This is a genomic window from Micromonospora sp. SCSIO 07396 (assembly GCF_053667945.1).
In genome coordinates this window covers 2,606,461-2,662,500 of sequence record NZ_CM132210.1, presented here as the reverse complement: position 1 = coordinate 2,662,500, position 56,040 = coordinate 2,606,461, and the positions used below count along the sequence as shown (strand labels likewise).

Genomic DNA, 56,040 nt, shown 5'->3' with positions numbered 1-56,040 from the left:
GACTCGGCCACCCAGCGGGCGAACCAGCTCCAGGGTGAGGCGGAGAAGACGCTTGTCGAGGCGCGGGACCGGACCGCGCAGGCGCTGCGGGACCTGGACGAGGAACTCGCCACCCGCCGCGAGGAACAGGAGAAGGCGTACGAGGAACGCCGGGCGACGGCCGACGCCGAGCTGGCCGAGATCCGGGAGCGGGCGGAGAAGCTGCGGGCCGAGGGGGAGGCCGCCCACGAGCGGGCCCAGCAGGAGGCCAAGCGGATCAGCGAGCAGACCGCGAAGCAGATCACCCAGACCAGGGCCGCCGCCGAGGCGTTGACCAAGGCGGCCCGGACCCAGATCCAGCAGGAGATCCAGGCGGCCCGGACGCAGAGCCAGCAGGAGCTGGCCCAGTGGCAGGCCACGGTGGAGCGGGAGGTCGGCGAGCGGCGGGCCGCGGCCGAGCAGGAGCTGGCCGAGCAGCGGGCGGCGGCGGAGCGGGAGCTGACCAACCAGCACAGCGCCGCCGAGCAGCAGATCGCCGCGTTGATCGCCGAGGCGCAGCAGTACGCCACCGAGGTCCGTCAGCGGGCCGACGAGCAGACCAGCAGCCACCAGGAGCAGCTGGCCACGGTGCAGCGGGAGATCGCCGACCGGCAGAAGACCCTCGCCGAGGTGCAGGGCGAGCTGGAGACGGCCCGCGCGCAGCTGGCCGAGATCCAGCAGGAGGGTGACACCACCGAGCGGGAGTTGGCGCGTTCCCGGCAGCTGCTGGAGGAGGTGCGTCGCGACCTGACCGCCGAGAACCGACGGTTGGAGGAGGCCCGGCAGGCCGCCGAGAGCGTGGAGCGGCACGCCAAGGACGTGCGGGCCCGGGTGCAGCGGGAGGCGAAGCGGGTCGCCGACCTGGCCGCCGCCGCCGTGATGGCGGCCGCCGCCGGGGGTGGGGAGACCGCCGAGTACCCGACGGTGGCGGCCCGGCAGCCCGCCGAGCCGCCGGTCGGGGCGTCCACCGAACCGCCCGCCGGCAAGGTGCCGACCAACGCCTGACGAACGGGTACGGCCCGGGGCGAATTCGCTGTCGCCCCGGGCCGGTGGGACGTAGCCTGACGGCCCCGTCACCACGACCAGCGAACGAGGTGTGTCCCGTGCCCGTGCTCCGTGTGCCGACCGTCCGCTTTCCGCGTCCGTCCACGCACCTCCGGAGTCATCGACATGGATCTCGACCGTAGTTTCGTCATCCGCGAAGGCGACCTTCGCATCCTCAACCCGTTCGACGCCGACAAGCTGGCCACCCTGGGGCGGGTGATCCGGCTGCGCCCCGACGACGCCCTGCTCGACCTGTGCAGCGGCAAGGGTGAGCTGCTCTGCACCTGGGCCCGCGCGCACGGGATCCGGGGCACCGGTGTCGACATCAGCACCGCGTTCACCACCGCCGCCCGACATCGCGCGGCCGCCCTCGGGGTGGCCGACCGGGTCCGTTTCGTCCACGACGACGCCGCCGGGTACGTCCACCCCGGGCCGGTCGACGTGGCTGTCTGTCTCGGTGCGACCTGGATCGGCGGGGGTGTCACCGGCACCATCGACCTGCTGGCGCGGGCGCTGCGTCCGGGCGGGATGCTGCTGGTCGGGGAGCCCTACTGGCGGCGGGAGCCGCCGGACCGGGAGACCGTCGCCGGTTGCCACGCCACCGTGCGGGACGACTTCGACGACCTTCCCGGGCTGATCGGCCGGATGCAGGGGCACGGCTGGGACGTGGTCGAGATGGTCCTCGCCGACCAGGACAGTTGGGACCGGTACGCCGCTGCGCACTGGCTGACCCTGCGCCGCTGGTTGGACGCCCATCCCGACGACGCTCTCGCCGGGTCGCTGCGGCAGGAGCTGACCGAGGACCCGTTGCGGCACGTCAGGTACCGGCGGGAGTACCTGGGCTGGGGTGTGTTCGCCCTGCTCCGACGCTGAGCCGGCACGGGGCGGCCCGGCCTCGGGCCGCCCCGTGCGGGCCGGTCACGGCGACGCCGGGGGGTCGCGTGGTCAGTCGGCGGTGATCTCGTCCAGCACCCGCTGTTGGAAGGCGCGGGCCGCGGCGGCGGACGGGGGCGGGCCGCCGGTGCGGGCGTCGACGCAGCGGCGCACCAACCCGGGGTCGCGGCCGAGGGTGATCACCCGGTGGCCGGCGGCGGTCTTGGACAGCCAGTCGCCGTCGCGGAGCCGGACCAGCGCGCGACAGGCGTTCAGCACGGCGTCCTCCGCGCCGGGGGCCGGGGCGTCTCCGGGCGGGGCGGGGCGGGCCAGCCACCAGCGCAGCGCCGCCACCATCAGCGTGCGCAGGTCGTCCGGGGACGGGTCGGCGAAGACCGCTGCGGCCGGCGGGCCGGTCAACGGGTGGCCCCGTTGGTGCAGGATGCTGCGGTCCAGGGCGTACCAGAAGCGGCCGTCGGCGGCGGGCCGCTCGGCCGGGTCGAGGGTGACCCGCGCCGGCATCGCCGCCCCGGTGTTCAGTTCCACCTCGAAACCCGGTTCGCAGGTGCCCGAGCCGGCGACCGAACGGGTGTAGACGACCAGTTCGAGGCCGCGTGCCGGGCAGGGCAGCGCCTCGTGTCGCAGTCGGGTGACCAGTTCCTGCCGGGTCGGCCGGGGTAGCGCGTCCCGGCAGACCAGCGCCACGTCCACGTCGCTGCGGCCGGGCTGGTACGCGTGCAGCGCCACCGACCCGGCGGCGTAGCCGCCCACCAGTTCCGACCCGAGCAGGTCGCGGGCGACGCCGAGCAGGTCGGCGAGGTAGCGGCGTACGGCGGGGTCCATGCCGGCCATCCTGCCGGCAGCGCCGGTGGCTGTCGTGGAGCGGGTCCGGCGGCCCGGGCTCCGGCCCGTCGGGTGGAGTCGGGTGGGGGCACCCCTGGCGCGGACGCCACGGGTGGGACAGACTTGAGGCCCGACAGCGAGGACGGGGGCATGGCAGGCTCCACACAGGACGATGCGGCGGCGGAATTCGTTCGGGAACTGACCCACTGGCGTCACCAGCGGGGCATGTCCAAGAAGGAACTGGCCGAACGCACCGGTTTCGACCCGTCGTACGTCAGCCACATCGAGAACGGCCGGCACCAGCCCACCGAGGAGTTCGCCAGGCGGGTGGAGCTGGTGCTGGACAGCGGTAACCGGATCTGGCAGCAGTACGTGGCCTTCGCCGACCGGCGGGGCCCGGGGGGACGCCGTTCCCCGCTCGGCCCGACCGCGGTTCCGCCCCCGGCCGGGTCGCATCTGGTGATCGAGGACGAGCAGGCCAGCCTCTCCCTCGTCGACGGGGTGTACGAGTGCCGGTTCCGGCGGGTGCTGCACAGCGTGGGCACCGAGCCGATCACCAGGCACACGGTGCAGATCGACATCGACCGGTTCCCCGACGATCCGGCCCGGTCGACGGTCTTCCACGGTCGCCATCCACTCACCATCGACGAGGTCGACTTCCGGGCGAGCATCGGCGTCGACCAGCCGGAGCCGATGCGGTGGCGGGTCGGGCGCAGCCGGGACGCCTTCCTCAAGATCGTGCTGTTGCTCGACGGTGGGGGCACCCCGATGCCGCTCTATCCCGGCCAGCGCACCGTGGTGGACTACGCCTACCGGGTGCCGGCGTGGAAGTTCGGCGACTGGTTGCAGCGGGACATCCGGCTGCCCACCCGCAATCTGGTGATCCGGCTCGACTTCCCGGCCGAGACGGGTCCGACGGTCTGGGGCAACGAGACCTCGTTCACCGCCGAGAGCAGCGCCGAGGTGCGCCCGGACGGTCGGGAGCGGCAGGGGCGGATCGCGTACGAGTGGGTGGTGCCGCGGCCCCGGTTGCGGGCGCAGTACCGGGTGGAGTGGCGCTACGCCGATCCACGCGCCGCCCTGGTCGACGCGCCGTCGGATATCCGACCCCTTGCCTGCTGAACGCCGTTGACGGTTCGGCCGGACGTTCCCACCGGACGGGCCGACAGGTGTCGTTTCCGACAGATCCGGCCGGTTGTTCGGGCTCGGCATAGCGGTGTGCCGGGCCCGACCGTTAGGCTCAAAGGCTGAACGGGGCCGACGAAAACATCGTTTTCGCTCGATGCGGGTTGCGAGTATTGGCTGGTAGTGGCACTGGAAGGCAGGCTACAGTGACCCGAGAAGGTGAGCCTGGGCCGCGATACGCCCACCGCGCGGACAACAAGCGGGTGGCGTACGAGGAGACCGGTGCTCCCGACGGGTTCCCCGTCTTCCTGATGCACGGCACACCCGGCAGCCGCCGGGGGCCGAAACCCCGGGGCATCGTGCTCTACCGGATGGGCATCCGGTTGATCGCCTACGACCGCCCCGGTTACGGCGACTCCGACCGGTTCGAGGGCCGGGACGTGGCCGACGCCGCGCGGGACGTGGAAGCCATCGCCGACCAGCTCCGACTGGACCGGTTCGCGGTCGCCGGCCGCTCCGGTGGCGGGCCGCACGCGCTGGCCTGCGCCGCCGACGAACGCCTGCGCGGCCGGGTGAGCCGGGTCGCGGTGCTGGTGAGCTTCGCCCCCTCGGAGGCCATCGGGCTGGACTGGTTCGAGGGGATGAACGGCGACAACCAGCGGGGCTTCGGCAACGGCCGCCCGGACACCGAGATCGTCGTCGAGGAGATCCGGCAGCGGGCCGCCCGGGCCGCCGAGGACCCCCGGTTCCTGCTGCGGGACCTGATGGCGCAGATGGGTCCCCCCGACCGTCGGGCGATCAACGACGCGGCGCTGCGCGGGATCATCTTCGACACCTACCAGGAGGCGCTGCGGGCCGGCCCGTACGGCTGGATCGACGACGTGCTGGCGTTGCGCCGCGACTGGAAGTTCGACCTCGACGCGATCGACACCGTGGTCACCCCGGTACGGCTGTGGCACGGTGCGGACGACACCTTCGCCCCGGCCAGCCACGGCCGCTGGCTGGCCGCCCGGATTCCCGGGGCGGAGATCGAGGTGCAGCCCGGCGCGGCCCACTTCGACGCCATGGGGCAACTCCCCCGCATCCTGCGGTGGCTCGGCGAAGGGCAGGTGCCGACGGGCACCGACGTGCTCATCGGTGCCCGGCCCGGTCAGTAGGGGTGCGGGTCGAGGACCCGCCGCACGTACCGCCCGTCGCGCAGCACCACCACACTCGGGTGTTCCTGCCCGATCCGGTCGGCGAGCCGGTCCGCCAGCCGTATCCGCCCGATGCTGACCTTTCCCCCGCTGGCCGCCTGCCGCGCCGTCTCCACGTTACCGAGGCTGCGCAACGTGTCCGGATGGTCGGCCCCGAGCACCGCGGTCAGCCGGGCCACCACGGCCTGCAACCGGGTCAAGCCCTCCTCGGGCTGCCCGCTGAGGAGGGTGAAGACGGCGGCGTTGTTGTCAGCGCCCATGCTGAACGGATGCTCCGGTCCGAGCACCTCGCGCAGCCCGTCGGCCGCGGCCATGGTGATCGCGTACGCCTCATCCTGCGTCCCGGTGTCCCACAGCGCCACCCCCTGGTTGAGTTCACACACCAGCGTGTAGGGATGCCGTGCCCCGAACACCTGGGTGAGCGTCCGCTGCATCTCCTCCAGCTCCGACCGGGCCTGCGCCGCCTGGTCCTGGAGCATCAGGTTGGCCGTCCGGCTCAACCGGCACAGCAGGGTGTCCGGGTTGGTCGGCCCCACCGTGGCGCGCAGCTGGAGGTAGGCGTCGTCGAGCAGCCGGCCCGCCTCGGCGATCCGGCCGGTGCTGCGCAGTGACGCGGCCAGGTTGGCCTGGTTGATCAGCAACTCGCGGAACTGGTCGCCGAAGAGCCGGCGGTAACCCTCGATCACCTCCTCCAGCAACGCCACCGAGCCCTGGTAGTCGCCGGTCTCCCGCAGGTCGCGGGCGAGGTTGCTGGCCGACAGCAGGGTCCGCGGGTGGTCGGGGCCGAGCACGACGCGCAGCCGGCGGTAGGTGGTCTGGTCGGTGTCGAGTGCCCGGGTGAAGTCCCCGGAGAGCCGGTAGGAGGCGGCGAGGTTGTTGGCCGCGTTCAGGGTGCGCCGGTGGTCCTCCCCGAACACCTCCACGGACGCCCCGTGGGTCAGCAGGTCCTGCTCCAGCGCGTCCTGGTAGCGGCCCAGGGCCCGCAGGTCCGCCGCGTACCCCCCGGCGGTCATCAGGGTGTACGGGTGGCTCTCGCCGATCAGGTCCTGCTGCTGGCGCAGGGTCTCCTCGTCGAGGGTCCGGGCCTGCTCGAACCGGCCGAGGCTGCGCAGCAGGTTGGCCAGGTTGAAGCGCAGGTTGAGCAGTTGCACCCGCAGCGAACGGTGGGCGCCGGTGTCCGGGGACAACCCCTCCAGCATGGTCGTCCAGGTCTTGTCGGCCTCCCGGGCGTACTGCGCGCCCTGCTCGAAACCGCCGTTGAGGAAGATGTACCGGACCCGGTCGATGACCAACTGCCGGACCGTGTCGTCGTGGCAGGACACCGCCTCGGAACCATCCAGGTGGGGCCACAGGTGCCGGTAGCCGGACTGGAAGGCCGGGTCGTCCACCTCGCCGGAGGGGCGGGAACCGGCGAGGATGCGGTGCACGTCGTGCTTGACCTCGGCCAGTTCCCGCTCGGACATCCGGGAGCGCAGCGCCGCCTGGAGCAGCCGGTGGATCTGTACCCGCTGGGCGAGCAGGTCCACCTTGATCAGGGCGAGCCGGTTGATCCGCTGGACCAGCGCCGCCGCGATGTCCCGTTCGGAGACCCGGTCGGTGACCTGCGCGGCGACCAGCGGGTCGTGCGGGGCGATGACCTTCGCCACCTGGTCGCCGTAGAGCAGGTCGAGGGCGATGTCGGGGGCGAGCACCGAACCGAGCTGGAGCAGCCGGTAGGCGCCCGGGGACTGCTCCCGCAGGCCGGCCAGCGAACGGCCCCACACGTCGCTGTCGGGGCCGGTGCGGGCCAGCCCGGCCAGGTAGGTGGCGACCGAGTCGGGGCTCTCCGCCAGCCACGCGCCGGCCAGCGCCACCAGGATCGGCACGTCCTCCACCGCCTCGGCGACCTGCTGCGCCTCGGCCACCGTCATGCCCCGGCGGCTGGTGCGGCTGATCAGGTGACTGACGCTCTCGCCGCGCTGGAAGGCGTCCACGTCGACCGCGCGGGCCAGGTCGGCCCAGTCCGGGTTGCGGGTGGTCACCAGCACGTGCCCCTCACCCTGGGGAAGGAACTCCCGGACGTGCTCGTACTGGTCGACGTTGTCGAAGACGATCAGCCAGCGCAGCGGTGGCCCGTCGACGCCCCGGCCGCCGCCGTGGCTGAGCCAGTCCCGCACCGCCCGGGTGTTGTCCGGCACGTTCTGCAGGTCGGGCAGGCCGAGCCGGCGGCCCAGGTCGGCGAAACGGACGTCGATGAACTGCACCGGGTCGGCGTCCACCCACCAGACCACGTCGTACGCGCCGTGGAAGCGGTAGGCGTACTCGGCGGCGAGCTGGGTCTTGCCGATGCCGGCCCCGCCGCGCAGCGCCACCGGCACCCGTTCCCGGGCCGCCGCCTTCAGCTCCTCGCGCAGGTTCAGCAGCAACCGGTCCCGCCCGGTGAACCGTACGTTGCGCGCCGGGGCGTAGAAGACCAGCGGTTCGATGCCCGGGTAGCGGGTGGCCGGCGTCGGGCGGTCCCGGCCGTCGCCGGGCCGGCCGACCAGTTCCCACACCTGCTCGGCGGCGGCCGCGGCGCTGCGCTCGTGGACGGTCGCCCAACTGCCGGGCGGGGTGTCCACCGACGGGGTGGTGTCGTCGAGGTGCAGCGCGAGCAGCGGGGGCCCGGCGGCGCTGCCGAGGGCCCGGCGGGCGGCGAGGTAGGAGCGGGAGACCAGGTGCAGCTCGCGGGAGGCCGTGCCGGCCGGCACCGTCGTCTGGACGCCCAGCGGGGTGGCCAGCACCCGCAGGTCGGCGGCGTGCAGCGCGGACTGCACCCACTCCGCCCACGCCTGGTCCTCCGGCACGTAGCGCAGCACGATCAGCTCGTCGACGATCACCGGCTTGCGTTCGAAGCGTTGGAAGGTCTGCCGGCGCAGCCCTTCGTCCATCCGGGGCAACCCGGCGACCATGCCGTTGGTGATGTGCCGGGTCAGCGCCTCGTACGCCGACAACAACCCCCGGCTGCCCGGCACGTCGCCGAACGTGGCCAGGGTCTCCTCGTAGGCGTAGTAGGCCCGGTAGGGGACCTCGACGGAGAGCCAGTAGTCCTGCCGTTCCAGCTCGGTCATGCCGCTGGGCAGGCCGGTGAACCGCTGCATGGCCAGCGCCCGACCGGCGTCGGTCTTGGTCTTCTCCCCCTCGTCGACCCGCATCGGCACCGGCAGCACCCGGCGGGCGCGGCGGCCCTCGTAGTCGCGGACCCGGGTGGCGACCGAGGCGGCGCCCTCGATGCCCTGGTCGCTGAGGGTGAAGCAGTCGACCAGCACGTCGGGCAGGTGGATGGTGCAGATCTCGGCGACGTCGCTGATGCCGGTGCGGCTGTCGATCAGGGTGTAGTCGTAGTGCCGCTTCATGTCGGCCCGCAGCGCGTCGAAGAACTGCGCCCCGCCGAGCCGGTTGTAGAAGTTGTCCCAGTTCAGCCCGGTGACGCTGGTGGCGTAGTCGGGGTTGTGCCGGCCGGCGAGCAGCAGGTCCAGGATGCCGCCGCCGGGGAACTCCCAGCTGACCGAGAAGGCGTGCTTGTGGACGCGGGCGTACTGGCGGTGCCAGTCGCCGGGGCGGGTGTCCTCGCCCTCGCGCCGACGGCGGGCGTTCTCCCACTCGTAGTCGAGGATCAGGTCCATCACGCCGCCGGTGGAGGCGACCTGCTCCGGGTCGAGGAACGGGGCGAAGAACCGGTGCAGGCCGGGGGATTCCAGGTCCCAGTCGGCGGCGAGCACCCGGTGGCCGTTCGCGGCGAGGATCCAGGCGGTGTTCGCCAGCGCCATCGTGCGACCGGTGCCACCCTTGTACGAGTAGAAGGTGACGACCTGGCCGTCGCGGGGTGGAGTCATCGTTCTGCCTTCCCTCGCCGTACGTCGAACGGTCCGACCGGCCCCAGGCTCGGCTTCGGATCGTGCGGGCCCTCCGGCGGATCGACCGGCCCGTGCCGGAGGAACTGTTTGCGCGCCTCGGTGACCAGCAGCGGCGCGCAGCGCTCGAACTCGTCGATGGTGCGCACCGGCAGCACCCGGGGAAACCGGGCGTCCTGCAAGGTACCGGCGATCTCCTCGGGTGTCGGCTCGCCACGCGCATGGTCGGCGGCGATGACGAGCGGGACCACCCACTGCGGCAGCCCGTCGAGTGCGACCCGGGCGGCGTCGGCCCCGACCCCGGCGTCCACCAGCACCACCGCCGGGCTGTGCGGGGCCTGGTCGCGGGCCTCGGCCAACCCGACCACCCGGGTGGGCAGACCGAGCCGCTCGGCGGTCGCCGCCACGTAGTCGGCCACCGCCAGCTGGTGCTGGTCGCCGTAGGGCCGCCAGCGGGCCCGGTCGGCGGCGAGGGTGGTGACCACCAGCGTGGCGCCCGGACCGTCGGGGACCGGCCGGCTGGTCACGGTCGTCGCCCGGGACCGGGCGAGCGGTTGCTGCTCGGTCACCCGGACGATCCGGTCGGCCAGCGCGTCGCGCAGCCGCCGGTACTGCCGGCCGTAGGCGCTGAGCTTGCACAGCGCGCGCAGCCCGTTCTCGGCGTAGACGGCGCGGTCGTCGGGGTCGTCGGTCAACGTCAGCGCCTGGACGATCTCGGGACGGTCCTCCCAGGACGGTAACGGCATCCAGAGCACCGGCAGCAGGTGCCGGTCGGCCTGTCCCGCCGGCAGCCGGGTCAGCCGGCTGCGGAACGAGTCCCGTTCGCCGAGCGCCCAGCCGTTGCGGAAATAGTTCGGCGAGTACAGCGGCACGAACACGTGCGCGACGCTGAGCGCGTCGGTGAGCGTACGACGCAGGTCGACGCCGGGACTGACCTGACCGTCGAAGAAGCCCGCCCCGATCTCGACGGTGCGTCGGGGATGGTCCCGGACGGCCGTGGCGAGATCCTGGAAGAACTTGCCGACCCAGTAGTCGGTGTCCGGCCGGGCGGCGTCGGACAGCGGGACGGAGTGCGCGTAGCTGAGGTAGAAGTAGGTCTCCTGCCCGGGGAGCCCGACCGGGGAGGTGTCAGACCAGGTCATGCCCGTCCTCCTCGAACCGGTCGCGCAGCTGCCGCAGGTCGGTCGGCACCGCTGGCTCGACCCAGTGCGTGCGGTACGCGCGGGCGATCCGCTGGGCCAGCCGCCAGACCACCGCGTCGTAGGCGTCCTTGCCGTTGCTGCCGAGGCTGAGCAGGCCGTAGATGCCCTCCTCGTGGTACTGCGGGGCGATGTCCGAGGGTAACCGGGTGGGGGAGAACATCTGCCACCGCGACACGACCTCGGGCATCCGTCGGCGCTCCACCACCGACCAGTTGACCGGGATCACCGGCGTCTCCCCCGCCGACAGCTCGGCGTCCGGGCGGGGTACGACCTGCCGCCTGGTGAACGCGTCCCACTCCCTGGCGCACCACTGGCTGCGCAGGTAGTGCGGGGAGATGAGCGGGATGAAGACCTGGCAGTGGCCGACGGCGGAGGCGAGCTCGTCGGTCCACAGCTGCCCTCCGTCGAGCATCCGGTCCATGAAGCCCGCCGTCCGGCCCGGGCCGAGGCCGAGCAGCTCGACGACATGGTCGGAGAGGTCGACGAAGAGCTGGAAGACCTTCTGGTTGGTGTCCCGTGGGGGCGCCGCCACCCGGGTGCGGGTGCGGGCATAGCTGAGGAAGAACACGGGGGCTCGCTCGTCCTCCCTGAACTGTTCCTCCGCCACCTAACGCTCCCGCCCGGCGTCGCCGCTCCCGGCCGACCACAGTATCGACAGTGGCCAACCCCGCGCTGTCCGCTTCACGCCAGCCGGTGCTCATCAATCCACCTGACGGCGAGATCGACGGCGGGGCGCAGCCGTACGCAGTGACCGTCGGCGGCGCCCACCGGGCCGGAGCGGACCGCCCCGTCGGCCTCCACGGCCGCCCCGATCCGTGGGAAGTCACCGTCGTCCAGGTGCGGGGCACGGAAGTCCCGGCGGACCCGGCGGCCCTGCGGGTCGCGCAGGTAGCAGCGGTACGCCCGGTGCGGGGCGGGCCGGGCGCACCGGTACTCGGCGAGGTGGAACGCGGTGCACACCGACCAGTCGACGCCGAGCAGCAGCACCAGCGCGTCGGCGGCGTACAGCGCGCCCAGCGGGGAACGGTCGCCGAGGTGGCAGTCCAGGTCGTGCCGGGCGGTCAGGGCGGCGGCGGCCGGGCCGAGAGCGGCGAAGGAGGTCTGCGGGTGGGCGCTGCGCCGGGCATCGACCTGCCGGCGGACGTGTTCGGCGAACGCCCCCATCCCCTGCGCCGGGCTGTGCACCGGATCGAACGGCGCGATGGTCGCCTCGACGGCGGCGGCCTGGGCCGGGGTCATCCCCGCCGTGGCGGCCCGGAACGCCGGTGAGGTCACCGAGTTGCCGGCGGTCTGCGTCGGCACGACCACCGTGCCGTCGTCGCCGAGGGTGTCGCGCAACGCCGCGAGGAGGGTGCCCGGCCCCGCCGGGTCGGGTCGCACCCGGGACAGCGCGCAGTGCACCAGCACGGTCGCGCCGGCTGGTAGTCCGATCGCCCGCAGGCCGGCGGCGAGGCCGGCCCGGTCGTTCACCGCCAGCCGTCCAGAGTGGCGCGCATCTGTCCGACGAAACGCTCACCGTCGGCGGTGAGGCTGCCGAGGTCGAGCAGCGCGTCGACCGTCGTGTCGGTCCACTCCCGGTAGCGTCGGTGGTGCGCCGCGGCCTCGGCTCCCGGGCGGTGCCGCCACACGTCGGCGACGGCGAGGTGGGCGTAGACCCCGTGCAGCGCGCCCTCCACCGGGCGGGGGTCGTCGCGCCAGGGCACCCGCAGCCGCCTGGCGTCGGCGGGGTCGAACAGCTCGCAGACGTCGAGCACCGCGTCCAGCTTGAGATGTTGCACCTCGTGCACGAGCAGCACCGCCAGCGCGGCGTCGTCGGCGACCGGGGTGACGGCGACCGCGCCGAACGCGGACCGGGCGGCGGCGCTGCGGGAACGGCCTGACGGGTCCGGGCGCAGCGGCACCACGGCGCGCAGCAGGGCACGGACGCCGACGGCGTAGCCGGCGGCCTCGACGTCGAGGCGGTCGACCGCCCGGCGCACCTGCCGCGTCCAGCGGTCGGCGACCGCCGGGGCGAGCCGGGCCGCCACCGGCAGGTCGAAGCAGTCCCGGTACGGGTCGGTGTCCTCCAGCAGGACGGTTCCGTCGCCGGTGTGGGCCGCCCGGGTGGGTCGCCACCGGTCCGGGTGGGGTCCGGGTCCGGCCGGCCGGACCCGGACCCGTCGCCGGCCGGCCCGCAGTGTGACACCGCCGGTGGAGATGGTGACGGGCACCGTCGCGGCGTCGGTGTCCACCATGATCGCGCCGAGCGTCGGCAGGTGCACCGCGCCGGCCCGCACCGGCAGCGCGAGTTCGGCGTCGACGCCGGCCCGGACCGCTGCCGCGGCGGCGACGGCGGCGAGGTGCGACAGGTCGCCTGCCGCGCCGGCCCGGCAGCGCTGCGCCCACCGCCTGACGAACGGGTGGGTGAGCACGTGGTCGACGGCGTCGGGGGCGGACACGTCCAGTGCGACCAGGAGGTGCCAGCCGGCCGCCGCGACCGGGTCGGCGGTGGCGGCGGGGCTGAGCGCGACCGTCAGCGCCCGGGCGATGCCGTGGTGGACGGCGGCGAGCTGACCCACCGGTCCGGGGCCGCCCCGCCCGGAGCCGAGGTCGGTCAGGACGGCGGGGGGCAACGTGTCGGCCGGCTGCGGTGACGGCGGCCCGGTGGGGACGGCGGTGGCCCGGATCAATGCGGCCAGGTCCGTGCAGTAGGCCGACGGGTTGTCGAAACCGGTGCCCGAGCGGTACCGGTGGGCGAACAGGCCACCGCCGCAGCGGCGTACCAGCGGGCAGGAGCGGCAGGTGGCGCAGAGGCCGGCCAGTCCGGACTGGCGGACGGCGATGCCGGGGTGGGCCGCCGCCTCGTCGACGGTGTGCCGGAACACGTCCAGGCCGGTGGCGGCGGCGCCGTGGAACGCGGACTTGAGCGAGTCGACCTGCTCGAAGCTGCCGTCGGTCTCCACCACCACGAGATCCGCCGGGGCGAGCCCGACCGCCTCGGTGCCGGTGCTGCCGCCGGTGGCTGTGGCCAGCAGGGACTCCAGCAGCCGGATCGGCACCGGCCGGCCGTCGGCCAGCCAGCGCCGGTGGATGGTCAGCAGCCAGTCCGCGTACGGGGTGGTGGCCCCGTCGGGGCGGGCGGGTGGCCGGTCCCAGTTGGCGTGCGGCAGCAGGAAGTCGATCCGGGGCGGTTGCTCGGCGAGCAGCGCCTGGTAGACCCGCAGCGGGTCGTTGGCCAGGTCGACGGTGCACAGCAGCCCGGCGTAGGAGCTGCGGTACGCCGGGCGGCGCAGCAGGGCCAGCGCCCGGCGCACCTGGTCGTGGCTGCTCGCGCCGTTGGCGTACCGGCGGTGCCGGTCGTTGGCCGACCGGTCACCGTCCAGGGAGACGCCCACCTTGACGTCGTGGGCGACGAGGACGTCGGCGATCTCGGGGGTGAGCAGCACGCCGTTGGTCTGCATCCGCAGGTCGAGCCGGGTCACCGGGGCGATCACCCGGCGCAGGGTGGCGGCGGTGGTGGCGAGCCGGGCCGCGCCGGCCAGCAGCGGTTCCCCGCCGTGCAGGACGACCCGCACCAGGCCGAGCCGGTGGGTGGCGGCGTGCTCGGCGATCCGCCGGGCGGTGGCCTCGACCGTGTCGGGCGTCATCAGCCGGGGTTGACGACGCCACGACTGGTCGGGGTGTTCGTAGACGTAGCAGTGGTCGCACGCCAGGTCGCACCGGCTGGTCAGCTTGAGGACGTACTGGCTGAGCGGGGCGACCGGGGCGCGGGGCGCGGTGGCCGGGTCAGACGTGCGAGCCGAAGGATGCGACATCGACCCGGGTCGGGTGGGTGGCCCGGCGGTCGTCGATGCGCGCCACGGCGAGGGCGCGCTCGACCGGGATCTGGCCGAGTGGCGTCCGGCGTACGTCGCTCATCGGCGTCGGGAACGGATCGGACGGGCGTTGGGTGCGGTCCACGTCGGGCCCCCATCTGTGTCGGAGGTGGACGGGCGTCCGTCCACGTCGACGACAATCACGGATATCGACGATGCTAGCTGCCACGGCCCGTGATGTCACTGCTGCGTAGCGCCATCGTCCTCGATCATCCGGGCCATCCAGGCCGTGTTGGACTGGGCGATGATCCGCTCGGCCTCGGCGACGAACGCCTCGTCGTCGGTCCAGCCCAGGCCGGCCTCCCGGGTCAGCCGCAGCCGGGTCAACTGGTCGGCCGTGCGGGCGTACTCCAGGTGCTGTTGCTCGTAGCGTTCGGCCGCGCCGTAGCCGACCAGCGCGGTGGTGACCGTCGCGACCACCCCCACCCACGCGGTCAGGCCGAGCACGTCGCCGAACACCCCGGCGACGGCGGAGAGCACGGCGGCCAGGACGGTCAACGCGGTCGCCGCCCGGCCGATCCGGGTGGCCGCGCGGCCGGCCTGCCGGGCCGCCGGCAGGTAGTAGCCGTCGACCTGCCGCTGCACCCGTCCGGCGAGGTAGCTCGGCAGGTCGGTGACCGGCGGCAGTGGACGGTCGACGGGGGTGCCGTCGAGGGTGTGCCCGACCAGGTCGCCGACGCTGTCCACGAGCTGCCCGTAGCGGTGCAGCAGGACGGCGTCGGCGTCGACGCCGGCGTAGGGGGCGACGTGGGCGAGGTAGCGGTACAGCTCCGCCTTCGACGCCTCGGAGACCGCCCGCAGCCGGGTCCAGGCGGCCACCGCCTCCCGGGACGCGCGCCGGCCGAGCACCGGCACCAGCAGCAGCGACACGGCGGCGACGAGCGCCAGTACCCGGCCGGCGGCGGGCGCTGGCGCGGCCAGCCGGGCCGCCGCGGTGCCGGCGACCGCAGCGGCGGCGGTCAGCGCGGCGACCGCCCGTCGCCCGGTGGTGATCCGTCGTTTGGCCCGTCGGGCGGCCCGCGACCAGTCTCCCTGCCCCCGCCAGACCTGCCCGGCGGCGAGGTACGCGTCGATGTCCGGCACAGCCGCATGGTAGGCGACCGACGCCCATCCGACTCGTGCCCGCCGGGACGAGCACGACGGACATGACGACGTTGTCGTACTGCTGGTCGACCGGGTGTATGCGCATCCGGCGCGCGTTCCGGCGAAAACCCGCAACTGGGGCGGCCGGCCAGCCGAGATCCACCGGGATCACCTGTTCAGACCAGGGCGAACGACTGCCGTTCATCACCTGGCAACAGGGGTTTCGGCAGGCGGGGGCCATGGTTGCCCGGGTCAACCCATTGATATGGGTGCCTGCCCGTGTGATCGTGCCTCCAGCAGTCGCCAACCCCCGGCGACTCGCGACGGACAGTCACCCCCACCGGGCCCGCCGGCAGCCCGGAGACCGCCCGTCGCGGCCATGCCTCACGCAGCACCGGCGCGCGACCCCACCGGGCACCGCGACGCCGCCCGAGAACAGGAGCACCCCCCCTTGACGCTCTCACCCCGCCTCGTCGCGCTCTCCGGCGCGGTCGCGGCCGGCCTGATCGCCGCAGGCACCGCCGCAGCGGTCCAGGCCGCGCCGTCCCACCCCGTACCCGACCCGGCCCAGGCCCGGGCCGCCGCCGTCGACGCGGCCAGCTCGCTGGTCGCCAGCCGCCCCGCCTACCTGCACGCCAGCGCCGACGAAGCGTTCGTGCAACGGCCGGTCATCTCCTCCGAGGGCATCCAGTACGTGCCCTACGAACGCACCTACCGGGGCCTGCGTGTGGTCGGCGGTGACTTCGTCCTGGCGACCACCGCCACCGGCGAGGTCACCTACGCCTCCGTCGCCCAGCAGCAGAGCATCGGAAACCTGTCCACCACCCCGAAGCTCACCGCCGCCGCGGCCGAGCGGACCGCCCGCGCCCAACTGCGCACGGTCGCCGGCGTCGAGGGCACCGCGCTGGTCGTGCACACCCTCGGCGCGCGGCCCACGCTGGCCTGGGAGACCACCGTCACCGGCACCGGCGCGGACGGCCCCAGCCGGTTGACCGTCGCCGTGGACGCCGCAACCGGCGCGGTGCTGGACACCCAGGAGCACGTCGTACGGGGCACCGGCACCGGCGCGTGGAACGGGCCGGTCACCCTGAGCACCACCCAGTCGGGCAGCACCTACTCGCTGAAGGACCCGAGCACCACCAACCTGAGCTGCCAGGACGCCGCGAACAACACCACCTTCTCCGGCTCGGACGACGTCTGGGGCAACGGCACCGGCACCAACAAGGAGACCGGCTGCGTCGACGCGCTGTTCTCGGCGCAGACCGAGCACAAGATGCTGTCGCAGTGGCTGGGCCGCAACGGCGCGAACGGCAGTGGTGGCGCGTGGCCCATCCGGGTCGGCCTCAACGACCAGAACGCCTACTACGACGGCAGCCAGGTGCAGATCGGCAAGAACACCGCCGGGCAGTGGATCGGCTCGCTCGACGTGGTAGCCCACGAGATCGGCCACGGCATCGACGACACCACCCCCGGTGGCATCTCCCGGGGCAACACCCAGGAGTTCGTCGCCGACACGTTCGGCGCGGCCACCGAGTGGTTCGCCAACGAGCCGTCCACCTACGACGCGCCGGACTTCCTCGTCGGCGAGAAGATCAACCTGGTCGGCAGCGGCCCGATCCGCAACATGTACAACCCCTCCGCGCTCGGTGACGCGAACTGCTACTCCAGCAGCATCCCGAGCCAGGAGGTGCACGCGGCGGCCGGTCCGGGCAACCACTGGTTCTACCTGCTGGCCATGGGCAGCAACCCGACCAACGGGCAGCCGACCAGCCCGACCTGCAACAGCAGCACCGTGACCGGCCTCGGCATCCAGAAGGCCATCAAGATCATGTACAACGCGATGCTGCTCAAGACGACCACCTCGTCGTACCTGAAGTACCGCACCTGGACGTTGCAGGCCGCCAAGACCCTCTACCCGGGCAGCTGCACCGAGTTCAACACGGTCAAGGCCGCCTGGGACGCGGTGAGCGTGCCCGCCCAGTCCGCCGACCCGACCTGCACCGGCGGCACCCCGACGCCCACCCCGACCGCAACCTCCACCCCGACGCCCACCCCGACCTCGGGCGGCTGCTCGGGCCAGAAGCTGACCAACCCGGGCTTCGAGTCCGGCGCCACCGGCTGGACCGCCACCTCGGGCGTGATCACCTCGTCGGCCAGCCAGGCCGCGCACGGCGGCTCGTACAAGGCGTGGCTCAACGGGTACGGCTCGACCCACACCGACACCCTCACCCAGTCGGTGAGCATCCCGGCCGGTTGCCGGGCCACGCTGTCCTTCTGGCTGCACATCGACACGGCCGAGTCGGGCAGCACGGCGTACGACAAGCTGACCGTCAAGGCCGGCAGCACCACGCTGGCGACGTACTCCAACGTCAACGCCGCCAGCGGCTACGTGCAGCGCAGCTTCGACGTGTCCGCGTCGGCGGGCAGCACCGTCACCATCTCGTTCAGCGGGGTGGAGGACAGCAGCCTCCAGACGTCCTTCGTGGTGGACGACACCGCGCTCACCCTGAGCTGACCCGCCCACCGCCGGCAGCGGCCGGTCGTCGCACCCGCGACGGCCGGCCGTCGGCGTGTCCGCCCCACCCGCTCCCCCGCCCCCGCCTGCTCCCGGCCGCCGGGTCCCGACCACGTCCCTGCGCCGGCCAGTCTCCCGTCAACCAGCGACTGCGAGCCGACAGAGGGCTAGAGGGTGGCGTCCGCGAGGTGGAATCCCGCTTCCGGTGGGCAGATGCAGGCCGCTAGGGTGACCGGGTGAGCGTGTTCCGGATCAGTGAGGCCGCCGAGCTGCTCGGGGTCAGCGCCGACACCGTGCGGCGCTGGGTGGACGCCGGCCGGCTGCCCGCCCGGCGGGACACCCACGGCCACCGCATCGTCGACGGCGTGGACCTGGCCGGCTTCGTCCGCGCCCAGTCCGCCGCCCCCGACGAGGGGGCCGAGTTCTCCTCCGCCCGCAACCGGCTGCGCGGGATCGTCACCGCCGTCGTCCGGGACACCGTGATGGCCCAGGTCGACATCCAGGCCGGGCCGTTCCGGATCGTCTCGCTGATGAGCCGCGAGGCCGTCGACGAGCTGGACCTGCGGGTCGGCTCGGTGGCCGTCGCCGTGATCAAGTCGACCACCGTCGTGGTGGAGCGGCCCGCGCCCACCGGGCAGGCCAGGGGAAGGACCGACCCGTGACCGGCACCACCACGGCCGCCCGACAGCGCGGCGGCAGCCGTCCGGTGCGCCAGCGGATCCGTGTCGTCGTCGCCGCCCTCGTGGTGGCCGTCCCCGCCCTGGCCGGATGCGGGGGCGGCACCACCGCGCCGGCCGCCGACGGCGGGCCGCGCGGCACCCTCACCGTCTTCGCCGCCGCGTCGCTGACCGAGTCGTTCACCACCCTCGGCCGGCGGTTCGAGGCCGAATACCCGGGCACCACCGTCACCTTCAACTTCGCCGGCAGCTCCGCCCTGGCCACCCAGATCACCCAGGGCGCCCCCGCCGACGTGTTCGCCTCGGCCGCCCCGACGAACATGACCACCGTCACCGCCGCCGGTCACGCCGCCGGCACCCCCACCGTCTTCGCCCGCAACCAGCTCGTCATCGCCGTGCCGCAGGGCAACCCGCAGCGCCTCGCCGGGCTGGCCGACCTGACCCGGCCGGGGTTGAAGGTCGCGCTGTGCGCCGCCCAGGTGCCGTGCGGGGCGGCGGCGACCACCGCGCTGGACGCGGCCGGCGTACGGGTCACCCCGGTCACCCTCGAACAGGACGTCAAGGGCGCGCTGGCCAAGGTGAAACTCGGCGAGGTCGACGCGGCGCTGGTCTACCGCACCGACGCCCGCGCAGCCGACCGGGAGGTCGACGGCATCGAGTTCGCGGAGTCCGCCCGTGCCGGCAACGACTACCCGATCGTGGTGCTCACCGACGCGCCGAACCCCACCGCCGCCCGCGCCTTCGTCGCGCTGGTCCGGTCCACAGCCGGGCAAGCCGTCCTCACCGACGCCGGATTCCAGCCACCGGCAGGCCCGTGACCGCGTCCACCCGCCGTCGCGGCACCGGTCAACGGATGCCGGTCGCGCTGCTCGTACCGGCCGCCCTGGGGTTGCTGTTCCTGCTGCTGCCACTGGGCGGGCTGCTGCTGCGCACCCCGTGGACGTCACTGGGACCGCGCCTCACCACACCCGGGGTGCTCACCGCGCTGCGGCTGTCGGTGCAGTGCGCCACCCTGGCCACGCTGCTCTGCCTGGCGCTGGGCGTACCCCTGGCGTGGCTGTTGGCCCGGGTGGAGTTCCCCGGCCGGCGGCTGGTCCGGGCGCTGGTCACCGTGCCGCTGGTGCTGCCGCCGGTGGTCGGCGGGGTGGCGCTGCTGCTGGTCTTCGGCCGACGCGGGCCGGTCGGCGGCTGGCTGGACGCCACCTTCGGCGTCACGCTGCCGTTCACCACCACCGGCGTGGTGCTCGCCGAGGCGTTCGTGGCGATGCCGTTCCTGATCATCGCGGTGGAGGGGGCGCTGCGCGGCGTCGACCACCGCTACGAGGAGGCCGCCGCCACCCTGGGCGCCGGCCGGTGGACCACCTTCACCCGGGTCACCCTGCCGCTGGTCGCCCCCGGCGTCGCCGCCGGGGCGGTACTGTGCTGGGCCCGCGCCCTCGGTGAGTTCGGCGCGACCATCACCTTCGCCGGCAACTACCCGGGCCGGACCCAGACCATGCCGCTCGCGGTCTACCTGGCCCTGGAGACCGACCTGGAGGCCGCCGTGGTGCTCAGCCTGGTGCTGCTCACCGTCTCGGTGGTGATCCTCGCCGGGCTGCGCGACAGGTGGATCGGCGGCCCGTGACACCGCCGCTGCTCGACGGGCACCTGGTCGTCGACCGGGCCGGGTTCCGGCTGGACGTCCGGCTGCACGTCGCCGCCGGGGAGGTGGTCGCGCTGCTCGGGCCCAACGGTGCCGGCAAGACCACCGCGCTGCGTGCCCTCGCCGGGCTGCATCCGCTCGACGCCGGCCGGCTGCGCCTCGACTCGACGGTGCTGGACCAGCCGGACGCGCGGCGGTTCGTCCGGCCGGAGCGGCGACCGGTCGGCGTGGTGTTCCAGGACTACCTGCTCTTCCCACACCTGACCGCCCGGGACAACGTCGCGTTCGGCCCGCGCCGGCAGGGCCTGCCCCGGCGGGCCGCCCGGGCGCGGGCCGACCGCTGGCTGGACCGGGTGGGGCTGGCCGGGTACGCCGGACGGCGGCCCCGGGAACTCTCCGGCGGGCAGGCCCAGCGGGTCGCGCTGGCCCGCGCGCTCGCCGTCCACCCGACCCTGCTGCTGCTCGACGAGCCGCTGGCCGCGCTCGACGCCCGGACCCGGCTGGACACCCGCGCCGAACTGCACCGCCACCTCACCGACCACGCCGGGGCGGCCGTGCTGGTCACCCACGATCCGCTCGACGCCCTGGCGTTGGCCGACCGGCTGATCATCGTCGAGGACGGCCGGGTGGTCCAGGAGGGCGACCCGGCCACGGTCACCGCCCGGCCGCGCACCGACTACGTGGCCCGACTGGTCGGGCTGAACCTGCTCCGGGGTCGGGCCGACGGGCATCTCGTCCACCTCGCCGACGGGTTCGCCGTGCCGACCGCCGACCGGCTCGACGGCGACGCCTTCGTGGTCTTCCCACCGACCGCCGTCACCCTGCACCCGGACCGACCCGGCGGCGATGCTCCGCACACCTGGCCGGCCACCGTCGCCGGGGTGCACCGGCACGGCGACCACCTGCGGGTGCAGCTCACCGGGCCGGTCAGCACCGTCGCCGACGTCACCCCCGCCGTCGCCGCCGGGCTGCGGCTGCTGCCCGGGCAGCAGGTCTGGGCGAGCGTGGCGGCCGGCGACACCCGGGCGTACCCGGTCGGGCCCTGACGCCCGGGGGCGGCGGTCACCCCGGGCCGGGCGGGCCGTCGTCGGCGGCGGGGGCGGGGGCGGGGGCAGATGGCGTCGGCTGGAACACGTCCGGCACCCCGTCGCGGTCCAGATCGACCTGCTCGGCCTCGTGCACCCGCCGGTAGACCCGGCTGCGGGCGCGCAGGATGACGCTGGCCAGCAGGGCCGACACCAGCGAACCGGCGAGCACCGCCACCTTGGCGTGGTCATCGCGGGCGCTGCCCAGCCCGAAGGCCAGCTCCCCGATCAGCAGCGAGACGGTGAAGCCGATCCCGCCGAGCAGCGCCAGCCCGAGCACGTCGAGCCAGTTGAGGCCCTCGTCGAGGTCGGCCCGGGTGAACCGGGACACCAACCAGGTCGCGGTCAGGATGCCGATCGGCTTGCCGACGATCAGGCCGACGGCGATGCCCACCGCGACCCGGTCGGTCAACGCGGTGGCCAGCCCGGCGAGCCCTCCCACGGTGACCCCGGCGGAGAGGAAGGCGAACACCGGGACGGCGATGCCGGCGGAAACCGGCCGGACCCGGTGCTCGAAGTGCTCGGCCAGGCCAGGCCCGGCGTCCGGGCCGCCGGCCGCCGCGCTGCGCAGCACCGGCACGGTGAAGGCGAGCAGGACGCCGGCCACGGTGGCGTGCACCCCCGACTCGTGCACCAGCACCCAGGTGAGGACGGCGAACGGCAGCAGCAGCCACCACGACCGGACCCGGCGCTGCACCAGCACCCCGAACGCGGCGAGCGGCAACAGCGCGCCCACCAGCGGGACGACGGACAGATCGGCGGTGTAGAAAACCGCGATGATCATGATGGCGAGCAGGTCGTCGACCACCGCCAGGGTGAGCAGGAAGGTCCGCAGCGCCGACGGCAGGAAACGACCCACCACGGCGAGCACCGCCAGGGCGAACGCGATGTCGGTGGCGGTCGGGATGGCCCAGCCCCGGCCCGCGCCGTCACCCGCCCCGGCGGCGATCAGGGCGTACAGCACGGCGGGCACGACCACCCCGCCGACGGCCGCCGCCACCGGCACCGCCGCCCGCCGGGGGTCGCGCAGGTCACCGGCCACGAACTCACGTTTGAGCTCCAGGCCGGCGACGAAGAAGAACACCGCCAGCAGACCGTCGGCGGCCCAGGTCGCCACGCTGAGATCCAGGTGCAGCGCGGCCGGGCCGAGGGTGACGTCCCGCAGCGCCTGGTACGACCCCGACCAGGGGGAATTGGACCAGACCAACGCGACGAGCGCCCCGCCGAGCAGGAGCGCCCCGCCGACGGTCTCCCGGCGCAGGATGGCCGAGATCCGACTGGTCTCGCCCCAGGAGCGGCGGGCGAACAGGCTGGAGCGTCGCCGGGTGGCGTTGGTCACAGGAACTCCTCGTCGGCAGGGGTCGCGTCATCCACCGCCGACCAGACTTCCCGGCACACCTGGACCAACCCTATCCGCTGCGGCGACCCGCCGCCGCTGCGACGCCGGCCGGTGTACCCGGCACCCCGGCCGCCGAACCCTGGTGCTCCCGGCCGGGCCGTTGCCCGGCCGGGAGCGGAGGCGGATCAGAGGGTACGGGCCAGCCGGTCGGCGAGCAGCCTGGCGAACCGGGCCGGGTCGGCCAGGTCGCCGCCCTCGGCGAGCAACGCCGTGCCGTAGAGCAACTCGGCGGTCTCGGTCAGCGCCGCGCTGTCGTCGCCCCGCTGGTGGGCGACGCGCAGGCCGGTGACCAGCGGGTGGGTCGGGTTGAGTTCGAGGATCCGCTTGACCGGGGGCAGTTCCTGCCCCATCGCCCGGTACATCTTCTCCAGCGTCGGGGTGATGTCGTGCGCATCGCCGACGATGCACGCGGGCGAGGTGGTCAGCCGGGAGGAGAGCCGGACCTCCTTGACCGTGTCGGCGAGCGCCCCGCCGAGGAAGGTGAGCAGCTCGGCGTACTCCTTGTTCTGCTGCTCCCGGGCGACCTCGGTGTCCTTGCGCTCCTCCTCGGTCTCCAGGTCGACCTGGCCCTTGGCGATGGAGCGCAGCGGCTTGCCGTCGAACTGGCCGACCCGTTCCACCCACACCTCGTCGACCGGGTCGGTGAGCAGCAGCACCTCGTAGCCCTTGGCCCGGAACGCCTCCAGGTGCGGCGAGTTCTCCAGCATGGTGCGGCTCTCGCCGGTGGCGTAGTAGATCTCGGTCTGGCCGTCCTTCATCCGCTCCACGTACCCGCCCAGGGTGGTGGGCTCGGTGTCGTGGTGGGTGGAGGCCACCGACAGCAGGTCGAGGAGGGTCTCGGTGTTGTCCGCGTCCTCCAGCAGACCCTCCTTGACCACCCGGCCGAACTCGCCCCAGAAGGTGGCGAACTTCTCCGGGTCGGCGGTGCGCATCTCCTTGACCGTGGCGAGCACCTTGCGGACCAGCCGGCGGCGCACGATCTGGATCTGCCGGTCCTGCTGGAGGATCTCCCGGGAGATGTTCAGCGACAGGTCGTGCGCGTCCACCACACCCTTGACGAAGCGCAGGTAGTTCGGCATCAGCGCGGCGCAGTCGTCCATCACGAAGACCCGCTTGACGTACAGCTGCACCCCGCGCCGGCCGTCGGCCTGGTAGAGGTCGTACGGCGCGTGCGCGGGCAGGAACAGCAGCGCCTCGTACTCGAAGGTGCCCTCCCCGCGCATGTGGATGGTCTCCAGCGGGTCGGTCCAGTCGTGGCTGACGTGCCGGTAGAAGTCCCGGTACTCCTCCTCGGCGACCTCGTCGCGCGAGCGCGCCCAGAGCGCCTTGCGGGAGTTGAGGGTCTCCTCGGTGGGTTCGCCGCCGTCGACGCCCGGCACGGTGGTGCGGATCGGCCAGGCGATGAAGTCCGAGTACCGCTTCACGATCTGCCGGACCGTGGCGAGGTCGGCGTAGTCGTGCAGGTTGTCCTCGTCGTCGGCGGGCTTGAGGTGCACGGTGACCGAGGTGCCCTGCGGGGCGTCGTCCACGGTCTCCACCACGTACGTGCCCTCGCCGGTGGACTCCCAGCGGGTGCCCTCGGTCTGCCCGGCCCGCCGGGTGAGCAGGGTGACCCGGTCGGCGACCATGAACGTCGAGTAGAACCCGACACCGAACTGGCCGATCAGCTCGCCGCCGGCGCTCTCCTTGGACTCCTTGAGCTTACGCAGCAGCTCGGCGGTGCCGGAGCGGGCGATCGTGCCGATCAGCGACACGACGTCCTCGCGGGACATGCCGATGCCGTTGTCCCGCACGGTGAGGGTCCGGGCCTGCGGGTCGGTCACCAGCTCGATGTGCAGGTCGGAGGTGTCGACGTCGAGGTCGGAGTCGACCAGCGACTCCAACCGCAGCTTGTCCAACGCGTCGGAGGCGTTGGAGATCAGCTCGCGCAGGAAGACGTCCTTGTGCGAATAGATGGAATGCACCATCAGTTGCAGCAGCTGGCGTGTCTCCGCCTGGAACTCCAGCGTCTCGGTCCGACTGCTCACACCAACCTCCTCGTACGGGCGGGCCAGATCCGCGCAACAGGATACGAGGTGCCGTGGCGGCCCGGTCACGCCCGGTCGTCGTCCCGACGGACCAGCAGGCAGGCCTGCGGGGTACGCTCCATCGCCCCGGCGAACTCCTGCGGCGCCCGCCACATCCGGGCCTGCTCCGCCAACCCGGCGGCGTGCAGCAACGCGGCCACCTGGTCCGGGTGGCGGCGACGGAACGCCAGCGAGACCGGCTCGCCCCACGCCTCGGTGTAGCGGACCGTCTCGTCACCGACCTGGAAGGCGAGCAGGGCGTGCCCGCCGGGGGCGAGGACCCGGCGGAACTCGGCGAACACCCGGGGCAGCCACTCGTCGGGCACGTGGATGACGCTGTACCAGGCGACCAGCCCGGCCAGCACGCCGTCGGCCACCGGCAGGTCCAGCATGGACCCCTCGACGAGGCGCAGGTCGGGGTGGGCGAGCCGGCCCTGCGCCAGCATCCCGGGGGACAGGTCGAGCCCGGTGACGGTCAGATCGAGGGCGCGCAGATGGCCGGTGATCCGGCCGGGGCCGCAGCCGACGTCGAGCACCGGGCCACCGCCACCGGCCAGGACGGTTTCGGCGAACGCGGCGAGCATGCCCCGGTCGACCGGGCGGGCGGCGAGCTCGGCCCGGAACCGGGTGGCGTACCCGGCGGCCATGGTGTCGTAGGAGGCGCGGGTCTCGGCGAGGAAGTCGACGTCGGTCACGGCCGCGGACCCTACCGGCCGGGCGGCCTTTCCCGGGGCTGCGCCACACCGCCCGGCCCCACCCCGACGCCGGCCCGCCGGCGACGTCGCCTCCGGGTCAGCTGGGGGTCGCCGGGCGGGTGACGTCGTGCACGTGGTGTTCCACGTCGTGCAGGAAGTAGACGGCGAAGCGACCGACGGTGAACACCGAACCGTTGCTGCGCCGGCCCGGCCGGTCCCACTGCGCGGGCGTGATGGCGTCGAACGCGGCGGCGGTCGCCTCGGCCTGGGCGGCGAGTTCCCCGGCCACCCGGGCCGGGGACTGGTGGAAGTAGTCGTCCTCGACGGCGGTGGCGTCCTGGTCCCAGTTGGGGAAGACCGGGTCGTCCTCGTCGAGCATCAACGCCAGCCGGCCCCGGAAGATCCGGCAGGTGTCCCGCACGTGGCAGGCGTACTCCGTCGGCGACCAGACGGTCGGCGCGGGCCGCCGGGTCGCGTCGGGCCGGGACAGCGCCTCCCGCCAGACCGGGACGGTGGCGCGCAGCCGGTCCCCGGTGGCGTCGGCCCGCTGCGGCACGAAGCCGCACTCGGCGCACCCGTCGTCGATGACGAAGGTCCAGTCCCGGTCCTCCGGCGTGATCGCCGCCCACTCCGACATGCGGCGATCCTGCCACGCGGGTGCCGGGCCGGCGTCGGCGGTAGGGTGTACGCCGCTGGCAGATCCGGGTGGGGGTGGTCGTGGTGTCGCGGGACGCGGAGCGCCGGCCCGTCGCCGTCAACAAGAAGGCCCGGCACGACTACACCGTGCTGAAGACCTACGAGGCGGGCATCGTGCTGGCCGGCACCGAGGTCAAGTCGCTGCGCGAGGGGCGGGTGTCGTTGGTCGACGCGTTCGCCCAGGAACGCGACGGCGAGATCATGCTGTACGGCCTGCACATCGCCGAGTACGGCTACGGCACCTGGACCAACCACCAGCCCCGGCGGACCCGCAAGCTGCTGCTGCACCGGGTGGAGATCGCCCGGATCCTGGAGAAGCTACGTGACCCCGGGGTGACCCTGGTGCCGCTGTCGATGTACTTCAGCAACGGCTGGGCCAAGGTGGAGATCGGGCTGGCCCGGGGCCGCCGCTCGTACGACAAGCGGCAGGTGCTCGCCGAACGCGACGCGAACCGGGAGATCGCCAGGGAGTTGGGCCGCCGGCTCAAGGGTCGGCGACCGGCCGGCGAGGGCCACCGGCCGGGCTGACCTTCTCCCGGAGTGCCCTGCGGGCTCAGCCGGGGGCGCGGTCGTCCGCCCCGGCGGTGTCCGCGGTGCCCGGCGCGCTGGCCAGCACGATCGCCGCAGCCACGGTGGTCAGGGTGGCCAGGACCGCCCACGGCAACCAGCCGGGGCGTACCCCGTCACCGAGCAGCAGCACCCCGGCGACCGACGGGACGACGATCTCGACCGCCCAGAGCACGGCGGTGACCGGCCCGACCGGCCCGTGCCGCAGCGCGTGCGCGTAGAGGACCGTCCCGGTCACCCCGGAGACGACCAGTCCCCATCTGACCGGCTCCCGCAGCAGGTCCCAGGCCGCCGTGCCGGGGTGGCCCAGCGGGTCGGGTGGCGGGGTGAGCGCCCGCGCGCACAGCGCGGTGATCCCCCAGGCCAGCCCGGCCAGGGTGGCGGCGACGACCGGCCGGGCGACCCGCAGCGCGGCGAGGCCGGCGATCGCGGTCAGCACCGCCGCGCCGGCCAGGCCGACCCGTAGCGCCGTCGACGCGGTGACCGGTGGTTCGGGGCCGGCGGCCAGCGAGATGACGGTGAGGGCGGCGACGGTGAGCAGGATCGCCCCGGTGTCCCGGCGACGCAGCCGCGCGCCGAGCACGATCCGGGCGACGACCACGGTGACGGCGAGGGAGCCGGCGGTGACCGACTGGACCGCGTACACGGGCAGCTTCTGGAGGGCGACCAGGGAGGCGAGCCAGGCCAGCGTGTCGCAGGCCAGACCGGCGAGGTAGAGCGGGTGCCCGAGGGCACGCAGGGTGCTCGCGCCGCGCCGGGCCCCGACAGCCTGCAGGACCGAGCCGACGCCGTAGCCGAACGCCGCGCCGAGCGCGAAGGTCAGCGCCAGGCCGGCCGTCACGGCCCGCCCCCGACTCCCGGCCTGGCTGCGGCTACGGCTCCCGGCCCGGCCCCGGCCCCGGCTTCTGGCCAGTCTGCGGCTCCTGTTTCCGGGCCGGTGGATGCCAGCGGCCCGGCTGCTGTGGTCACCGCCGGCTCGGTCATCGGCACCGCCTCTGTTCCTGGTCCCGGTGTTCCCGGTTTCTGATCCCGGCCGGTCCGCGTCAGCCGTCGCTCCGTCGCATTGTCCCCGGCGCGTCCGCGCCCCGCAGCGCGTCGCCGACCCGACGCGCCACCGCCATTCCACGAGACTTCTTGTACTTCATGTCTTGTACTTCTATGGTGGGTGCATGACCGAGGAACCCACCCGGCACCTGACCGATCCCCGGGCGATGCGCGCGCTGGCCCACCCGACCCGGTTGCGGCTACTCGGCGAGCTGCGGGTCCGGGGCCCGCAGAGCGTCGGCATGCTCAGCGACGCCATCGACGAGGCGGTCGGCTCGGTCAGCTACCACCTGGGCAAGCTGGCCGAGCACGGCTTCGTCGAGGAGGCCCCCGAGCACGCCCGGGACCGTCGGGAACGCTGGTGGCGGGCGACCCACGCCCGAACGTCCTGGGAACCGGTCGAGGTGCTCGCCGACCCAGAACGCCGGGCCGCCTCCGACCTGCTGCGCCGCGCCGTGCTCGACCGGTACGCGGAACGCCTCGGCCACTACCTCGACGTCGAGGCGACCCTCGACCCGCAGTGGGTGCGCGGCACCGCCAGCGCCGACTCCTGGCTGCACCTGACCAGCGACGAGCTGATCGAACTGCGGGCCGAGCTGGAGGCGCTGGCCGCCCGCTGGCAGGCCCGAAGCGATCCCGCCCGGCCGGGGGCCGAGACGGTGTCGCTGATGTACCACGCCTTCCGGGACCAGCGGTGACGCCGCCTCGCCGTGGCCCGCTGGTCGGCCTGCTGGTCGGTCACACGGTCTCGCTCACCGGCAACATGCTCACCCTGATCGCGCTGCCGCTCTATGTGCTCGCCGAGACCGGCTCGCCCGCCGCCACCGGCCTCACCGGCGCGGTCGCCGCCGTACCGATGGTGCTCGGCGGCGCGCTCGGCGGGGTGCTGGTGGACCGGATCGGCTACCGCCGGGCCAGCGTCCTGGCCGACGTGGTGTCGGCGCTGACGGTCGCCGCGGTGCCACTGCTCGACGCCACGGTCGGCCTGCCGTTCTGGGCGCTGCTCGGGCTGGTCTTCGCCAGCGGCCTGCTCGACACCCCCGGGCAGACCGCCCGCAACGCCCTGCTGCCGGAGGCGGCCACCGCCGCCAGGGTGCCGCTGGAACGGGCCGTCGGCTGGTACGAGGCCAGCGAGCGGGGCGCCCGGCTGATCGGCGCCCCGATTGCCGGTCTGCTCGTCGCCGGCCTCGGCGCGCTCCCCGTGCTGGCCCTGGACGCCGTCACCTTCGCGGTCTCCGCGCTGGTCGTGACGGTGCTGGTGCCCCGATCGCTGCGCCCGGCCATGCCGGCTGACCCGACCGGCGGCGGCTACTGGCGGGAATTCGCGGCCGGGGTGCGGTTCCTGACCCGGGAGCCGCTGCTGCGCGCGGTGGTGCTGCTGGTGCTGGTGACCAACTTCCTCGACGCGACCAAGAGCAGCGTGCTGCTGCCGGTGGTGGCCGACCGGGAACTCGGCGGAGCGACGGCGTTCGGCCTGCTGGTCGGCGCGATGGGTGGCGGCGCGCTGGCCGGGTCGCTGCTGTTCAGCGCGGTCGGCCACCGGCTGCCCCGCCGGGCCACCCTCGTCACCGCGTTCGCCCTGGCCGGTACGCCGCCCTTCTGGGCGCTGGCCGCCGCGCCGCCGCTGCCCTGGATCATCGCGGTCTTCACCCTGTCCGGCTTCGCCGCCGGCGCGATCAACCCGCTGCTCGGCGCGGTGGAGCTGGAACGGGTGCCGGCCCACCTGCGGGCCCGGGTGTTCGGGGTGATCGGGGCGGGCTGCTGGGCCGGCATGCCGTTGGGCGCGTTCGCCGCCGGGGTGGCCGTCGACGGCTTCGGCACCACACCCGTCCTGGTCACCGTGGGCGGCTGCTACCTGCTGGTGGTGCTCACCCCGCTACTCGGCGGCCCATGGCGCACACTCGACCGCCCGAACACCCCCAACCACCAGGCACAAACCCCCACACCGGTCAGCTAACCAACCCCCGCCCCGACCCGGCCCCCCGCCCCCGTTCCCGTTCCCGTTCCCGGTGATCAAGAGGTTTGCGTCAACTTCGATCTTCAAGTTGACGCAAACCTCTTGATCAATTGACGCAAACTCCTTGATCACCGGGGCGAGGTGGACCGGGGCAGGCCCAGGATGGGATGGGGCGGGGGTGGGGCGGGGGTGGGGCGGGGGTGGGATGGGGCCAGGGCACGGTGAGGTGGCCAAGGCACGGTGAGGTGGCCAAGGCACGGTGAGGTGGCCAAGGCACGGTGAGGTGGCAGGGGCGCGGTGCGTCTGGCGGCGGGCGTGCCGGCGCGATGCGGGTGGGGGCCGACCCGGGCGTCGGGCCGGAGGCAGGCCGCGCCAGAGGTCAGTCGCGGCGCAGGTCGGTGTGGGCGGCGCGGAGACGGTCGACGGCCGGGTCGGTGCCGGGTGGGACGTGCCGGTCCAGCTCGGCCCAGACCTCGGCGAGGGCGTCGGTCACGGCCCGCAGCTCGGCGGCGTGCCGCAGGGCGCCCTGCCGGTGCGACTCCTCCAGCCGACGGGCCCAGCCGGCGGTCACCGTGGCGAGGCGGTCACCGTCGGCGCGGGCCTGGGCGGCGCTGCGGGCGGCGGGGGCCGGCACGATCGCGGCGACCGGCCGGGTGTCGCCGTCGCGGGTGACCAGGGTGACCGTGTCGGTCAGCTCGGCCATCGCGATCAGCTGGGTCAGCCGGGTACGCAGCTCGCGCAGCGGCACGGATCGGGGTTGACCACTGTGGTGGGACAGCGCGGGGGCAGCCATGTCCCCATGGTCCGACCGGGGTATGACATTTATCGCCATGACGGTCCGGGTGGGGTGGACCAGGCGTCCACCCCACCCGGGTCGGTCAGCTCGCCTGCAACGTCACGTCGTCGATGACGAAGCTGGTCTGCAACGAGGCGTCCTCGGTGCCGGTGAACTTGAGGGTCACCGTCTGCCCGGCGTACGCGCCGACGTCGAACGAGCGCAGCGTGTAGCCGGTGGCCTTGTCGAGGTTCGAGTACGTCGCCAGCGTGGTGCTGCCGACCTGGACCACCAGCTTGTCGTACGCGACGGTGGTGGTCCGCTCGGTGGTGTCGATGTGCAGGTAGAAGGCGAGGGTGTAGGAGGAGCAGCCGGCCGGCACGGTCACCGACTGGGACAGCGTGTCGGTGCTGGTGCTGCCGTTGCCGTTGAGCCACGCCTTGTAGGAGCCGGTGCGGGCCGGCTGGCTGGACGAGTTGGTGATGACGCCGGTGGTGGCCGTCCACGGGCTGGTGCCCGACTCGAAGCCGCCGTTGCCGACGACCTGGCCGCCGGTGCAGCTGCCGGTGCCGGTGACGGTGACGGTGTAGCTGGCCGTCCGGGTGGCCGAGCCGGTGCCGGTCACGGTCAGCGTGAAGGTGCCGAGGGTGGCGCTCGACGACGCGCTGACGGTCATGGTGGCCGAGCCGCCGGAGGTGACCGACGACGGGCTGAACGCGACGCTCACGCCGCTGGGCGCGCCGGAGGCGGACAGCGCGACGGTCTGGGCGCTGCCGCTGGTGGTGGCGGTGCTGACCGTGGCGGTGGTGGAGCCGCCCCGGGCGACGCCGCCGGCGGTGGGGCTGACCGCGACGGAGAAGTCGTTGGTCGGGGTGCCGCCGCCGACCGCGAGGTCCCAGATGGCGTACGCGACGCCGTCGGCGCTGCGGTTGAGGCCGGTGGCGTTGATGTTGCTGGTGGTGTCGCAGGAGGAGTGGTAGCACGGGTCGTACGCGGCGTTCGCGGTGCCGCCCCATTTGCTGGCCTGGGAGCTGGTCTTGCGGGCGCTGGCCCCCATGGCGTAACCGGAGGTGGGGATGCCGGCCTGCTGGAACGAGTAGTCGTCGGAGCGGCCCTGGCCCTCGGTGTTCTCCTCCGGCGACAGCCCGAGCGAGTCCCAGTACGCCTTGAGCGGCGCGGCGGTGCTGGAGGTGACCCGGTTGATGAAGTAGCCGCCGTTGGTCGAGGCGACCATGTCGAAGTTGTAGTAGCCCTTGATGTAGCCCTTCTGGGCGGTGGTCAGCGAGTTGACGTAGAACTTGGAGCCCTGCAGGCCCTGCTCCTCGCCGTTCCACCAGGCGAACCGGACCCGCTTGCTCATGGCCGGGCTCTGCTGGGCCAGCACCAGGGCGTTCTCCAGCAGCACCGACGAGCCGGAGCCGTTGTCGTTGATGCCCGGTCCGGCGGCGACGCCGTCGAGGTGCGCGCCGAACATGACCACGTCGTCGGCGGGGCCCTGCGGCCACTCGGCGATCACGTTGTTGCCCCGGTAGGTGCAGGTGGTGCAGGTCTGCTCGGTGACCGTGTAGCCGGCGGCCTGGAGCTTCGACTTCACGTAGGCGACCGAGGCGGTGTAGCCGGCCGAGCCGGCCCGCCGGTTGCCGCCGTTGCTGGTGGCGATGCTCTGGAACTGGGCCAGGTGCGCCTGGACGTTGCTGACCGAAACGTCCGGTGCGGCGAGCGCGGCGACGGCCGGCGCGGCGGTGGCCGGTCGGGCGGTCGGGGTGGCCGAGGCCGGTGGCGCGGCCAGGGCGAGCGTCACCGCGGTGACGGCGGCGATCGCCAGGGTTCTGCGCTTCATGCGAGCTCCTCACGGGGGTCGGCGGGGGTCCGCGCGGGCGTCACCGTCCCGTGTGCCGGGGTCGGCATGGGGGTGCACGGGAACCCGCGACCCGGGGGTGGGGTCGCGGCGGAGACGCCGGGGAAGCAAACACTGACATGTATCAATCTGCGGGTCAATCCGTCGGACGGTGTCACATTCCCGGGCGACGCCGGGAGGGGGCCCGGGACCCGGCCACGATGATCTCAGCGCTGGGTGTAGACAACGCGCGTATACGCGATGTGTATAGTCTCCCGCATGTCCATCGGCCAGACCTTTCTCGGCCTGCTGGAGGCGACCCCCCGGCACGGCTACGACATCAAACGGCGCTACGACGAACACTTCGGCCACTCCCGCCCGGTCGCCTACGGCCAGGTCTACGCGACCCTGTCCCGGCTGCTGCGCGGCGGCCTGGTCGAGGTGGAGGCGGTGGAGCCCGGCGAGGGCCCCGACCGCAAGCGGTACGCCATCACCGAGGCCGGCGTCGCCGACGTGGCGCAGTGGCTGGCCCGCCCGGAACAACCCGAGCCCTACCTGCAGAGCGTCCTCTACACCAAGGTCGTGCTCGCCCTGCTCACCGGCCGCGAGGCGGCCGAACTGCTCGACGTGCAGCGCGCCGAGCACCTGCGGCTCATGCGGGAGCTGACCCGACGCAAGCGCGGTGGCGACCTCGCCGAGCAGTTGATCTGCGACCACGCCCTGTTCCACCTGGAGGCCGATCTGCGCTGGCTGGAACTGACCACCGCCCGGCTCGACGAGTTGGCCGCGCGGGTGCGCGCATGAGCACCCCGCTGCTGGTCGCCGAGGGTCTGCACCGCAGCTTCGGCGAGACCGTCGCGCTGGTCGACGCCGGGCTACGCATCGACGAGGGCGAGGTGGTCGCGGTGCTCGGCTCGTCCGGCTCCGGCAAGTCCACCCTGCTGCACTGCCTGGCCGGGATCGTCCGCCCCGACCGGGGCCGGGTCGTCTTCGACGGCCGGGACCTGGTGACGATGAGCGACGCCCAGCGCAGCGCCCTGCGCCGGGAGCAGTTCGGCTTCGTCTTCCAGTTCGGGCAGCTGGTGCCCGAACTGACCTGCCTGGAGAACGTCGCGCTGCCGCTGCGGCTGGCCCGCGTCCCCCGCCGCGAGGCCGAGCAGCGGGCCGGGCAGTGGCTGGAACGGCTGGAGGTCACCGAGGTGGCCGGCAAGCGCCCCGGCGAGGTCTCCGGCGGTCAGGGGCAGCGCGTCGCGGTGGCCCGTGCACTGGTCACCCGCCCCCGGGTGATCTTCGCCGACGAGCCCACCGGCGCCCTGGACTCGCTCAACGGCGAACGGGTCATGCGGCTGCTCACCGAGGCCGCCCGGGACACCGGGGCGGCGGTGGTCCTGGTCACCCACGAGGCGCGGGTGGCCGCGTACTCCGACCGGGAGGTCGTGGTGCGCGACGGGCGTACCCGGAATCTGGAGGTGGCGGCGTGACCGGTCGGGGCGCGCTCGCGGACCTGGCGATGGGTGCCCGGATGGCCGTCACGGGCGGCCGGGAGGGTTGGATCCGGGCCCTGCTCACCGCCGTCGGTGTCGGGATCGGGGTGGCCATGCTGCTGCTGGCCACCGCCGTGCCCGGGGCGCTCGACGCCCGGCAGGCGCGCGGCGACGCCCGCGACGACCTGCGGTTCGGCGAACAGGTCACGGCCGGTCCCGGCACCCTGCTGGTCCACGCGCTGGACACCGAGTTCCGGGGCCGGCCGGTGCGGGGGCGGCTGCTGCGGCCGGAGGGACCGGCCGCGCCCGTCCCGCCGGGGTTGACCGCCCTGCCCGCCCCCGGCGAGGTGGTCGTCTCCCCCGCCCTGCGCCGGCTGCTCGACTCCCCCGACGGCCCGCTGTTCGCCCCCCGGCTGGGCGGCGCGCGGGTCACCGGGACGATCGCCGACGAGGGCCTCGCCGGCCCCAACGAACTGGCCTACTACCAGGGCGACGACCGGTTGACCGACACGTCCGGGGCGACCCGGCTGGACCGCTTCGGCGGCGGGCTGCCCGGCGAGGGGCTCGGCCCGGTGCTGATGCTGCTGGTGGCGGTCATCTTCGTGGTGCTGCTGCTGCCCATCGCGGTGTTCCTCGGCTCCGCCGTGCGCTACGGCGGCGAACGACGCGACCGGCGGCTCGCCGCGCTGCGCCTGGTCGGCGCGGACACCACCATGGTCCGGCGGATCGCCGCCGGAGAGGCCGCCGCCGGTGCCCTGCTCGGGGTCGCCGTCGGCATCGGACTCCTGCTCGCCGGCCGCCAGCTCGTCCCGCTGGTCACCCTCTACGACATCAGCGTGTACGCCGCCGACATCCGGCCGCCCACCGCGTTGCTGCTGGCCGTCGTGCTGGCCGTGCCGGCGCTGGCCGTGCTGGTGGCGATGCTGGCGCTGCGCGCGGTCGTGGTCGAGCCACTCGGAGTGGCCCGGCGCGGCACCCCGGCGCGTCGTCGGCTCTGGTGGCGGCTGGTGCTGCCCGCCGCCGGCCTGGCCCTGCTGCTGCCCGTGGCCGGTCTGCGCGACGGCGACGGCGGGATCACCAGGTGGGTGGTGCCGGCCGGGGCGGTGCTGCTGCTGATCGGCACGGTCACCCTGCTGCCCTGGCTGACCGACCTGCTGGTCCGGCGGCTGCGCGGCGGCCCGGTGTCCTGGCAGCTCGCGGTCCGTCGGGTGCAGCTGGACAGCGCCACCTCCGCCCGGCTGGTCAACGGCATCGCGGTCGCCGTCGCCGGCACCATCGGCCTGCAGATGCTCTTCGCCGGGATCGCCGGGGACTTCACCACCGCCAGCGGGCAGGACACCTCCCGGGCGCAGGTGCAGGTGCAGTTCCGCGACCAGCCGGACCTGGCCCGGGTGCTGCGCCAGCTCGGCGGGGCGGCTGGGGTGACCGCCGCCACCGGCACCCTCAGCGTCGGGGCCAACGCCGGCTCGCCGGACGGCCTGCCGGTGGACGTCCGGATCGGCGACTGCGCCGCACTGGCCGAGTTCGCCCATCTCGACAGGTGCGTGGACGGGGACACGTTCCTGGTGTCCGATCCGCGCGACCCGGCGGTCGTCCCCGCCGGCACGACGCTGACCGTCGAGGACGGGTCACGGTGGCGGGTGCCGGCGACGGCGCGGCCCGCACAGGCCCGGCCCGACCCGGCCGGCTGGATGCAGAACGCGGTGCTGGTCACCCCCGGCGCGGTCGGCTCGCGGACCCTCGGTCCGTTGCGCTCGACCGTCTACCTCCAGCTCGACCCGGCCGCCCCCGACGCGGTCGAACACGTGCGCAACGCCGCCGCCGCGATCGACCTGACCACCCCCGTGTCCGTGCTGTCCTCGACGATCGTGTCGCCCCGGTTCGCCGACATCCAGCGTGGCCTGGCCATCGGCACGGTCGTCACGCTGCTGCTGATCGCCACCAGCATGCTGGTCGGCACGCTGGAGCAGCTGCGGGAGCGCCGCCGCCTGCTGGCGATGCTGGTGGCGGTGGGCACCCGACGCAGCACCCTCGGCTGGTCGGTGCTGTGGCAGACCGCCCTGCCGGTCGGGGTCGGGCTGGTGCTGGCCGCCGGCTTCGGGCTCGGCCTCGGCGCGGCCCTGCTGCGGATGGTGCAGGCCCCGGTCACGGTCGCCTGGCCGGTGGTCGGCTTCTCCGTCGGGCTCGGCGCGCTGACCGTCCTGGCGATCACCGGGCTGAGCCTGCCCCTGCTGTGGCGGCTCACCCGCGCCGACGGGCTGCGCACCGAATGACCCGCCGGTCCGGGTCGGCAGCGGGTGCCGACCCGGACCGGGCGGTCAGCCAGCGTACGGGGTTGCGACGTCGAGGACCCACGTCACGCCGAACCGGTCGGTGAGCATGCCGAACCCCGGGGCCCACGGCGACGGGCCGTACTCCTCGATCACCTGGGCGTCCTCGGCGAGCCGGTGCCAGAGCACGCCGACCTCCTCGGCGCTGTCGCCCCGGACGGAGACGAAGAACCGCTCGCCGGTCAGCGTCGTCCCGTTCTCACGGGTGGTGGCGGTCGGCGCGGCTGCGGCGGGTGCCCCGGCGGGCACGTCGTAGGCCATGACGGCGAAGCCGTTGTCGGCGGTGACCTGGCCGAAGACGACCCGGTCGGCGTCCGGCAGGTCCTTCGGCATGCCCAGGTCGCCGTAGCTGACGACGGTGCTGCGGCCACCGAACACGGACCGGTAGAACTCCAGCGCCGCGCGGGCGTCACCCCGGAAGTTGAGGTGCGTGGTGGCGGAGATGGCCATGGTCGACTCCTTGCTGATGGTGCTCGACGCCCGGAAATGGGCTGGTCAGGAAGAAGATTCGCAGCAGTAGGTGACAGGTTGTGGCACCTACTGCTGGCAGAATCTCCCCTCATGCCGACCACGTCCGCCCGCCTGCTCGCCCTGCTGTCGCTGTTGCAGAGCCGGCGGGACTGGCCCGGCGGGGTGCTGGCCGAACGGCTGGGCATCAGCCTGCGTACGGTGCGCCGCGACGTCGACCGGCTGCGGGAACTCGGCTACCCCGTCGCCGCCGTCAAGGGCCCCGACGGTGGTTACCGGCTCGACGCCGGCACCGAGCTGCCCCCGCTGCTGTTCGACGACGAACAGGCCGTCGCCCTGACCGTCGCGCTCCAGGTCGCGGCGACCGGTGCCGACGGAGCACTCGCGGACGCCGCCGCGCGGGCGCTGCACACCGTACGACAGGTGCTGCCTGCCCGGCTGCGGCAGCGGGTCGGGACGCTCAGCGTGACCGCCGTCGCGCGACCCGCCACCACGGCGGCCGAACCGGTCGACGGCGAGGTGCTGCTGGCGCTCGGCACCGCCGTGCACGCCCGCGAGATCCTGCGCTTCGACTACGGCACCGACCGGACCGCCGGGCCGGCCCGGCACGCCGAGCCGCATCACGTCGTCACCTGGGACGGCCGATGGTACCTCGTCGCCTGGGACCTCGAGCGGGCCGACTGGCGGACCTTCCGCGTCGACCGGATCACCCTGCGCCCGCCGCACGGGCCCCGCTTCACCCCGAGACCCCTGCCCGGCGGGGACGTCGCCACGTACCTCACCGGGGTCTTCCGGGGGTCGGCCGGCGGGTCGGCGGACTGGCCGTGCCGGGGCACGGTGCTGCTCGACCTGCCTGCGGCGGCCGTGGCCCGGCACACCCGCGACGGCCTCGTCGAGGAGATCGCCCCCGACCGGTGCCGGCTCACCCTCGGGTCGTGGTCCTGGGTGAGCCTGGCCGCCGCCGTCGCCCGGTACGACACCGGCATCACCGTCGTCGGCCCGCCGGCCCTCACCGAGGCGTTCGCGCTGCTCGCCGACCGGTTCACCCGCACCGCCACCGGTGGTGGTGCCGGGCGGTGACGCGGCCGGGTTCCGCCGCCGCCCCGGCGCGGTCAGGCGAGCAGCGGGAGCGCGCCGAAGGTGTGGTCCCGCCACAGCAGCCGGGAGGCGTCCTCCGGATACGCGGCCACCGTCGACCGCCCGTCGAAGATCCGGGTACGGCGACCGGCGTCGTACGACGGCCAGCCGGGGTCGCCGGTCGCGGCGAACGTCGTCCACGCTTCGCGGAGCTGCCCGGACAGCTCGTGCGCCGCCGGCGGAGGTGGATCACCGATCAGCATGGCGGGCTGCCCGCTGGTCAGGTTGCCGAAGACCAGCGGCACGTCGAGACCGTGACAGGCACCGAGGTCACCGCCCAGGCCCGGCGCCGGCCAGGTCAACTCGTAGAGGTACGCCCGGCCGCCCCCGACGAGTTGCGCCTCGGCCAGGTGCAGGCTCGGCATCCGGAACAGCCAGTCGGCGTTGACCAGCTCGTAGAGCTGCTCGTCGGTGGCGGCCGGGAACGCCTCCCGGTAGCGGCGGGCACCGTCCGGGCCGGGGGCCAGCATCCGCAGCGCCGTCCCGGTCTGCTCCGGCGTGACCTGGCCGAGCACGCCGTCGAGCAGGCTGAACAGCCGGTGCTCGTCGCGGGTGTGCCCGACGAGCAGGTCGACGTCCCGCGCGGCACCGTCGGCCAGCGCCCGCCACGGGGTCGCCGGCAGCACGTCACCGTCGACGACCGGCGCGAACGGGATCGGCCGGTGGGTGATCTGACCCCACCGCTCCCGCCACTGGAGAATCTTGGCCGAGATCGCCTGGCCCACGGCCGGCAGCCGATCCGGCGGCACCGCCGACAGGTCGGCCAGGGTCGGTCGTACCCCCAGCTCGGCGGCGCAGGCGGCGGTGACGTCGGCGGCCAGGTCGGGTGAGAAGAACGTCCCCGGGACGCTCTGCGCGACCGCCCGCCGGAACAGCCCGGCGGCGCGCGGCATCGCCAGCAGCGCGGCGACCGAGCCGCCGCCGGCCGACTGCCCGACGACCGTCACCCGGTCCGGGTCGCCGCCGAAGGCGCGGATGTTGTCCCGCACCCACTCCAGGGCCGCCACCTGGTCGAGCAGCCCCCGGTTGGCCGGTGCCCCGTCGAGCTGCCCGAAACCCTCGAAGCCGAGGCGGTAATTGAGCGTCACCACGACGGTGCCGCCGCCGGCGAGGTGCCCGCCGTCGTACTCCGGCAGGCCGGAACAGCCGACGAGGTAGCCGCCACCGGGAATCCACACCAGCACCGGCAACCCGGCCGCCGGGTCCGGGTCCGGCGTCCAGACGTTGAGCGTCAGCCAGTCGTCGCCGGTCCCCTGCGGGGACGTCCCGAACGCGCCGGGCTGCGGGGGCGGCGGACCGAAGGCGAACGCCTGACGTACGCCGTCCCAGCCGCGTACCGGCTGCGGCGCGGCGAACCGGAGGGCACCGACGGGCGGTTCGGCGTACGGGATGCCCCGGAACACCGCCCGGCCCGCCTCCCGGCAGCCGCGCAGGACACCTGACACGGTACGGACTTCCGGCTCGGACTCCGACGGCATGCTGGCCCCTCCCCCGCTCCCGGTCGGCCGCAGCATCCCAACGCCGGCCGACCACCGGCAAACCATTTAGGGCCGGTGAACGAGATCGATCAGGTTGAACACTCAGGTCAGGTCGTCGAGGAGCCGGGCGACGTGCTGGCGGATCTCGTCGCGGACCTCGCGGACGACGGACAGCGGCTGGCCGGCGGGGTCGGTGAGTTTCCAGTCCTCATAGCGTGTGCCGGGGAAGACGGGGCAGGTGTCGCCGCAGCCCATCGTGACGATCACGTCGCTGGCCTCGGCGGTGTCCCAGTCGAGGATCTTCGGCTGTTCACCCGCGATGTCGATGCCGACCTCGCGCATGGCTTCGACCGCGACGGGGTTGACGTGTTCGGCGGGTGCGGAGCCGGCGGAGCGGACCTCGACGGCGTCCCCGGCGAGGTGGCGCAGCCACCCGGCGGCCATCTGGGAACGGCCGGCGTTGTGGACGCAGACGAACAGCACCGACGGCGTGGTGTGCCGGGTGGGGGTGCTCATGGGTGGACCTCTTCCGGTGCGGCGGCGGTCAGGTGACGGTGGGACTGCGGCGTTCGATGAGGACGACGTCGCGCCACCGGTCGTGGTGGCGGCCGAGGCGTTCGCGGACGCCGATGGTGCGGAAGCCGCAGGCGTGGTGCAGGGCGAGGCTGGCGGTGTTCTCGGGGAAGACCCCGGACTGGATGGTCCAGATGCCGGCCTGTTCGGTGGAGTCGATGAGTCGGTGCAGCAGGAGCCGGCCGACGCCTCGGCCCCGGGCGTCGGGGTGGACGTAGACGGAGTGCTCCACGACCCCGGCGTAGACGCACCGGTCGGACACCGGGGTGCACGCGACCCAGCCGAGCACGCGGCCGGCAGCCGTGTGGTCGACGGCGACCCAACGGTGTCCGGGCAGGCGGGTGGCGGCGAACCGGGCCCAGGTGGGTGGTTCGGTCTCGAAGGTGGCGTCGCCGGTGGCGATCCCGTGCCGGTAGATGTCGAGCACCGCCGGGGCGTGCTCGTCGGTCATCGGCACGAGACCGGGTCGGGGCGACCGGACGCCGGTCATGAGGCGGCCCGTTCCGGCTGCGCCGGTGCCAGCTCGACCGCCACGCCGTCCCGCTGTCGGACGGTCGGATACCACCAGGTGATCGCGGCGACCGCGACCCCGACGGCGGCGAGCTGCGCGGCGACGAACCCGGCCGCCGAGGTGGGGGCGATGCCGGCGAACGTGTCGGTGAACATGCGGCCGATCGTGACGGCCGGGTTGGCGAACGAGGTGGAGGCGGTGAACCAGTACGCGCCGCCGATCCATGCCCCGACCGCCGCCGGAGCGAAGTCGGTCCGGCGGGACCGGGCGAGGGCGGCGATCAGCAGCAGGAGCCCGGCGGTCGCGACGACCTCGGCCAACCACAGTCCGCCCCCGTCCCGCCGGTGGGTGGAGACCGTGACGGCGGGCAACCCGAACATCAGGTGCGCGAGGACCGTGCCGCCGACCGCACCGAGCGCCTGCGCCACGACGTACGCGCCGAGGTCACGGGTCGACAGACCGGCTCCCGTACGGCGGGCCTGCCACCAGTCGGCGAGCGACACGACGGGGTTGAGGTGGGCACCGGACACCGGGCCGAAGATGAGGATCAACGCGCCGAGGGCGAATGCGGTGGCGATGCTGTTCTCCAGCAGTTGCAGCCCCACGTCGCCCGGCGACAGGCGGGTGGCGGCGATCCCGGAGCCGACCACGGCGGTGACGAGCAGGCCGGTGCCGACCAGTTCCGCCGACGCCCGACGCAGCACGGCGTGCGGCGGGTCGGGCGTCACCGGGTCGGCCCGGTCGACGCGGCGGCGGCCGACACGTCCAGGAGCTGGGACAGGACGGCGAGACGGGCCGGGACGATCCAGTAGTAGACCCAGGTGCCCCGGCGCTGGCAGTCGATCAACCCGGCCTCACGCAGCACCTTCAGGTGGTGGGAGATCGTCGGGCCGGTCAGGGTGAACGCGTCGGTCAGCTCGCACACGCACACCTCGCCGCCGGCCCGCGCGGCGATCAGGGACAGCAGCCGCAGCCGTACCGGATCACCGAGGGCCTTGAAGCCGCGCGCCAGACCGGCGGCGGCGTCCTCCGTCAGGGCCTCGGTGACCATCGGCGTGCAGCAGGCCGACGGGTCGGCGAGGACTGGCAGCTCTTGTCTCGACACCCGTCTAGTTTGACAAGCATCGAACCAGAGTGCAATTCTCTGCCTAGACAGTTATCTAAACAACAGGAGGTGTGGGATGTCCCGCGTCCAGCTCGCCCTGCGCGTCGCCGACCTGGAAGGGTCGATCGCGTTCTACTCGAAGCTGTTCGGCACCGAGCCGGCCAAGCGGCGACCCGGCTACGCCAACTTCGCCATCGAGGAGCCCCCGCTGAAGCTGGTCCTGCTCGAAGGCGACCCGGACCAGGCCACCGCGCTCGACCACCTCGGCGTCGAGGTGTTCGACGGCGCGCAGGTCACCGCCGCCACCGACCGGCTCACCGAGGCCGGGCTGATCACCCTGACCGAAAACGACACCTCCTGCTGCTACGCCGTCCAGGACAAGGTCTGGGTCCGTGGACCCGGCGACGAGCGCTGGGAGGTGTACGTGGTCAAGGGCGACTCCGACCAGTACGGCACCTCCGCGCCGACCCCGCCCGCAACCGACGACGAAAGCACGTGCTGCGCGACCACGTCCCGCAGCTGACGCCTGGGGGCTACACCGGAGGCGGGGTGAGCCAGCCGAGGGGTTCTCCGCTGAGGGCGGCTTCCGCCAGGCGGTGCGCGCCGGCGGTCTTCAGTGCCGCACGTGAGCTGTCGATCCAGCGTTGGACGTCGCCGATGCCCTGGTGGCGGTATTCGACCGCCTGGACGAGGCACTCCAGCTTGTCGGCGTCGCGGGCGACGATGGCCTCCGGCGTCTCGCCCGCTTCGTACTCGGCGACGGCGGCGTTGATCAGGTCGGCGACGGCCGGCGGGCAGGCGGCGACCTGATCGGCGGTGACCGTGGCGTTAGGCGCGGCGGTGAGATAGCGCCTGGCGATGTGCGGGATGTCGGTGATCCGGGTTTCCTGGGTGTCGTGCAGGACGCACAGCATCGACACCCGGGCCGGGTCGGCACCCTCCATGGCGGCGAGCACCATCCCGATCAGCGCGGTCCGGAACGAGTGGTCGGCGATGGATTCGGGGTCTTTGACGCCGGCGAACCACCACCCGGTTCGGGCGGCGCGCTTGAGAACGCCGGCCTCGAAGATGAAGCGCATGGCTCCGGCGGCGTCGTGGTCGTCGTTCATCTGCCCGTCCCTGTGCCGGTGACTCCGTCTGCCCGCAGGCTGTAGTCAATAGACGTTAGTTCCTGCCGGGTCTGGGGAGAGACGCGGTCGCTGTCCAGGAGCCGGGTTTTGCGTCTGATGAGCGTGCGGCCCTCGACGCTGGCTCAGTTCGCCGTAAGTGGGTCCGAGGCGTACCCCTGCTCCACGCACAACGCCGCTCTGGAGTAGCGGGCAAGCACCTTCCCGCCGTCGCGTTGCGGGTCAGCCAGGCCCACCGTCACGCACCTGCCAAAATCGGTGCCGACACTGTGCACCGTCACCCCACGCTGCTGCCAGAACGCCTGGTCGTCCCGAACCTTAGCGGCCCATTCCTCAAGACTCGCCCCCGAGTACGTAGCGTCGACGAAGTCGACCAGCACCGCCGGCGCCAGGGCGCGTACCGCCGCGTCCATACCGGAGGTCGGCACGCGGTAGACCAGCAGGCGCCCGCCCGGCATGTCCACGGCCACGCCGGCGTACGCGGCCGGCCACCGACCCGGGGCGACCTCACCCACCCGAGCGCCGGCGTCCATCAGCGCCTCCTGACCTGGCCAGTACGACTGCCCCGGCACGGGCGACGAGGGCGGCAGCTGCGGCGCGGCCTGCGCGGCGACGGTGCCGCAGGCGGCGAGCGCGGCGAGCAGCGGCGCGGCGAGCAGCGTAGTCAGACGACGGTGCATGGTCGGACCTCCTACGAGGGTGCCATTCGGACACTATGGGTATAACGATCGGTCGGTGGGGAGACTCACGGCCTCGACGCTCGGGGTGCATCAGCGCGGACACTGACCCGACACCTGTGACGCCGCCTACGTAGCCGGACGAAGCACCTGGTGCCTGGTGGCCATGCCGGCGGTGGTGGAGCAGGCCAACCACTTCCGGTCCGGGGCGGTGCAGCTTTTGCCGACTGCAACCAGCCGTTGTTGAGCTGTTGAACGGCCTGCAGTGCTGTCGAATATGGCATTCAGGGGGACTCATTCCGGCGGCACGCCTTGCCGCCAACGCGGACAGCTACATCACCGTGACCCTGAGAAGTCGTTGTCGGAGCAGTAGTAGAAGCCTGGAAGGCAGCCCAGGCATGAGCAGTAAGAGTTTTGTCAATGACCACACCAAGGAGGCGGAGGATCAACCGAGATTGCCCGTCGCGGCGGCCCCCGCGCCGTCGTGCGGCTGAGGGAAACACAGGCTCTCCCGCTGTCGATCGCGGCCGCACTCACTGCGGTGACGACGTTCGTGGTTGAGGTAGTCCAGCGTTAGCCAACGCCGGGCGATCGAAGTCGAGTCGAAGGGCTTGACCTCGACACCTCGGTTGAGTGACGTTGAAGTCTTGGACAGAAAGCATCGAAACAGACGCTTTAAGTAATCGATATTGTCTTATGACAGTTCATGCAACCTAAGATAAATTTCTGGCGGTCGACCATTGGGTTGGTCGGATACCCGAACCGTCCCGCAAGTAGCCTTCTGTCAGACGACAGTTGGAGAATCCGATGAACGACGCGAGCGGCCACGGCCGGAAGCACAGCGCCGACAGCTTCGCTGCCGAGCTCAGGCGCAGGATCAAGGAAGGCGTGAAGGGCTACGAAGCCGGCGCGAAGCTCCCCACCATTCGCGAGTTCGCCGCGAACCCCGACGAGGCCGTAGCACGTGGCGTTGCAGAGAAGGCCATCGACCGCCTCAGAGCCGAGGGCTTGGTCGAGTCGCGCCGGGGCTCCGGCAGCTTCGTGCGGGCCAGCCGCATCCCACGCATCTCACCGGGCAGACTCTCGGCAGATCGATGGGGACGCGGGCTGTCGATCCAGGCACACGACTCGGCGAACCCACCCAAGGCCGTCGATGTCACAGTCGGCGATGTCGTACCACCGGCACAGGTCGCCGACGCTCTCGGAGTGCCGCGTAGCGACGTGGTGCTGTCGAGGTATCGCCGTTACGTCCGGGACCGGCGTTCAGTACAGCTCGCCACCGCCTACCTACCGACGGATCTGACCCGTGGCACGCGGATCGAACACACGGACACTGGACCCGGCGGCACGTTCGCCCGGCTCGCCGAGCAGGGCTTCCGACCGACGAGATTCGTGGAACGGGTCATCAGCCGTGCACCGACCCCCGAGGAGATCAACGGGGTCGACGGGCGAGAGGGGCTGAGCCTGCGCCGAGAAGGCAGCCTGGTCTTCGAGATCACCAGGTATGCCTACGCGGACGATCGCTGCGTCGAGGTGTCTCTCATGGTGCTCGATGCCGAGATGTACGAGCTGGTATACGAGCTCCCCGCCGGCAACTAGCCGCAGGTAACCTAAGACGCATTGATTGTCTGCAGACAATCTGTCATCCTTGCCTACGAGGGAAGGCCCCTATACCGACCGGTTCCTTGGCGAGCACGGACGGGGTAGGGGCCACGGAATCGATCCCACGTAGGAGCGGCCCCATGCAGCACGATGCTGTCGTAACTCCCTGGTCCCATCACCACACCCCGGCGGACAGTTCCGCTGCCGGGGCGGGAGAGCGGGGGCGCTCGTGATCGCCGGTGTGCTGTCGGTCCTGTTCGGGGGGTTGGTGCCGGGCTTCCTGCTCGGGTTGCTCGCCTTCCGGGTCAAGTCCCGGTGGTGTCCCCGCTGCGGTGGGTCCACCCACACCGTGCCGGTGCCGGGGCACGACAGGTGACCGGCCCCGGCCGGCAGCGCACCGGCAGTAAGCCGCCGATCGGACGGCGGATGGCCGAGTTACGGGCCCGCCGGGGCATGAGCCAACAGGTCTTCGCCGACCGGATCGGCAAGTCGAAGAGCTGGGTCGACAAGGTCGAGCGGGGGGTGCGTACCCTCGATCGGCTCTCCGTCATCGAGACGGTGGCCGGTGCGCTCGGCGTCGCGCCGCAGCTCCTGCTCACCGGTCGGCACCCACCGGCACCGGCCACCGACGTCGGTGCTGCCGTGGAACGGGTCTGGGCCGCCCTGGCCCGGCACGACGCTCCGGCGTCCGCCCGGTCGGGACGGCGGTGCGGCAGCTCGACGACCAGGCGGGCTACGCGTGGACGGCGTACCGCAACGGGCAGCACCCCCAGGTGTTGCGGATGCTGCCCGACCTGCTCGCCGACAGCCGCCACGCCTGCCACGTCAGCCTGGTGGACCCGCCCGTGCTCGCTCTGCTGGTGCGGGTCTACCGGCTCACCGCCCAGACCCTGGTCAAGCTCGGCGACGCGCACCTGGCCTGGCTGGCCGCCGACCGGGCCATGATGGCCGCCACCCGCGGTGACCCGATGCGGATCGGGCTCGCGGCGGTGTCGCTCGCGCAGGTGCTCCGCGCGCTGCGGCGGGGTCGGCTGGCCACGACCGCCGCGCTCACCGCCGTACGCCAACTCGATCCGGCGGCGGCGGACGGCCACCCGCCGGCACGGGCCCTGACCGGGACGCTACTCGTCGAAGCCGCCCTCGCCGCCGCCGGTAGCGGCGACGCCGTCACCGCCCACGACCTGACCGAACGCGCCGCCCACCTCGCCGCCGACCACGAACGGTACGACCAGGACGGCGCGACGTTCGGCCCCACCAGCGTCGACCTCGCCCGTGCCCTGACCGCGACCCGCCTCGGCGACCACCATCGGGCCGTCGCCCTGCACCGCCGGGCCACCGACCAGGAGGGTTGGCGGCGGCTCCCCGCCGAACACCGCGCCGCCCACCTCATCGACATCACCCGGGCCCACCTCGACCTCGGTGACCACGACGCCGCCGGGCGGGCCCTGGTCACCGCCGACCACATCGCCCCCGCCGAAGTCCGCGCCCGCCCCGCCGCCCGGGTCGCCCTGACCGCCGTGCTCCGCGCCGGCCCCACCCCGGCCGACGTCACCCGCCTCGCCGCCACCATCGGCTTGACCCGCCCCTGACCTGTGCACCCGGTGGCCGGACCAGCCATGGATCTCCTGTGGGGCAGCACAATGACGGCATGAATCTTGCCGCGGTCCGTGCGGATGTCGCCGTGATCGACGATCTGTTGCGGTACATCGCCGAGCGCCCGGTCGACCTCAACGATCCGAACTGGATGGCCGGGCTCCGGCAAGCGCCGCCGCCGCTGGAAGAAGCCGGGGTGGTGGCCGAGGCGTCCGCCGCGCTCGATGCGCTGTTGGATGCGTACGAGACCGGCGCAGCGCCGGCCCGTGCGGAGGTCCGAGACATCTTTCGGGCTTACCCGTCCTTCCGCTGGGCCGCCCACCTACCGGTGGCGTGGGATTCGGTCGGGGAGTTCCGCCGACGACTCGTCCATGTCTCCGCGATGGATCAGGGTGCCGATCCGCGCGACGAGCTGATGACGATCTGGTCGCTGTGCAACCGAGCCCGCGAGTGCGCCATCGACGTCGAACCGGTGCTGCGCGAGGTGGCGAACCTGTCATCCGACGCCGATCTCCACGGGTTCGGCTCGATGCAGATGCTGATCATGCGAGGGCTGGAGGTACACGACCTCGGCTAGAAATCGCGACAGGGAGCCTGGCGCGGTTGTTGCCCCGCTGTTACGTCATGGTGCGGGCACCGTGGCACGGGTGGCGCACCGTCGACTCGACCGGCCACCGTGGCCGGACACCGTCGAGCGGAAGGTCACCATGCGTTCCACCAGGACCCTGACGGCGGTCACGGCCGTGCTGGCCGTGCTGCTCACCACCGTCGGTACGGCGACCGCCGCCGGCCGGCTCCGCACCGGCGTCACCGCCGCGCCCTACTGCGGGATCACCTGGGGCAGCGCCGGGAAGACCGGCGGCGACCTGAACCCGGCACCGCTGCTGACCACCCGCACCGGCCAGCAGGACTGCTACGACCGACTGGTCTTCGAGTTCGACGGGTCCGCCGACGGCTACGCGGTCGGTTACGGCGACGTGTTCACCGAGGGGCAGGGGCTGCCGGTGTCGCCGTACACGGCGGGCGGGGCGGTGCTGCGGGTGCAGTTGCGGGAGCCGGCGCTCGGCTACCCGTACCGGGCCGGCGACCACGTGGCGACCGTGCTCGGCTACCGCACCCTGCGTGACGTCGTCTACGGCGGCACCTTCGAGGGCTACAGCACCTTCGCCGTCGGCGTCCGGGCGCAGTTGCCGTTCCGGGTGCTGCTGCTCGCCGGCCCCGGCACACACAGTCGGATCGTGCTCGACGTGGCGCACCAGTGGCAGGAGTGACGGCGGCGGTGACCGCCCGGCGGGCCGGGGACCGACGTCGATCGGCTCCCGGCACCGGCCGTTGCGCCGGGTCGGGACGGGCCACCCCGGGACTACCCTGGGAACACCATGGACGGCCGGGTGCTGCTGGTCGAGGACGATGCCTCCATTCGGGAGGTCACCGCCCTCGGTCTGCGCCGGGCCGGGTTCCGGGTCAGCACCGCCGCCGACGGGCGGGCCGCGCTCGCCGCCTGGCGGGCCGGGCTGATCGACCTGATCATTCTGGACACGCTGCTGCCCGGTCTGGACGGCCTCGAGGTCTGCCGGGAGATCCGGCGCAGCAGCCAGGTGCCGATCCTGCTGTTGACCGCCAGCACCGACACCATCGACGTGGTGGTCGGCCTGGAGTGCGGCGCGGACGACTGCCTGCGCAAGCCGTTCGACCTGTCGGAACTGGTGGCCCGGGTCCGGGCGGCGCTGCGCCGGGGCCACGCCGTGCCCACCGAACCCGTGCTGACCGTCGGGCCGCTGGAGGTCGACCCGGCCCGCTTCGTGGCCCGCCGCGACGGACGGGAACTGCCCCTCACCGCCACCGAGTTCCGGCTGCTGACCGAGTTGGCCCGCCGGCCCGGCCAGGTGTTCACCCGGGAGGTGCTGCTGGACCGGGTGTGGCGGCACTCCCACCTCGGCGACTCCCGCCTGGTCGACGTGGCGGTGCAACGGTTGCGCGCCAAGGTCGACCACGACCCGACCGCGTCCCGGCTGGTCCGCACCGTACGCGGGGTCGGCTACAAACTCGACGCGGCGTGAGCCGCCGCGCTCAGGTGACGGCGGTGGCCATCCGGCGTACCGCCTCGGTGAGCAGCTCCGGGGAGGTGGCCAGGTTCAGCCGGACGTGGCCGGCGCCGCCGGTGCCGAAGTCCAGGCCGGAGTTGAGCGCCACCCGGCCCCGGTCGAGGAAGACGGCGGCGGGATCGTCGCCGAGGCCCAGCCCTCGACAGTCGAGCCAGGCGAGGTAGGTGGCCTGGCCGGGTCGGTACCGGACGGCCGGCAGGTGCTCGGCGAGCAGCGCGGCGAGGAACCGACGGTTGTCGTCCAGGCCGGTCAGCAGGGCGTCGAGCCAGTCACCCCCGTCCCGGAACGCGGCGGTGTGGGCGATCACCCCGAGGTGGCTGGTGCCGACGCTGACCTCGAAGGGAACCCGGGCGAGGTCCCCGGCGGCGGCCGGACCGGCGACGAGCAGCCCACCCCGCAGACCGGCCAGGTTCCACCCCTTGGAGGCGGACATCAGCGACAGGCCGTGCTCCGCGCCGGGCACCGAGAGGTACGGCACGAAGCGTGCTCCCGCGCCGACCAGCGGGGCGTGGATCTCGTCGGCGACCACCCGCACGCCGTACCGCCCGGCCAGCGCGGCGACGGCGGTCAACTCGTCGGCGGTGTGCAGGACGCCGGTCGGGTTGTGCGGGTTGCAGAGCAGGTACGCCGCCGGCCGCCCGCCGGAGCGGGCCACCCGGAACGCCTCGTCCAGGGTGCCGAGGTCGATCCGCAGGTCGTCGCCGAGCGGTGCCTCCACGATCCGGCGGCCGGCGTACCCGACGAAACCGTAGAACGGTGGGTAGACCGGGCAGTTGACGACCACCGCGTCACCGGGCCCGGTCAGCAGCCGCAACGCCTCGACCACGCCGTGCATCACGTCGGGCACCAGCGCGGTCCGCTCCACGGCCAGCCCGTCCCAGCCCCAGCGACGCCGGGCGAACTCCGCCAGTGCCTCCGGGTACGCCGTGCCAGCGGTGTAGCCGGTGTCGCCGAGCGTGACGGCATCGGTGATCGCCCGCGCGACCGGCTCGGCGAGCGGCACGTCCATCTCCGCCACCCAGAGCGGCAGCACGTCGTCCGGGTACTCCCGCCACTTGACGCTCGTCCGTCGCCGCAGCTGGTCCAGCCGAAGCTGGCGCAGGGGATTCGCCTGGTCCCGGGAGCCCTGATACGTACCACTCATGACATGAAGGCTATTCCGCCCCCTGTCATCGCGCCCGCGCGGTGACAGGGGGCGGGGAGTGCCCCGACCAGGATTCGAACCTGGGCTCGTTGGCATCGGGCCCGCCGGGCGGAGCCACGACAACGACGACTGATCGGCAATTGTGGATCGCACTGATCGACATACGTCTGTCTATTTCTCGACAGCGGCACTCCAACGATGTTTGACCCGGTCCAGAATGGCCGCATGACCAGCCGCAGAGGACCGAATATCGAAATCGACCGGGGAAATCCCCGGTATGTCATGCGGCCCGAGAAGAGGGATTTCCGATGAGAGCAGGAACATTCGTTGGTCGACGCCGAAGGCCCCCCGTCCTGGCTCTGGCTCTGGCCCTGCCGCTGCTGACCGTCGGCCAGCCGGCGCAGGCGGCTCCGCACGCCGACGGTGACAGCATCCGTCAGGTGGGCACGACCGTCAGCGCCGAGGCGTGGGCGGCCGGCAGGCAGCGGTACGGCGCGCAGGTGACTGCCGACGCGGCGATCGAGGCGTATTGGACGCCCGAGCGGATGCGCAATGCCAGGCCCGTCGAGGAGTCTCCCTCGTACAAGGCCGCCGCACGGCGTTTTGCCCAGAGTGGAGGGACCTCGTCCGCCGCGCCGACGAACCGGTCCGCGCCGGTGGATGTGCCTCCGGTGGCGGGCCTGATGGGTACCCCGGGCATGTCCACGCAGGTCATCAACCCGAACCTCGGCTCCAACCACCCGACCGCCCGGTCCAACGGCAAGGTCTTCTTCAACATGGACGGCGGATCGTGGGTCTGCTCCGGCGCGGTCATCAACTCGGTTGGCTTCAATACCGTGTGGACGGCTGGCCACTGCATCCACGGCGGCCCCGGCAGCAGTCTGGCCACCAACTGGTCGTTCGTCCCGGCGTACGACGATGACCTAGCCGACCCCCGGCCGCACGGCACCTGGACGGCCCGCGAGCTGTGGACCTGGAGCAGTTGGATCGACAGCTCCAACTGGGAGGCCGACATGGCCGTGGCCATCATGAACACCCGGAACGGCGTCCACATCGTCAACCAGTTCGGGGGCCACGGCTTCCGTACGCAGCAGGGCTTCGCGGTCGGCATCAACAACTTCGGCTACCCGAGCGACGCGCCGTTCGACGGCGGCAACCTGTTGAGGTGCAGCGGCAACTCGACCCAGTCCGGGGCGCGGATCCGCATCAACTGCGACCTGACCGCAGGCGCCAGCGGCGGCCCGTGGTTGATCGACTGGGATGGGAACTGGGGCTACCTCAACGGGGTCAACAGCACACTCAACTCGTACGCGGCACCGACCTTGTGGTGGTCGCCCTATTTCGACGACACCGCGTCGGATCTGTACAACTTCACCGCCACTCACTGACCGGTGTCCGTCGACAGATATCTTGCTCCGGTATTACGCCCTTGACCTGAGCGGGCCTTCTCCAATGGCAGATGACCGAGCGACTTGTCGCCATTGGAGAAGGCCCGCGGCGTGTCGGGGCGTCACTTTTCGTGAGAACCTTCATCAAGCCCGTACCGGCACCGGACCTGCTGTCCTCGCCACCCTGCACAACACCTTGACACGACCTCATCGCCGCAGTGACCAGCAAAAACCCGACGACGCAAATGACCCGGGGGCGTCGACCGGTCTAACCCTTCACACAGACCACCTGCTTGAGGTGGGCCACCACCTCGACCAGGTCGTCCTGCTGGGCCATCACCTCGGTGATGTCCTTGTACGCGCCGGGGATCTCGTCGACCACCCCGGCGTCCTTGCGGCACTCCACCCCGGCGGTCTGCCGCACCAGGTCGGCGGTGTCGTACGTCCGCTTCGCCTGCGCCCGCGACATCCGCCGGCCGGCCCCGTGCGACGCCGAGCAGTACGCGTCCGGGTTCCCCCGACCCCGCACGATGTACGACCCGGTGCCCATCGACCCCGGGATGATGCCCAGGTCCCCCCGGCCGGCCCGGATCGCCCCCTTGCGGGTGACCAGCACGTCCACCCCGTCGTACTGCTCCTCGGCCACGTAGTTGTGGTGGCAGGAGATCGGCTCCCCGTAGCTGACCTGCGGGAAGGCGTCCCGCACCACGCCGCAGAGCAGGGCCAGCATGACCGCCCGGTTGCGCCGCGCGTACTCCTGCGCCCACCACAGGTCCCGCCGGTAGGCGTCCATCTCCGGGGTGCCGGCGAGGAACACCGCCAGGTCCCGGTCGGGCAGGTCGGCGTTGTGCGGCAGGGCACGGGCCACCCCGATGTGCCGCTCGGCCAGCTCCTTGCCGATGTTGCGGGAACCGGAGTGCAGCATCAACCAGACCTGCCCGGCGTCCGGGCCGTCCTGCTCGACGCAGACCTCGATGAAGTGGTTGCCACCGCCGAGGGTGCCGAGCTGGTGCCGGGCCCGGCTCTCCAGCTGCGCCACCCGGCGGTCCAGGGTGGCGAACCGGGCCCAGAAGTCGTCCCAGCCGCGCTGCTCCAGACCCCGGACCCGACGCGGGTCGACCGGGTCGTCCCGCTTGGCGAAGCCGACCGGCACCACCGCCTCGATCGCCGACCGCAGCGGCGCGAGGTCGTCGGGCAGGTCGGCGGCGGTGAGCGAGGTCCGTACCGCGCTCATCCCGCAGCCGATGTCCACCCCGACGGCGGCCGGCGAGACGGCCTGCCGCATCGCGATCACCGAGCCGACCGTGGCGCCCTTGCCGTAGTGCACGTCCGGCATCACGGCGACGCCCTGCACCCAGGGCAGCGCGCCGATGTTGCGCAACTGCTGCGCGGCCTGCGGCTCGATGCCGTACGGGTCGGTCCAGACCCGTACCGGCGCCTTGGTGCCCGGCAGCGGGGTGAATGCCATGGTCGTTCTCCTCGTTAGTGGGAGCAGGGGTGACAGGATTCGAACCTGCGACCGTCGGGTTTGGAATCCGGTGCTCTACCCGTTGAGCTACACCCCTCGGCGGGTGTCGGGGATCGAAAAAGCCGCCCGGTCCCCTGGTGGGGTGGGCGGCTGCGCACGTCGCGCTGGCGCTATCCGCGCCGCCACCCCGATCGCCACCGACAACCCCGGGCCTGTTCGCCGGCTGGCAACAGCACGCCGCCGCGCGGCGTGAACCGCGTGGTCAATGTGCTGAGGTACGGCGACACGGTGTGCTCCCCGGTTGGTCGGTGTTGGCGTCGACGTCGAACCTAGGCGGATGCCCGCACCGCCGCAAACGGATATCCGGCCCCTGACGGTCCGGCTATCGGGGCTCGCACATGGTGGACAGCACGTCGAGCCAGGTGCTGCCCACGATGGCGACCGGGTAGCGGGCCTCCCTGACCTGCCCGTCGGCGGTCTGCACGGAGAACCGGACCGGCAGCGGCTCCGCTGCGGGTGCCTCCCCGCACTGGAACAGCACCACCACGCCGATCCAGCCGGTGCCGCCGGGCCGGATCAGCCGGGTCCGGCCGAGATCCCGGACGAGCACGGTGGGACTCTCCGCCCGGACCGACCGGACCGTGACCGGGGCCGGCCCAGCGTTGACCACGGCCAGCGACCCCTCGATCCGGGCCCGGCCGTCGGAGTTCGTGCCGCCGCCCTCCGTTCCGGCGGGAATGGCCACCAGCGCGACTGCCGCGTCCCGCTCCTGTCGGGCGCGTGCCTCCTGTGCCCGGTCGACGCCCCAACCGCCCAGCACGGCACCGGCCGCGAAGGCGGCCACCAGACCGAGGATGATCCGGGGTCGGACGGTGTGCCGGGCGCGGCCGGTGGTCGGCCCGGCGGATTCGTGCCGGTGCGCGTCCAGGTCGATCACGGCATCGTCGGCGGACATGGCGACAGCCTAGGGTTTCCCCCGGCGGCGCAGGCGTGTCCGCTCCGGCCGTCACACGGTACGGTCCATGGACATGGCATTGATGCGGTGCGACTTCGACTCCGAGGCGCTGGGCATGAGCACGTCGATGACGGTGATCCTGCCGCAACCCGACCCGGCGGAGCCGGTTGACGCCGACCCGCCGGTGCTCTACCTGCTGCACGGGCTCAGCGACGACGACACCGCCTGGACCCGTCAGACCTCCATCGAACGCTACGTGTCGGCCCTGGGTCTGGCCGTGGTGATGCCCCAGGCGGGACGCAGCTTCTATGCCGACGAGAAGCACGGCAACCGGTACTGGACGTTCCTCACCGACGAACTGCCCCGGGTCTGCCGGTCGTTCTTCCGGCTCTCCGACCGCCGGGAGGACACCTTCGTCGCCGGGCTGTCGATGGGCGGCTACGGCGCGGTGAAGTGGGCGCTGCGGCAGCCGGAACGGTTCGCCGCCGCGGCCAGCCTGTCCGGGGCGCTCAACGTCGCCCACCGCCGGCACGCCCCGGACCGTCCGCTCGACCCGGACGTCTGGCACACCGTCTGGGGCGACGCCCCGACGGCCGGCCCCGACGACGACACCGTGGCGCTGGTCGGCCGGGCCGGGCCCGACACTCCCCCGCTCTATGTCGCCTGCGGCACCGAGGACTTCCTCTACGACGACAACGTGCGCTTCGTCGCCGCCGCCCGGGACCGGGGCGTGCCGGTGACCGTGGACTTCTCCCCCGGCGACCACGACTGGCCGTACTGGGACGCCACGATCCGCGACGTGCTGGCCTGGCTGCCGCTGCGCACCCGGCCGGCCGCCGGCTGAGCGGCCGGGGCGGGCACGGCCGGGTCGGCGGGTCAGACACCCACGCTGCCGTCGACGGCCTCCCGCAGCAGGTCGGCGTGGCCGTTGTGCCGGGCGTACTCGTGCATCATGTGCAGCATCACCAGGCGCAGCGACACGTCCTCGCCCCAACGCGCCTGGTGGCCGGTGACGTCGAGCGAGGCCGCCGCCCGCTCGATCCGCCGGGAGTGCTCCACCTCCCGCTGCCACGCCGCGAACGCCTCCGCCCCGGTCGACCCGCTCGGGTCGTACGCCTGCTGGTAGTCGCCGTCCGCCGACCAGAGCAGCGGGACGTCCTGCGCGTCGATCACCCGCCGGAACCAGGCACGCTCCACCTCGGCGAGGTGCCGCAGCAGGCCGAGCAGGGTCAGGTCGGACGTCGGCACCGCCCGCTGGCGCAACTCGTCGTCGGTCAGCCCCTCGCACTTCATCGCGAGGGTGGCCCGGTGGAAGTCAAGGAAGGCACGCAGCGTCTCCCGTTCCCCCGCGCGCAGCGGCGGGCCGATCCGTTCGGTGGTCATGTCGAAGGTCCTCCGGGGGACGGGGCCGCCCGGGGTGGGCCGGCCGGGAGCCGTCGGGCAGCCTAGCGGTCCGCTGCCGCCGACCCACCGGAGTTTCACCGGCCGGCAGTGGACCGCCCCGGGGGCGGCGACCGAGCCGGTCAGCGGGGCAGCGACGCGCGGGCCACCGGGAAGTCGAAGTAGGTGTCGGGGTAGGGCTCGTCGGCGTACCGGTAGTGCCACCACTCCCGGTCGTAGTTGACGAAACCCTCCTGCGTCATCAGGCGTTCCAACAGCTGCCGGTTGGTCCGGGCGGTGCCGGTGACCCGGGCGTCGGCGGTGTGCGCCAGCGGGTCGAAGCAGTCGAATCCGGTGCCCATGTCGAGGCTGCCGTCGGCGAACCGCCGGTCGGCCGGGTCGGTGCAGGCCACCAGCGGCTGACCCGGGGCGTACGAGGCGCGGGGCGGGGCCGGGCGGGGCTCCAGGGTCAGGTCGAGGGTGCTGCCCCGGCTGTGCGCGGTGGGCGCGCCCAGGTAGCCGTCGGCGAACAGCCTCGACTTGGCCACCCGGGGATAGAACTCCGCCTTCGTCTGCTGCGCGGCGGGGTCCTTCGCCCAGCGGACGAACTCGTCGGCGGCGCGCTGCGGCCGGTAGCAGTCGTACACCCGCAGGCTCAGCCGTTGGGCGCGGGCGGCGTCCTGCACCCGGCGCAGCGCCTCGGCGGCGGGCCGGGTGAGCAGGCACAGCGGCTCGTCGTAGCCGTCCACCGGGCGGCCGACGAAGTTGTGCGGACCGGCGTAGCGGATGTCGACGACGATGCTCGGGTCGACCTCGGACAGCAGCACCACGTCGACGGGGGCGCGCGGCCCGCTCGGGGTGGGCACGGCGAGGCTCGGCACCGGCGCGGGCTGCGGCGGCCGGCCACAGCCCGCCGTCGCCAGCACCACCACCGCGAGCAGCAACCGCAGCGGCAGCCACCGGGGGTGGTCCGCGCCGGCGCTCACCGCTGTCGGCGTCCGTGATGGGGTCGGTGGCGCAGCGCGAGCAACAACCCGGCGAGCCCGGCCACCACGGCGGCCAGGGAGACCGCGAGCAGCGGACGCGACCAGGGGTGACCGCCCGGGTCGAGCCGGCCCGGTCCCCCGGCGGCGGCCAGTGCGGGCGGGGTGACGGTGGCGGACGCGGACGGGCCGGCGGTCAGCTCGCCCGGGTTGACCAGCCGGCCGACCGCCGCGCCCCGGGGCACCCCGAACCCCCAGTCGAGCAGGGCCGCGCCCTGTTCCCAGCCCCGCCTGTCGAGGACCTCCGCGCCGAGCAGGGTGACCACCAGCCGTCGGCCGTCCCGCTCGGCGGCCCCGACGTAGGTGTGCCGGGCCAGGTCGGTGTAGCCGGTCTTGCCACCCAGTGCTCCCGGGTAGCGGTAGAGCAGCTGGTTGTCGTTCTCGATCGGGAACGCCTTCTCGCCGAG

The 56,040-nt window shown here is 73.2% G+C and carries 53 protein-coding genes, 1 tRNA gene and 3 pseudogenes (2 of these 57 cut by a window edge); 26 read left to right on the top strand and 31 right to left on the bottom strand.

All coding sequences use genetic code 11. From position 1 onward, the window contains the following. Positions 1-1,023: the 3' portion of a DivIVA domain-containing protein gene (locus ACWCHM_RS11310; RefSeq protein WP_454222366.1), read on the top strand. It extends 324 nt beyond the left edge of the window; only the last 1,023 of its 1,347 coding nucleotides appear in the window; the start codon falls outside the window, past its left edge; it ends in the stop codon at positions 1,021-1,023. A gap of 165 nt (positions 1,024-1,188) precedes the next feature. Then, entirely contained in the window at positions 1,189-1,935 is a 747-nt protein-coding gene (locus tag ACWCHM_RS11305; protein ID WP_454222365.1) for an SAM-dependent methyltransferase, read from the top strand. 72 nt (positions 1,936-2,007) lie between these two features. On the opposite strand, the gene ACWCHM_RS11300 is transcribed toward ACWCHM_RS11305, so the two are convergent. After that, on the bottom strand, positions 2,008-2,778 hold the full coding sequence (locus ACWCHM_RS11300) for a nucleotidyltransferase domain-containing protein (protein ID WP_454222363.1): 771 nt from the start codon (positions 2,776-2,778) through the stop codon (positions 2,008-2,010). Between the two features lie 150 nt (positions 2,779-2,928). On the opposite strand from ACWCHM_RS11300, the gene ACWCHM_RS11295 reads away from it, so the two are divergent. Beyond that, positions 2,929-3,900, top strand: a complete 972-nt coding sequence (locus ACWCHM_RS11295) for a helix-turn-helix domain-containing protein (protein ID WP_204960721.1) — start codon at positions 2,929-2,931, stop codon at positions 3,898-3,900. Positions 3,901-4,109: 209 nt separating this feature from the next. Then, the gene (locus ACWCHM_RS11290) at positions 4,110-5,060 is read left to right on the top strand and encodes an alpha/beta fold hydrolase (RefSeq protein ID WP_421488316.1); all 951 of its coding nucleotides are present in this window, start codon (positions 4,110-4,112) and stop codon (positions 5,058-5,060) included. Here the strand turns inward: ACWCHM_RS11290 and fxsT are convergent. The 7 genes from fxsT to ACWCHM_RS11255 form a co-directional block, all read right to left on the bottom strand. Further along, positions 5,054-8,953 carry an FxSxx-COOH system tetratricopeptide repeat protein gene (gene fxsT / locus ACWCHM_RS11285; protein ID WP_454222361.1) on the bottom strand — a complete coding sequence of 1,300 codons (3,900 nt, stop codon included), beginning with the start codon at positions 8,951-8,953 and terminating at the stop codon, positions 5,054-5,056. The two genes, ACWCHM_RS11290 and fxsT, sit on opposite strands and share 7 nt — an antisense overlap. Beyond that, positions 8,950-10,113, bottom strand: coding sequence for a TIR-like protein FxsC (locus ACWCHM_RS11280; protein WP_204960718.1), 1,164 nt, complete (start codon positions 10,111-10,113; stop codon positions 8,950-8,952). Before ACWCHM_RS11280 ends, fxsT begins: the two co-directional genes overlap by 4 nt. Then, positions 10,100-10,780, bottom strand: coding sequence for a TIR-like protein FxsC (locus tag ACWCHM_RS11275; RefSeq protein WP_454222360.1), 681 nt, complete (start codon positions 10,778-10,780; stop codon positions 10,100-10,102). The genes ACWCHM_RS11280 and ACWCHM_RS11275 overlap by 14 nt, the downstream gene beginning before the upstream one ends. A gap of 74 nt (positions 10,781-10,854) precedes the next feature. After that, complete coding sequence (locus tag ACWCHM_RS11270) at positions 10,855-11,643, bottom strand: aminoglycoside N(3)-acetyltransferase (RefSeq protein WP_454222359.1); 789 nt, start codon at positions 11,641-11,643, stop codon at positions 10,855-10,857. Continuing rightward, positions 11,640-13,967, bottom strand: a complete 2,328-nt coding sequence (locus ACWCHM_RS11265) for an FxsB family cyclophane-forming radical SAM/SPASM peptide maturase (RefSeq protein ID WP_454222358.1) — start codon at positions 13,965-13,967, stop codon at positions 11,640-11,642. The genes ACWCHM_RS11270 and ACWCHM_RS11265 overlap by 4 nt, the downstream gene beginning before the upstream one ends. Next, complete coding sequence (locus tag ACWCHM_RS11260) at positions 13,939-14,070, bottom strand: hypothetical protein (RefSeq protein ID WP_255554030.1); 132 nt, start codon at positions 14,068-14,070, stop codon at positions 13,939-13,941. Before ACWCHM_RS11260 ends, ACWCHM_RS11265 begins: the two co-directional genes overlap by 29 nt. Positions 14,071-14,207: 137 nt before the next feature. Continuing rightward, positions 14,208-15,110, bottom strand: coding sequence for a DUF4231 domain-containing protein (locus ACWCHM_RS11255; protein ID WP_454222357.1), 903 nt, complete (start codon positions 15,108-15,110; stop codon positions 14,208-14,210). Between the two features lie 451 nt (positions 15,111-15,561). Here ACWCHM_RS11255 and ACWCHM_RS11250 point away from each other — a divergent pair, with 451 nt between their 5' ends. The 5 genes from ACWCHM_RS11250 (at position 15,562) to ACWCHM_RS11230 (ending at position 20,990) form a co-directional block, all read left to right on the top strand. Continuing rightward, positions 15,562-17,625, top strand: coding sequence for a M4 family metallopeptidase (locus ACWCHM_RS11250; protein WP_454222356.1), 2,064 nt, complete (start codon positions 15,562-15,564; stop codon positions 17,623-17,625). 236 nt (positions 17,626-17,861) lie between these two features. After that, entirely contained in the window at positions 17,862-18,287 is a 426-nt protein-coding gene (locus ACWCHM_RS11245) for a TOBE domain-containing protein (RefSeq protein WP_454222355.1), read from the top strand. 44 nt (positions 18,288-18,331) lie between these two features. After that, the gene (gene modA / locus ACWCHM_RS11240; protein ID WP_454223064.1) at positions 18,332-19,120 is read left to right on the top strand and encodes a molybdate ABC transporter substrate-binding protein; all 789 of its coding nucleotides are present in this window, start codon (positions 18,332-18,334) and stop codon (positions 19,118-19,120) included. Between the two features lie 35 nt (positions 19,121-19,155). Further along, entirely contained in the window at positions 19,156-19,926 is a 771-nt protein-coding gene (locus ACWCHM_RS11235; protein WP_454223063.1) for an ABC transporter permease, read from the top strand. After that, positions 19,908-20,990, top strand: a complete 1,083-nt coding sequence (locus tag ACWCHM_RS11230) for an ABC transporter ATP-binding protein (protein WP_454222354.1) — start codon at positions 19,908-19,910, stop codon at positions 20,988-20,990. The genes ACWCHM_RS11235 and ACWCHM_RS11230 overlap by 19 nt, the downstream gene beginning before the upstream one ends. 16 nt (positions 20,991-21,006) lie before the next feature. Here the strand turns inward: ACWCHM_RS11230 and nhaA are convergent, their stop codons facing one another. From nhaA to ACWCHM_RS11210, 4 genes are all read right to left on the bottom strand, one after another. Continuing rightward, positions 21,007-22,368 (bottom strand): Na+/H+ antiporter NhaA, encoded by a 1,362-nt coding sequence (gene nhaA / locus ACWCHM_RS11225; protein ID WP_454222353.1) that lies wholly within the window; start codon positions 22,366-22,368, stop codon positions 21,007-21,009. Positions 22,369-22,553: 185 nt separating this feature from the next. Next, a complete protein-coding gene (gene htpG / locus ACWCHM_RS11220; RefSeq protein WP_454222352.1) occupies positions 22,554-24,455 on the bottom strand; it encodes a molecular chaperone HtpG in 1,902 nt (633 codons plus the stop codon). 65 nt (positions 24,456-24,520) lie between these two features. Continuing rightward, positions 24,521-25,189 (bottom strand): class I SAM-dependent DNA methyltransferase, encoded by a 669-nt coding sequence (locus tag ACWCHM_RS11215; RefSeq protein ID WP_281897305.1) that lies wholly within the window; start codon positions 25,187-25,189, stop codon positions 24,521-24,523. 97 nt (positions 25,190-25,286) lie between these two features. Further along, positions 25,287-25,826: a DinB family protein gene (locus tag ACWCHM_RS11210; RefSeq protein ID WP_454222350.1), complete on the bottom strand. Its 540-nt coding sequence runs from the start codon at positions 25,824-25,826 to the stop codon at positions 25,287-25,289. Positions 25,827-25,909: 83 nt separating this feature from the next. Between ACWCHM_RS11210 and smpB the strand changes: the two genes are divergently transcribed. Beyond that, entirely contained in the window at positions 25,910-26,413 is a 504-nt protein-coding gene (gene smpB, locus ACWCHM_RS11205; RefSeq protein WP_204960706.1) for an SsrA-binding protein SmpB, read from the top strand. 25 nt (positions 26,414-26,438) lie between these two features. On the opposite strand, the gene ACWCHM_RS11200 is transcribed toward smpB, so the two are convergent. Further along, entirely contained in the window at positions 26,439-27,293 is an 855-nt protein-coding gene (locus ACWCHM_RS11200; RefSeq protein ID WP_454222348.1) for a hypothetical protein, read from the bottom strand. A 328-nt stretch (positions 27,294-27,621) separates the two neighbouring features. On the opposite strand from ACWCHM_RS11200, the gene ACWCHM_RS11195 reads away from it, so the two are divergent. Continuing rightward, positions 27,622-28,194 carry a winged helix-turn-helix domain-containing protein gene (locus tag ACWCHM_RS11195; RefSeq protein WP_204960704.1) on the top strand — a complete coding sequence of 191 codons (573 nt, stop codon included), beginning with the start codon at positions 27,622-27,624 and terminating at the stop codon, positions 28,192-28,194. Then, positions 28,191-29,453: an MFS transporter gene (locus ACWCHM_RS11190; protein WP_454222347.1), complete on the top strand. Its 1,263-nt coding sequence runs from the start codon at positions 28,191-28,193 to the stop codon at positions 29,451-29,453. Before ACWCHM_RS11195 ends, ACWCHM_RS11190 begins: the two co-directional genes overlap by 4 nt. A 379-nt stretch (positions 29,454-29,832) precedes the next feature. On the opposite strand, the gene ACWCHM_RS11185 is transcribed toward ACWCHM_RS11190, so the two are convergent. Continuing rightward, positions 29,833-30,246: a type II toxin-antitoxin system Phd/YefM family antitoxin gene (locus ACWCHM_RS11185; protein WP_204960702.1), complete on the bottom strand. Its 414-nt coding sequence runs from the start codon at positions 30,244-30,246 to the stop codon at positions 29,833-29,835. Positions 30,247-30,331: 85 nt separating this feature from the next. Continuing rightward, positions 30,332-32,068 (bottom strand): M28 family peptidase, encoded by a 1,737-nt coding sequence (locus tag ACWCHM_RS11180; RefSeq protein ID WP_454222346.1) that lies wholly within the window; start codon positions 32,066-32,068, stop codon positions 30,332-30,334. Positions 32,069-32,344: 276 nt separating this feature from the next. Between ACWCHM_RS11180 and ACWCHM_RS11175 the strand changes: the two genes are divergently transcribed. From ACWCHM_RS11175 to ACWCHM_RS11165, 3 genes are read left to right on the top strand one after another with little or no spacing between them, the layout of a single operon-like run. Next, the gene (locus ACWCHM_RS11175) at positions 32,345-32,869 is read left to right on the top strand and encodes a PadR family transcriptional regulator (protein WP_088646373.1); all 525 of its coding nucleotides are present in this window, start codon (positions 32,345-32,347) and stop codon (positions 32,867-32,869) included. After that, positions 32,866-33,546 (top strand): ABC transporter ATP-binding protein, encoded by a 681-nt coding sequence (locus ACWCHM_RS11170; protein WP_454222345.1) that lies wholly within the window; start codon positions 32,866-32,868, stop codon positions 33,544-33,546. The genes ACWCHM_RS11175 and ACWCHM_RS11170 overlap by 4 nt, the downstream gene beginning before the upstream one ends. Continuing rightward, the gene (locus ACWCHM_RS11165) at positions 33,543-35,822 is read left to right on the top strand and encodes an FtsX-like permease family protein (protein ID WP_454222344.1); all 2,280 of its coding nucleotides are present in this window, start codon (positions 33,543-33,545) and stop codon (positions 35,820-35,822) included. Before ACWCHM_RS11170 ends, ACWCHM_RS11165 begins: the two co-directional genes overlap by 4 nt. Before the next feature lie 45 nt (positions 35,823-35,867). Here ACWCHM_RS11165 and ACWCHM_RS11160 read toward each other — a convergent pair whose 3' ends face one another. Then, the gene (locus tag ACWCHM_RS11160) at positions 35,868-36,329 is read right to left on the bottom strand and encodes a VOC family protein (protein ID WP_281897287.1); all 462 of its coding nucleotides are present in this window, start codon (positions 36,327-36,329) and stop codon (positions 35,868-35,870) included. A 111-nt stretch (positions 36,330-36,440) separates the two neighbouring features. On the opposite strand from ACWCHM_RS11160, the gene ACWCHM_RS11155 reads away from it, so the two are divergent. Further along, positions 36,441-37,427, top strand: coding sequence for a helix-turn-helix transcriptional regulator (locus ACWCHM_RS11155; RefSeq protein WP_454222342.1), 987 nt, complete (start codon positions 36,441-36,443; stop codon positions 37,425-37,427). A gap of 32 nt (positions 37,428-37,459) precedes the next feature. Here the strand turns inward: ACWCHM_RS11155 and ACWCHM_RS11150 are convergent, their stop codons facing one another. The 5 genes and pseudogenes from ACWCHM_RS11150 to ACWCHM_RS11130 form a co-directional block, all read right to left on the bottom strand. After that, positions 37,460-38,962, bottom strand: a complete 1,503-nt coding sequence (locus tag ACWCHM_RS11150; RefSeq protein ID WP_454222341.1) for a carboxylesterase/lipase family protein — start codon at positions 38,960-38,962, stop codon at positions 37,460-37,462. A 102-nt stretch (positions 38,963-39,064) separates the two neighbouring features. Further along, on the bottom strand, positions 39,065-39,478 hold the full coding sequence (locus ACWCHM_RS11145; protein ID WP_454222340.1) for an arsenate reductase ArsC: 414 nt from the start codon (positions 39,476-39,478) through the stop codon (positions 39,065-39,067). 28 nt (positions 39,479-39,506) lie between these two features. After that, a complete protein-coding gene (locus tag ACWCHM_RS11140) occupies positions 39,507-39,986 on the bottom strand; it encodes an N-acetyltransferase family protein (protein WP_454222339.1) in 480 nt (159 codons plus the stop codon). A gap of 59 nt (positions 39,987-40,045) precedes the next feature. Then, positions 40,046-40,774: pseudogene (locus tag ACWCHM_RS11135) on the bottom strand (aquaporin); the annotation flags it as partial. Beyond that, positions 40,771-41,151, bottom strand: a complete 381-nt coding sequence (locus ACWCHM_RS11130; protein ID WP_372446010.1) for an ArsR/SmtB family transcription factor — start codon at positions 41,149-41,151, stop codon at positions 40,771-40,773. The gene ACWCHM_RS11130 and the pseudogene ACWCHM_RS11135, both read right to left, overlap by 4 nt. 76 nt (positions 41,152-41,227) lie before the next feature. On the opposite strand from ACWCHM_RS11130, the gene ACWCHM_RS11125 reads away from it, so the two are divergent. Then, complete coding sequence (locus tag ACWCHM_RS11125) at positions 41,228-41,674, top strand: ArsI/CadI family heavy metal resistance metalloenzyme (RefSeq protein ID WP_454222338.1); 447 nt, start codon at positions 41,228-41,230, stop codon at positions 41,672-41,674. 10 nt (positions 41,675-41,684) lie between these two features. On the opposite strand, the gene ACWCHM_RS11120 is transcribed toward ACWCHM_RS11125, so the two are convergent. From ACWCHM_RS11120 to ACWCHM_RS11110, 3 genes and pseudogenes are all read right to left on the bottom strand, one after another. Then, entirely contained in the window at positions 41,685-42,260 is a 576-nt protein-coding gene (locus ACWCHM_RS11120) for an HD domain-containing protein (protein WP_454222336.1), read from the bottom strand. After that, positions 42,257-42,394: pseudogene (locus tag ACWCHM_RS11115) on the bottom strand (transcriptional regulator); the annotation flags it as partial. The gene ACWCHM_RS11120 and the pseudogene ACWCHM_RS11115, both read right to left, overlap by 4 nt. Before the next feature lie 9 nt (positions 42,395-42,403). Then, complete coding sequence (locus ACWCHM_RS11110; protein WP_454222335.1) at positions 42,404-42,958, bottom strand: hypothetical protein; 555 nt, start codon at positions 42,956-42,958, stop codon at positions 42,404-42,406. An 804-nt stretch (positions 42,959-43,762) separates the two neighbouring features. Between ACWCHM_RS11110 and ACWCHM_RS11105 the strand changes: the two genes are divergently transcribed. From ACWCHM_RS11105 to ACWCHM_RS11075, 7 genes and pseudogenes are all read left to right on the top strand, one after another. Next, a complete protein-coding gene (locus ACWCHM_RS11105; RefSeq protein WP_454222334.1) occupies positions 43,763-44,554 on the top strand; it encodes a GntR family transcriptional regulator in 792 nt (263 codons plus the stop codon). Positions 44,555-44,786: 232 nt separating this feature from the next. Further along, positions 44,787-44,933 carry a hypothetical protein gene (locus tag ACWCHM_RS11100; protein ID WP_364314566.1) on the top strand — a complete coding sequence of 49 codons (147 nt, stop codon included), beginning with the start codon at positions 44,787-44,789 and terminating at the stop codon, positions 44,931-44,933. Positions 44,934-44,983: 50 nt separating this feature from the next. Further along, positions 44,984-45,088 (top strand): annotated as a pseudogene (locus ACWCHM_RS11095) (helix-turn-helix domain-containing protein); the annotation flags it as partial. 176 nt (positions 45,089-45,264) lie between these two features. Further along, on the top strand, positions 45,265-46,146 hold the full coding sequence (locus ACWCHM_RS11090) for a helix-turn-helix domain-containing protein (RefSeq protein WP_454223247.1): 882 nt from the start codon (positions 45,265-45,267) through the stop codon (positions 46,144-46,146). A 59-nt stretch (positions 46,147-46,205) separates the two neighbouring features. Beyond that, positions 46,206-46,727: a hypothetical protein gene (locus ACWCHM_RS11085; RefSeq protein ID WP_454222333.1), complete on the top strand. Its 522-nt coding sequence runs from the start codon at positions 46,206-46,208 to the stop codon at positions 46,725-46,727. Between the two features lie 70 nt (positions 46,728-46,797). Then, positions 46,798-47,421 (top strand): AMIN-like domain-containing (lipo)protein, encoded by a 624-nt coding sequence (locus ACWCHM_RS11080; RefSeq protein WP_454222332.1) that lies wholly within the window; start codon positions 46,798-46,800, stop codon positions 47,419-47,421. A 108-nt stretch (positions 47,422-47,529) separates the two neighbouring features. After that, positions 47,530-48,210, top strand: coding sequence for a response regulator (locus ACWCHM_RS11075; RefSeq protein WP_454222331.1), 681 nt, complete (start codon positions 47,530-47,532; stop codon positions 48,208-48,210). A 10-nt stretch (positions 48,211-48,220) separates the two neighbouring features. Here ACWCHM_RS11075 and ACWCHM_RS11070 read toward each other — a convergent pair whose 3' ends face one another. After that, positions 48,221-49,399, bottom strand: coding sequence for a MalY/PatB family protein (locus ACWCHM_RS11070; RefSeq protein WP_454222330.1), 1,179 nt, complete (start codon positions 49,397-49,399; stop codon positions 48,221-48,223). Positions 49,400-49,839: 440 nt separating this feature from the next. Here ACWCHM_RS11070 and ACWCHM_RS11065 point away from each other — a divergent pair, with 440 nt between their 5' ends. Beyond that, complete coding sequence (locus ACWCHM_RS11065; protein ID WP_454222329.1) at positions 49,840-50,787, top strand: trypsin-like serine peptidase; 948 nt, start codon at positions 49,840-49,842, stop codon at positions 50,785-50,787. 268 nt (positions 50,788-51,055) lie between these two features. On the opposite strand, the gene ACWCHM_RS11060 is transcribed toward ACWCHM_RS11065, so the two are convergent. The 3 genes from ACWCHM_RS11060 to ACWCHM_RS11050 all read right to left on the bottom strand — a co-directional run bounded on the left by ACWCHM_RS11060 (position 51,056) and on the right by ACWCHM_RS11050 (position 53,210). Continuing rightward, positions 51,056-52,255, bottom strand: coding sequence for an RtcB family protein (locus tag ACWCHM_RS11060; protein ID WP_454222328.1), 1,200 nt, complete (start codon positions 52,253-52,255; stop codon positions 51,056-51,058). 24 nt (positions 52,256-52,279) lie between these two features. Continuing rightward, positions 52,280-52,352, bottom strand: a tRNA-Trp gene (locus ACWCHM_RS11055). 285 nt (positions 52,353-52,637) lie between these two features. Beyond that, positions 52,638-53,210, bottom strand: a complete 573-nt coding sequence (locus ACWCHM_RS11050; protein WP_281897260.1) for a hypothetical protein — start codon at positions 53,208-53,210, stop codon at positions 52,638-52,640. A gap of 73 nt (positions 53,211-53,283) precedes the next feature. Here ACWCHM_RS11050 and ACWCHM_RS11045 point away from each other — a divergent pair, with 73 nt between their 5' ends. Next, positions 53,284-54,054: an alpha/beta hydrolase gene (locus tag ACWCHM_RS11045; RefSeq protein WP_204960683.1), complete on the top strand. Its 771-nt coding sequence runs from the start codon at positions 53,284-53,286 to the stop codon at positions 54,052-54,054. 32 nt (positions 54,055-54,086) lie between these two features. Here ACWCHM_RS11045 and ACWCHM_RS11040 read toward each other — a convergent pair whose 3' ends face one another. The 3 genes from ACWCHM_RS11040 to ACWCHM_RS11030 form a co-directional block, all read right to left on the bottom strand. Beyond that, positions 54,087-54,593 (bottom strand): DinB family protein, encoded by a 507-nt coding sequence (locus tag ACWCHM_RS11040; RefSeq protein WP_204960682.1) that lies wholly within the window; start codon positions 54,591-54,593, stop codon positions 54,087-54,089. A 140-nt stretch (positions 54,594-54,733) separates the two neighbouring features. Then, on the bottom strand, positions 54,734-55,576 hold the full coding sequence (locus ACWCHM_RS11035) for a M15 family metallopeptidase (RefSeq protein ID WP_454222327.1): 843 nt from the start codon (positions 55,574-55,576) through the stop codon (positions 54,734-54,736). Further along, a protein-coding gene (locus tag ACWCHM_RS11030; RefSeq protein ID WP_454222326.1) for a D-alanyl-D-alanine carboxypeptidase family protein crosses the window boundary here: on the bottom strand, positions 55,573-56,040 show its final stretch. Its footprint extends 765 nt past the window's final position; the window shows 468 of its 1,233 coding nt (coding positions 766-1,233); its start codon lies off the right edge, out of view; the stop codon is at positions 55,573-55,575. The genes ACWCHM_RS11035 and ACWCHM_RS11030 overlap by 4 nt, the downstream gene beginning before the upstream one ends.

Excerpts from the sequence above, each read along its gene's own strand:
- ACWCHM_RS11195 (WP_204960704.1), top strand. The coding sequence starts at position 27,622 with ATGACCGAGGAACCCACCCGGCACCTGACCGATCCCCGGGCGATGCGC.
- ACWCHM_RS11120 (WP_454222336.1), bottom strand. The coding sequence starts at position 42,260 with ATGAACGACGACCACGACGCCGCCGGAGCCATGCGCTTCATCTTCGAG.
- ACWCHM_RS11045 (WP_204960683.1), top strand. The coding sequence starts at position 53,284 with ATGGCATTGATGCGGTGCGACTTCGACTCCGAGGCGCTGGGCATGAGC.
- ACWCHM_RS11110 (WP_454222335.1), bottom strand. The coding sequence starts at position 42,958 with ATGCACCGTCGTCTGACTACGCTGCTCGCCGCGCCGCTGCTCGCCGCG.
- ACWCHM_RS11145 (WP_454222340.1), bottom strand. The coding sequence starts at position 39,478 with ATGAGCACCCCCACCCGGCACACCACGCCGTCGGTGCTGTTCGTCTGC.
- ACWCHM_RS11040 (WP_204960682.1), bottom strand. The coding sequence starts at position 54,593 with ATGACCACCGAACGGATCGGCCCGCCGCTGCGCGCGGGGGAACGGGAG.
- ACWCHM_RS11150 (WP_454222341.1), bottom strand. The coding sequence starts at position 38,962 with ATGCCGTCGGAGTCCGAGCCGGAAGTCCGTACCGTGTCAGGTGTCCTG.
- ACWCHM_RS11235 (WP_454223063.1), top strand. The coding sequence starts at position 19,156 with ATGCCGGTCGCGCTGCTCGTACCGGCCGCCCTGGGGTTGCTGTTCCTG.
- ACWCHM_RS11060 (WP_454222328.1), bottom strand. The coding sequence starts at position 52,255 with ATGGCATTCACCCCGCTGCCGGGCACCAAGGCGCCGGTACGGGTCTGG.
- ACWCHM_RS11050 (WP_281897260.1), bottom strand. The coding sequence starts at position 53,210 with ATGTCCGCCGACGATGCCGTGATCGACCTGGACGCGCACCGGCACGAA.
- ACWCHM_RS11180 (WP_454222346.1), bottom strand. The coding sequence starts at position 32,068 with ATGAAGCGCAGAACCCTGGCGATCGCCGCCGTCACCGCGGTGACGCTC.
- ACWCHM_RS11295 (WP_204960721.1), top strand. The coding sequence starts at position 2,929 with ATGGCAGGCTCCACACAGGACGATGCGGCGGCGGAATTCGTTCGGGAA.
- ACWCHM_RS11125 (WP_454222338.1), top strand. The coding sequence starts at position 41,228 with ATGTCCCGCGTCCAGCTCGCCCTGCGCGTCGCCGACCTGGAAGGGTCG.
- ACWCHM_RS11265 (WP_454222358.1), bottom strand. The coding sequence starts at position 13,967 with ATGTCGCATCCTTCGGCTCGCACGTCTGACCCGGCCACCGCGCCCCGC.
- ACWCHM_RS11160 (WP_281897287.1), bottom strand. The coding sequence starts at position 36,329 with ATGGCCATCTCCGCCACCACGCACCTCAACTTCCGGGGTGACGCCCGC.
- ACWCHM_RS11260 (WP_255554030.1), bottom strand. The coding sequence starts at position 14,070 with ATGAGCGACGTACGCCGGACGCCACTCGGCCAGATCCCGGTCGAGCGC.
- ACWCHM_RS11210 (WP_454222350.1), bottom strand. The coding sequence starts at position 25,826 with ATGTCGGAGTGGGCGGCGATCACGCCGGAGGACCGGGACTGGACCTTC.
- ACWCHM_RS11155 (WP_454222342.1), top strand. The coding sequence starts at position 36,441 with ATGCCGACCACGTCCGCCCGCCTGCTCGCCCTGCTGTCGCTGTTGCAG.
- fxsT (WP_454222361.1), bottom strand. The coding sequence starts at position 8,953 with ATGACTCCACCCCGCGACGGCCAGGTCGTCACCTTCTACTCGTACAAG.
- ACWCHM_RS11085 (WP_454222333.1), top strand. The coding sequence starts at position 46,206 with ATGAATCTTGCCGCGGTCCGTGCGGATGTCGCCGTGATCGACGATCTG.
- ACWCHM_RS11070 (WP_454222330.1), bottom strand. The coding sequence starts at position 49,399 with ATGAGTGGTACGTATCAGGGCTCCCGGGACCAGGCGAATCCCCTGCGC.
- ACWCHM_RS11170 (WP_454222345.1), top strand. The coding sequence starts at position 32,866 with ATGAGCACCCCGCTGCTGGTCGCCGAGGGTCTGCACCGCAGCTTCGGC.
- ACWCHM_RS11305 (WP_454222365.1), top strand. The coding sequence starts at position 1,189 with ATGGATCTCGACCGTAGTTTCGTCATCCGCGAAGGCGACCTTCGCATC.
- ACWCHM_RS11075 (WP_454222331.1), top strand. The coding sequence starts at position 47,530 with ATGGACGGCCGGGTGCTGCTGGTCGAGGACGATGCCTCCATTCGGGAG.
- ACWCHM_RS11140 (WP_454222339.1), bottom strand. The coding sequence starts at position 39,986 with ATGACCGACGAGCACGCCCCGGCGGTGCTCGACATCTACCGGCACGGG.
- ACWCHM_RS11300 (WP_454222363.1), bottom strand. The coding sequence starts at position 2,778 with ATGGACCCCGCCGTACGCCGCTACCTCGCCGACCTGCTCGGCGTCGCC.
- ACWCHM_RS11175 (WP_088646373.1), top strand. The coding sequence starts at position 32,345 with ATGTCCATCGGCCAGACCTTTCTCGGCCTGCTGGAGGCGACCCCCCGG.
- ACWCHM_RS11280 (WP_204960718.1), bottom strand. The coding sequence starts at position 10,113 with ATGACCTGGTCTGACACCTCCCCGGTCGGGCTCCCCGGGCAGGAGACC.
- ACWCHM_RS11185 (WP_204960702.1), bottom strand. The coding sequence starts at position 30,246 with ATGGCTGCCCCCGCGCTGTCCCACCACAGTGGTCAACCCCGATCCGTG.
- ACWCHM_RS11105 (WP_454222334.1), top strand. The coding sequence starts at position 43,763 with ATGAACGACGCGAGCGGCCACGGCCGGAAGCACAGCGCCGACAGCTTC.